This window comes from Myroides phaeus (assembly GCF_900099675.1).
Lineage (GTDB): Bacteria > Bacteroidota > Bacteroidia > Flavobacteriales > Flavobacteriaceae > Flavobacterium > Flavobacterium phaeum.
The window spans coordinates 57,672-115,342 of record NZ_FNDQ01000004.1 but is presented as its reverse complement, the minus strand read 5'-3'; the positions used below and the strand labels follow the sequence as shown (position 1 = coordinate 115,342).

Below are 57,671 nucleotides of genomic sequence, written 5' to 3'. Positions count from 1 at the left end.
TCACCCGTACTCAAAAACTCCGGAATATATTCCTTCCCATTTTCCTCTGTAATAAAGCACTTGGTAATACCGTCTTTAATCACGATAACTTTGGTAACCGCATCCCCTTGGTGCAGCATAATATCCTTTGGTTTATAAGGATGTAGGAGAATTTTATCATTGAAAACTTCCGTCTGAGCAAGCGACTCGATGTACGATAAAAAATCAATATTTATTCTTAACATTTTTTTATAGCATTAAGGACAAATGTCCTATGTGAGTGATGTAATTTTTGTGACTTTTGTAGTGTCAAAATTAGATAAATATCTCGAGAGTTGGAAAGCTTTAGAGGATTTTGTGTTTAGGTTATATTCATAATTTAATGTTGTGTTTTAGTTATCTAATTTTGATTTTTTTTTTTTCAATTTATATTACAAGTGATAAAGTGTTTTTTTCAAAACAAAAAACGGGAGAGCAAGGTAAGTGGTGCTCTCCCGTTTTCGTTGGAAACGAAGAAAACGTAATTTTTGTTTTTCATTTTAGTTAAAAATGAAAGTGTGTGTTTAAAGAAACGGGAGATCGCAGTACATATCGGTCTCCCGTTTTTGTTTTTCTTGAAAGCGATGCTTTCAATCTTTCTTTCTTTTTTGAAAAGCTGCGCTTTTCTGTTTTCTTCTTTTCTTTTTTGTCTTGATCCCAAAAGGTAGGGGAATTATTCGCCCGCACGGCATACGACACAACGTATATCACGTATCGCGCTCGTACGGGCGAACCTGTGTGTTCGCCCCTTGTTGTTTATTTATAAACAAACCTGCATAATACATATACACAAAGACGCATTACGCATATCGTTTTACGTATCACGCATCACATATTAAAAAACCGGCTCACAGTAGGTAAACTGCAAACCGGTTATATAAATAAATATTAACTTAAAACTTATTATAAGCACTCTTTTCAAGCTGTTTCGCTGTAAACTGATAAAACGAAACGGCCTCATCTACATACTTTTGATTCAACTTCGGACTCTTAACCAGCGGAATAACCGGATTGTTAATTGCCCCAGGCGTAAACACAAACTGGTTTACATTTCTGTTAGCACTCAATATCGTAAGCGTATTGTCTCTAATATACCCTAAATCTTGGTAAGTAGCAATAAAAGCACGCGGAACATACTCCTCTGCCAATACATTCGTGCCAAAAAACTTAGACTCATAACTGAAGTTAAGCAAACCAAGCAATGTTGGCATCACATCAATCTGCGACATCACTTTATCAAACTGTTGTGCAGGCACCCCATTTGGCGCGTATATCATAGCCGGAATACGGTATTTATCAAGCGGTAACTGTGTTTTACCAGCACTAGACGCACAGTGGTCAGCCATAATAACAAACACCGTATTCTCAAACCACGGTTGCTTAGCTGCCATTTTGAAGAACTGTCCAATTGCATAATCAGTATAACGAACCCCCTTATCACGACCACTCGACAAGTCCGACACATCCAACACTCCCTCCGGATAGGTAAATGGGCGGTGGTTACTCACCGTCATAATCTGATTAAAGAAAGGCTTTCCAGTAGCGTGTTCCTCATTCATCACCTTAATCGCCTTGTTAAACATATCCTCATCACAAACCCCCCAGATGTTTTCAAACGTAATCTCCTCTGGTTTAAAAGCAGACTTATCCACAATATTATACCCATTACCCCCATAGTAATCGCGCATATTGTCAAAATACGCATCACCACCATACAAGTACTTTGTCTCATACCCCTTTTTAGCAAACACAGAACCCGTTGTAAACTTGTCCTTGTTGTCCACGCGTTTCACCACACTCTCACCAGGCGAAGGCGGAATACACATCGTCATCGCCTCCAAACCACGCACCGTTCTATTACCTGTTGCATACACATTAGTAAAAAACAAACTCTTTGTAGCCAGACTATCTAAGAAAGGCGTCAACTTTTTATCATTACCATAAAACGACAAGAAATCCGCACTATAACTCTCAATACTAATCAACACCACATTTTTCTTTTGCATAGTAGAGTCGCCTTTAATCTCGCGCAATAAAGACTCCCCTCCGTTATAAGAAGGGTAAAACTGTTTCATATTCTTCACCACAGTTTCCTCAGGCACTGTGTTGTAAAACTGAAAGTAGTCTAACATACTATTTGTAAAAGCACTGTAAAATTTATACACCCCGTTGCTCGCCAATTCAGCCGTGAAGATATTATCCTTTTGTTGTTGTTTCATAATAGACGGAGTAGCCCAAAGTGCCAAAGCAACCACAGCCATATAAACTGCGCTATACTTTAATTTTTGAGAGAATGTAGCAATGTTTACCACGCTATCATTTGTCTTTTTGTAGATGAAATACGTACATAAAGCTGTAATCAAACCAACCCCAGCAAAAAGTGGAACCACAGGATACGACTCCATAATATTCCCAATCACCTCATTAGTATATACCAAGTAATCCACCGCAATAAAGTTAAATCGCACACCAAACTCATTCCAGAAAAAGAACTCGCTCACAGAGTTTTGCACTAAAATCAGTACAAATAAGAAAAGAACAAAAGCATAGTTTACCTTTCTAATTGCCGTTCTCTGTTGAGGTAAAAACAAGCAAAGACCAAACATCACTGTTTTGATTGATAGGAAAATAATTCCAATCTCAGGTAGTACGCCTCCATATTCATTCAAAATTGTCTTGCCAAACGTTACCCATATCCACAGCCCAACAAGCAAAGAAAACAGGATATAACCAAACGGTTTTTTGTATTTGTCATTCGATAAAAAGATAAAATACAACCAAAAAATAAGGTAAGCGATTATAAAAATCGCTATATCTCTAATTGCACCAATCAAGAAAATAGACATTAATTCGCCCACACTAAAAGAAGACGAAGTGATTGGGTGAACAATTAAAACAATTCTCAACACAAAATTAATCAGCAAGTATAAGCCAATCAAGTATTTAAAAGGTTTGTAAAACGAAGCGTTTTTCAACATAGTTATAAAAATGGTAAAGTGAAATTTATTTTTAAAAATAATAAAACTACAATGAATTATATTTATTGTTTAAAAGAGTGCAATTATAAGATAACTTTAAGAAATAGGGATATCTATTGGTATAAAAATAATTATAACAGCATACAATTATTTTAAAATATGTTACTCTGTTAATTTAAAATACAACTTGTTTTTGTTTAAGCAAAAACTGTGCTATAAATAAGTATTTTTATTATAATTATTTTAATTAATGTGTAAATATCGGTAAAATATGATAATTGATAGAACAAGATATAGATAAGTCAATTAATCAGTGGCTTAGTCGCTGTTTCTAAACCGGACTACCGAAGTCAGAAGCTGAACTAATATTTTTGTTGCAAATGTTTAAATAACAGCGACAATGAAAGACAACCACACTATAGCGACTATCCGTCACGATTGGACAAAAGAGGAGATTCAGGCCATATATGACACGCCTTTATTAGAATTAGTTTACCAAGCGGCAACCGTTCACAGAGCGTACCACCCAAAAAACGAAGTTCAAGTAAGTACCCTATTGTCAATCAAAACGGGAGGTTGTCCAGAGGACTGTTCATACTGTGGACAAGCAGCAAGATATCAAACCGATATTAAAGTACAACGCTTGTTGCCAGTAGACACCGTTTTATCACACGCACAAAAAGCAAAAGACAACGGATCATCTCGATTCTGTATGGCAGCTGCGTGGCGTGAAGTGAGAGATAATAAGGACTTCGACAAAGTAATCGACATGGTAAAAGGAGTAAATGAAATGGGCTTAGAAGTTTGTTGTACTCTTGGAATGTTAACAGAAGAACAGGCAATTCGCCTTCAAGAAGCGGGATTACACGCTTATAATCACAATATAGATACGTCAAGTGAGAACTATGACAACATCATTTCAACGCGTAAGTTCAGCAACCGTACCGACACAATTCAGAACGTGAGAAAAGCAGGAATTACTGTTTGTTCAGGAGGAATTATCGGATTAGGGGAGAACGATAGCGACCGTATTTCAATGTTAATGACGTTGGCAAATATGGAGAAACACCCAGAATCAGTGCCAATTAACGCCTTAGTACGTGTAAAAGGTACGCCAATGGAAGATATGCCTAAGGTAGATACAACAGATATGGTTAGAATGATTGCTACAGCGCGAATCATTATGCCAGAAACAATGGTACGTCTAAGTGCAGGTCGTATTGAAATGGACGAGTTTGAACAGGCGATGTGCTTTATGGCAGGGGCAAACTCAATGTTTTCAGGAGAAAATGAGACGTTGTTAGTAACGCCAAACCCAAGTTTGACAAAAGACAAAACACTATTGGAGAAATTTGGATTAAAACCAATGGTAAGCAGCAAAAAAGCGTGCCATGAATAATGAATTACGATTAAGAGACAAAGCTGTCAATTGGCATCCTTATACACAAATGAAAACAGCGGAACACATCATTCCGATTGTCAGTGCAAAGGGAGTTTACCTAACAGACAGCGATGGCAAGAGTTATATAGACGCTGTTTCTTCTTGGTGGGTAACGCTTCACGGACATTCACATCCGTACATTGCCCAAAAAGTAAGTGAGCAGTTGTCCACTTTAGAACAGGTTATCTTTGCGGGGTTTACCCACAAACCTGCTATTGAACTATCAGAGCGATTATTGGCTTTATTGCCTAATAATCAGCAAAAGGTATTTTATACAGACAACGGATCAACGGCAATTGAAGTCGGACTGAAGATGTGTATTCAATACTGGTTCAACAAAAAACAAAAGCGCAGCAAGGTGTTGGCTTTTAAAAACGCTTATCACGGCGACACGTTTGGAGCGATGTCTGTCAGTGGAAGGGGAATCTGGACAGACCCATTTGGAGCTATGTTGTTTGAGGTTATTTTCATCGACGTACCAACAAAGGAGAACTTCGAAGCTAACAAACGCATCATTGATCAACACGCAGACGACATTGCTTGTTTTGTGTACGAACCCTTAGTACAAGGTGCGGCGGGAATGTTGATGCACGAGAGTGAGTGCTTGAGTGAACTGATGACCTACTGTCGTTCTAAGAATGTATTGATGATACAAGACGAGATATTCGTAGGTTTCGGACGTACAGGGAAGTTGTTTGCAGCAGACCATTTGACAGAAAAGCCAGATGTAATGTGTTTTTCAAAAGGACTAACAGGAGGAACAATGCCATTAGGGCTAACCACTTGTACCAATGAAATATACGATGCTTTTTACTCAGAGGAGAAAGATAAAGCTCTATTCCACGGACACTCGTTTACAGCGAGTCCCCTTGCGTGTACAGCGGCAGTGGCAAGTTTAGACTTGTTATTACGACCAGAAACGCAAGATGATATTGCCAGAATAGTAGCACAACATAAAGCATTTGCCGACAAGTTGCAGCTGCACGAGAAGGTAAAATGTGTACGACAAACCGGTACAATCCTCGCTTTAGAGTGGAAAACCGGCAACACCACAAGTTATTTTGATGATATTCACGACAGGTTGTATGCGTATTTCTTAAACAAGGGAATATTGTTACGTCCACTTGGAAATATCATTTATTTGTTGCCTCCTTATTGTGTAACAAATGAAGAATTAAACCATATATATACTACTATTTTCCAAGCTTTGGACGAGGTGTAGTAGGAGTTTTATACTTCGTATGGGGAATTTATTATGGCATACCACAAGCTGATTCTTGGGTATGGGCATTGAAACAGATGCCACTGTTGTTTTTATAAAAGGATTTTATACTTTTAAATATTGAGGATATTTAAAAGGGATAGGATCCTTTTTTTGTTGATATAATTGGGCTCCCATTTTATCCGTGCATACGCGATATTTTTCATCGCTACATCACAAATTCCATTTGCATTGCAGTCTGTCTATCCTTGTAATTCGATCGTAAGGTTATCCGTACAGAAGCGATACTTTTCATCGCTACATCATAAATTCCATTTGCATTGCAGTCTGTCTATCCTTGTAATTCGATCGTAAGTTTATCCTTACAGAGGGGATACTTTTCATCGCTACATCACAAATTCTATTTGTATTGCAGTCTGTATATCCTTGTAATATGATTGCCAGTTTATCGGTTTATTTATCCAAAAACAACGCATCAATTATTACGTATTTTGCTGTGTAATATCACAATTTTAGTGATAAAAATAGAAGTTTTTTTGAAATCCAATAAAGTGAATCAATATAATTTTTATCAGTATAATTAACTGTTAGTTAATGTGTTATGTGTTTGTCCAATATAATGAAACATTAAAGAGAGGATGAAACAAGTTCTTTTGCTTGAGTAAGGGAAATAAGAGTAATTCTAAGGAGGTTTACTTGTTAAATCAATGGTGGATAATAGGTAAATAATAGGGGATATAACGAGCCATAAGAAAGGTGAAAGTATAGTTCTAAAAACCTAAATGCTAACGCAAGATAATTATGGTTACACGTCTATATATAAGGAGTAGTTTGCGGTATTTACACATCTATATATAAGGAGTAGCTTGCGGTATTTACACGTCTATATATAAGGAGAGGCTTTCGGTATTTACACGTCTATATATAAGGAGTAGCTTGTAGTATTTACACATCTATATATAAGGAGTAGCTTGTAGTATTTACACATCTATATATAAGGAGTAAAAAGCACTATTTACACGTATATATATAAGGAGTAAAAAGCACTATTTACACGTATATATATAAGGAGTAAAAATCATTATTTACACGTATATATATAAGGAGTAAAAAGCACTATTTACACGTATATATATAAGGAGTAAAATGCACTATTTACACGTATATATATAAGGAGTAAAATGCACTATTTATACCTATATATATAAGGAGTAAAACACATCAAATAAAAGTACGTTTGGAAAGTACGCCGACTCCCAATAAAAAGTATCGTATCTGAAAACAAGTAAAAGAAAACAGGGGATAATTACAAACTCGTTTTATTTTCTTTGACAAAATTAACACCCTAAAAAAAAGAGGAAAAACAAAGACAGCACTTCGTGTTTTGCAAAAAACAACAATTAGCAAAACAAGCAAAGTTAAGGGTACCAGAAAACCAATAGGCATATTTCGATATGCTACCCAACAAACCATAGCAGTGTACTTCTGGTAAAAAATGAATACTCATAATCCACAAGAAAATAACAAGCCTATCTAAATTTTTTCAATAGCACCCTATTGACAGAAGTGCCTATTGTATTTACAGCTAAGCAAACCAAAACTTTGGTTTACTATAGCAGCAGTTGTGCAAACAAGAAGTAGTTATAAATTCTTGTTGCATAGATAATCAGAAATAGGAATAATGGGTTGTTGTTTCTTGAGAATTGAACGGAAATTTCCGTGGGGGAACAATTCAACTAATTGATTTTACACTCCAGTTTTCTTTTTAAGGAAATGAAAAATCATGAAATAACCTTTGCAACACCAGCCATTATTGTTGGCAATTGGTCACTAACAAATTTGGTAGCCTATGAATGTGCTAATTCAAGGCACAGTAGTTTACTTACAAACACAACATAGATCGACTTCTGCTAAAACAAAGGGGGACAGTTTATTTGGAACGTCGTCATAAGTAGGCGATGAAAGGCAAACATTATTCAGTTACGCTATCTGTAATTAGTTATCAGGATTTAGAGATACTCGTGCTCTTTGATCCAAAGTGGTTACATCGTTGTCTATCAATTTCAATGGAAAAACATCCCGACGACTTTTTCTCAAGTGTACCGTATGATAAAGGGGATTTGTTTATGAAAAGCTTATAAAACAAATACGGTCATGAAAATATGGCGTTTAAAAAGATACTTTGCCGATGTACCAATTTCAGGCTACTATAACCAAGCAGTTTATTGTTAGATAAAAGACAATTTAACCACAAGTTACAAGAGTTTTATGCGAGAATAAATCCATGATATCAAATGACCAGTCAAAATAGCCATACCAACATCAAAAAAACTATAGTCGGTAAACACTCAATCTACAAAAGAACTTTCGTTCATACGGAGTAACACAAAAGTCAGAAGTATAAGTTGCAATAGGTTTACGAACGAGAGGGTGCGTTATATTCGTCAAGTAGATTTTGAATACACGACAGCGTTTCAAATGCAAAAACTTGATCAGATGTGCAATTTTACCAACAGCCACTACGTAAAGATCCTGTGCACAAGGTACAACAAGGCATTTTTGACGAAGTATAGTCAAGTTAATAAAAAAGCTGAATAGTTTTTGAAGCATAGTGATTCTCATATTTTTTAAATCCACTGTTTTACGGTTATAAAGCCAATGAATAAGATAATTTCGTTGTAAGACTATATGCAAAATCCAAGCCAAACTATTATTTCTATGTTGAGAAGTGCTATAAAAAATTATTTAGAGAAGAAAAATAAAGAATAAATTTAGAAAAGAAGAGTATTGAAAGGGGATTATTTCACAGCATTTTAGTGCAGAAAAAATAAGAAAGCAGAGAGAAAAGAAGAAAACAAAAAAATAGCCAGAATTCATTAGTATAAAAACTACTGAATCAATCAATTTTAGGGCGATTAAAATGAGTTAAAAGAGAAAAAAGCGGGAATTTTAACACCAAATATTTTCATGTTTTTTCAAATAAAATGTCAGAGTACATAAAAATGGATATTTCAGACATTTTTTCAATTTTTTTCAACTGTTTTTATCTCGTTTTTCGCAGTGTAACTAATTATCTTTAAGGCACTTATTTTACTGGGGTTTCACACTAATTAAGTTGTATGATTTTACTGAAAAATTCAATGATTTTTATCATATAAATTCGGTGCATTCAGCAGTACATTTGAAGTATAATTAGAAGGAGAAATAACAACAAAGGATTCTAATTATAACGTTCATATTCTTTATATTTTAATACAATTAACTTTTAATCTTTATTATTTTACTTAAAATTAGCTTATTAAAAATAATTGTCTTAAATTTATGTAAAGATAAAGGGGAAACGCAAACAGAAATTGAAAAGATTGTGTTTGCAATAATTGTATAAATATTTAAAAAGCAAGATTATGAAAAGCTTAATGAATTTGGTAGTAGGGGTATTATTAGTTAGTGTAAATTTCTTATTCGTAGGATGTAATAATGCAGATGACAACAACATAGTTGATGTCAACCCAAAAATGGAGATTAACAATGTTAATTTAGAAAGAAAATGGATTGCAGCACACTTCGCATTTTCTCAAGAATGTCAACCATCAAAGAGATCAGCATATCAAAAATCATCAATTGAAATTAGCATAGATGGAGAAAGATTCCACGCAATTGACCAATATAGTTTGAAAGAACAAAAAGGTTCTTGGGATTTAAATGGAAAAGTGATTAAAGCGATTTTAGATGAAGGAGGAGAAAAAGAATATAGAATTGTAGAGTTGAAAAAGAATGAATTAATCGTTCAACCGATCAATCATAAAGATTTAATTGAAATAGAATTAGTGTCTTTTGACAAATAAACATAGCGGTAACGCACCAATCTTGAAAAAATAAAGAAGCCTTTCGTACTGAAAGGCTTTTTTTATTTCCCGGTTCCCAGTTCCCGGTTTTCAGTTCACGCATCACGCATCTCGCGCTCCGTACGGGCGAACCCGTGTGTTCGCCCCCTATTGTTTATTTATAAACAAACCTGCATAACCCATTTCCACAACGACGCATCACGTATCACGGTTCCCGGTTCCCGGTTCTCGGTTCCCAGTTTCCGCATCACGGTTCACGCATCTCACATCTCGCGCTCCGTACGGGCGAACCCGTGTGTTCGCCCCCTATTGTTTATTTATAAACAAACCTGCATAACCCATTTCCACAACGACGCATCCCAGTTCTCGGTTTCCAGTTCCTGGTTTTCGGTTCACGCATCACGTATCACGGTTCCCGGTTCTCGGTTCCCAGTTTCCGCATCACGGTTCCCGCATCTCACATCTCGCGCTCCGTACGGGCGAACCCGTGTGTTCGCCCCCTATTGTTTATTTATAAACAAACCTGCATAACCCATTTCCACAACGACGCATCACGGTTCCCGGTTCCCGGTTTTCGCATCACGGTTCCCAGTTCCCGGTTTTCGCATCACGGTTCCCAGTTCCCGGTTTCCGCATCACGGTTCCCGGTTCCCGGTTTTCGCATCAGGTATCACGCATCACGCATCACGTATCACGGTTCACATTTGTACAACAAACAACCTTTAAAAGAAAAAATACGGACATTATGTACAAATATGCTATTTGTACTATACTTCTAAGTAAATAAACCCAAATAAGACCATTTAAGTACTTTTAATAGTTTAAACATACAAATAGAACACAAACAGAAAATATATCCCTTAAGCCTTGTTAAAATGGCATTGTACGCACTTTCCAAAGTAATTATTGTAGTGATGTCTTCACAAAGAGTACCCAAAGGCAAATTAGTAGTTTGCGGACAAATTGTTTCTTTTTATCAATTATGGATACCGTGAAGTTTTTACTGTTTTTTTCTTCATGCGTGTGTTTTTGAATCCTCTCAATTTGATCAGAGCAAACACAAAAAGGGAAAAGTACCCTAAACAGATTTCACTATATACATAGCAATCAATAAGCACTTGGTCATTGTTACTTAGCGAGTTTATAAGAATTAAATATAACACGAGAAAACACGTTCCTTTGTAAGCCGACAACACAACGTTTAACGCAAAATAAAGGGGTTTTAAGACGTTGTTTTCTCACTATTGACATATGTAGTAAATAGGAAGTGTATTTGTTTAAAAGAACGTTTTTAGGACGTTTTTCTGAAAACCCAACTTACAAGAAATATCACTTTGTACCTATCGGCTTCCGCAAAGACGCAATCCATTTCATACCTCACTCAAGTTCCTTTTTTTTAAAAAAATTGCATAAAATTGTTAAGATTGTATATTTGTATGAAAAGAACATATGCATTTAATAAATCCATCAGACGATAATAATCGTAAAAGCCAGTATTCTCAAGAGAATCAAGAGCAAGGAAACAACTACGGAAACACTGGCCAACAGCAAGGTTACCAAAATTCAGGATACCGTCAAAACTATCAAAATGAAGGTAATCAAAACAACGGTGGATACGGAAATTACCAAGGTTACGGGAATAATGGGAAGCCAATTGACAATAAGAAGATGGCTGCCGGATTGTTAGGTATTTTTCTTGGTCCATGGGGTGTTCACAAGTTTTATTTAGGCTATTCAACAGAGGGAATCATCCAGATATTAATCACTCTTTTCTCGTGTGGTACTTTAGGGATTTTGGGAATTATTGAAGGAATTGTTTATTTGACAAAGTCAGACGAAGAATTTTATTACACCTATCAGGTGAATAAAAAGGGATGGTTCTAAATTTTTTAAGGTAACTTTTTTATAAAAATCACACTTTTTTTTCAAGGCAATGAAATTTTATGTCAGCCCTTTATTTACAAGGGAAGAAGAGGAGGTGTACCGCTAAAAAAATGACAATTTATCACGCGTATTATTTTTAGATAAGAAAAAATTGTTTTGTAATACATTGTTAGTCAATGATGTTTTGTTATTTTTGATTAAAACTATAAAACATTATGGAACAAAACACACAAAGAAGCAATGTGCCTCAACAAGAAAATAAGAAGGTACTTGCTGGAATTTTAGGAATAATATTCGGTTATTTGGGAATTCATAAATTCTATTTAGGATATACTAAAGAAGGAATTATTCAATTAATAATTAGTGTATGTAGTTGCGGTGTATTAGGAATCATTGGCTTTATTGAAGGAATCATTTACCTAACTAAATCTGATGAAGAATTTTACCAAACTTATCAAGCTAATAAAAAAAGCTGGTTTTAATCATATAAGAGATGTTGCAAAACATCTCTTTTTTTTGCCTTCAAAATCGTGCATTGCAAAGACGTGGAGTATCGCGTCTGTACCGATGAAACATACCGATAAACAAACACATCAATATCCAACCAAAGCGTCAAAACATTACCTCTTTCGTGTAGCATACCACGTAGTTACAAGCGCAATCACCGACAACGCCATCAAAGTTAAGAAGAAGCCATTCCAATGACCATTATTCACGAAAACCCCAGTAGAACTACCAATTACACTCGATCCGATATAGTAAAAGAACCAGTAAAAAGCCGTTGCCGAACTCTTCGCTTCCTGTCCTAAAGTAGTTACAACGCGACTCGCAATGGTGTGTCCACTGAAAAAAGAGATAGTGAAAAACGTTAAACCCAGTAAAATCACCACCAGGTTATCTAAAAACATCGCAATTGTTCCCAATAACATCAAAGCCAATGCCGACAACAAGATCTTTTTAGGCGAATATTTATCAGACAACGTCCCCGCCACCATATTGCCGAAAATTCCAAAAGCATACATCAAAAAGATCATTGCAATCAAGTAATGCGGCAGGTTATAAGGCGGTGCTTCCAACTTAAAACCAAGAAAATTGTACACACTCACAAACGAACCCATCAAGCAAATAGCCACCACGTACATTGCCAGTAATTTCACATTGCGAAAAATACTCTTTATTTGCCCCAATTTATGCTGTAAATTCAACTTTTGTGGACTAAAGAAAGCTGATTCCGGAAAGAAAACATAAAACGCAAGAGCAATAATAATCGCAATTAGTCCAATACTAAATACCGCCACTTGCCAGCCAAACCAACCACTGATTAGCGCCGCTACAATTCGCCCAAACATTCCACCAAACGTATTTCCCGCCAAATAAAAGCTAATTGCCGTACCAATATTCTTAGGATCAATCTCTTCCGCAAGGTAAGCCAGCGTAACAGCCGATACCCCAGAAATACAAATACCCTTTATAAAGTTGATGTTTACCAATAGCGAGAAATCTGTCACCCACGCCGAACCCAGCGTAAGCACCGTAGAAGTAACCAGTGAAAACAACATCACCTCTTTGCGAGGATAACTATCGGCAATAAACGCAAACAGCAGTAAACCAAACGCCATTCCCATTGTCGAAGCCGAAACGAGGTAACTACTCTGTGCCGGGGTAACACTAAAAAAGTGCGTGATATCCGACAACAGTGGTTGGTAGTTGTACAATTGTGCAAAAACCGACACCCCAACCATAAAAATACACCATTTAATCCTTTTATAACGGATCGAACCCTTTACAGCCCTGTCCGTTGACACCTCGTTAGTATACGTAGTCGTCGCCATCTAAAATTCTTTTTTGTAAAGTTAAGCGTAAGTTATATATTAGTAAAACGGAATTTTTCTATCATATCAATCGATAATACCGATTAACAAATGGAGTTACGACAACTAAGATATTTTCTCAAAGCCAAAGAGTTGCTGAACTTTACAGAGGCGGCAAAGCGATTATACATCACTCAGAGTACACTATCACAGCAAATCAAGCAGTTGGAGGAGGAGTTGGGGCAACCCTTATTTAACCGTATAGGCAAGCGAATTGTACTAACCGAGGCAGGAGAGATGTTTGCCACTTACGCAGAACGCAGTATCAAAGCCGCGCAAGATGGGATGACATTATTAGAAGATTTAACCGAGCTCAAAACAGGGGTATTGAGCATTGGATTAACGTGGGGACTAAAATCGTTGGTGCTAACCCCTTTAAAAATGTTTGCCCAAGCCCATCCAGGCGTAAAGATTGAGGTAACCTTTGGAACCACCAATGAATTGATCGACTATCTGTTGAACCAACAAATCGACTTTGCCCTGACGTTTTTTGATGGAGAACACGCAGAAAACCTTCATTATGAACCATTAATTACCTCAGAAATGGCACTCATTGTAGCAAGTAACTCACCCTTAGCCCAGTTACCCGGCATCAAGTTAAAGGAAATAGAGAAGCTGGACCTCGCTATGCCAGTCAAAGGATTCAGCACCCGAAACTTCATCGACCGCCAGTTTGAGAAATACAAGATTACCCCCCACATAGCAGTAGAAGTAAACCACACCAGTACGGTGATTGACCTGGTAAAAGTAGGTGCATTTCAAACCATACTAACCCACGCCACAGTACGCGGAGAAGAGAATTTAACAGCAATTCCGATTACTGATACAAATATGCAACGTGAAGCCGTAATTATTCAGATGAAAGGAAGTTATCAGAAGAGGGCAGTACGAGTTTTTGTAGAAATGTTGATGAATGAGGAGTAAGTTTTTTTTGAAAACTGAAAACCGAAATATCAATACCAACCGGATTGTCAAAAGATAAAACATCATTGTAAAGAAAGTTCCATAAATCAACCGATACGTCTGTGGTGGCCTTATTTATTTAGCAAGCGTTAAATGTTTGAAGATACTGTAAAATGAAAAAGACGTAACGCAGTGGAGCGTGTTTTTTCATTTAGGTGTCAAATGCAAGTTTGACCGTTAAAGAAATAGAGCCTTGACATCAAAGATTCACAGTTCAAAGATGTTAAAAATAAAATCCTCGCTGTAAAAACATAAAAAAAGAAATTAGAAAAACGTAGTTTTTCAAAAAAGAAACATTGAAAGCAACACTTTCAAAAAAAAAGGACCATCATCTTTGACAGTCCCTAATATATATTCAATTTTTAGCATCAAGCCATAAGATTATTCCTCCACCTCGTCTAAAACAGGAACAGGTCTTTTGCTTTCATTAATCGCTACAAGCGTAAACGAACCAGTAATAGCTTTTTCGCGACCTTCTCTATACATACTTTCTACGAACACATCAACGCGAACATCCAAACTCGTTCTACCCACACGCGTAACCGTACCAATCAGTTCAACCAATGTACCAGCTGGAATAGGGTGATTAAAATCCACCTTATCACTAGAAACCGTAACAATAGGTTTACGACAAAAACGCGTAGCCGTCATAAAAGCAATTTCATCCATGATATACATAACCGCTCCACCAAACATCGTATTGTGGTGATTAGTTTGCCCAGGGAAAACCGCTTTAAATACGTGAGTTTCAGAATCCTTGATTTTCTTTTGAATACGCAGTTCTCTGCTAGTTAATTGACCTTCCATAGTATAATGATTCATTTTTACAAGTTAAAAAATCTGTACGCAGCAATCCAAGATTCTCTTAGTTTCATACACCCAATGGCATAACCGTGGAAACAAAAGACAAAAAAGGCGCAATAACGCAAGAAACACTCTTTGTAGAGTAAGCTGCAAATATACGCAGTATTCTGTTTTATTAGTTTAAATTTTTGTTATAACTACACGTTGAATAAGAAGAAGATTTATGTCAATTTTGCCTTTCTTTAGCTGTTCTTTTCCCTTTTGTGCCAGAATAGTCGTACTAATTTACATGATCCCCCCTTTAAAACAACACTTTTAAGACATAACAAAGTATTGTAAAACTTAGGAATTTTTAGCCACTTAGAGGTAATTTACATTAGTTTTAGAATAAATTCGAAAGTCCATTGTAAAGGCGTATGTTTTATAAATAAGCTTAAAAATATTTAATATATGAAATATTATTTATTTAATCTATGATATTGATTAGTATAATGTATTTTTTTAACTAATAAATTTGAGTATAAAACTCGCGATTATGTACTATAAGATTAAAATATTAGCCTTAGCTTTTTTAGCTATGTTTGCTATAGGATGTAGTAAAAGTGACGATGGACCGTCAAAACCACCACCTGAAATAGTCCCCCCCGAACCAGATCCAGGAGTAATCCTTCCTGTAATGCCTAAAGACGAAAAGTTTACTTACTATTTTGAATGGAAATCGCTATTAGATAACTATACATTTCAGGGCACATATTTCAGATCACACGGAAGTGTATTAGACAAGAGGTTTGACCGTAAATTATGGGATGTCACCCCTAAAAAAATTGTCATAGTAGGGGATGAAGTCGTTATTATGATGAAAACGTTAGCTGAGTATCACTTTAAGATTAAGTGGGAGAACAACGTTGGAACCATTGAAAATGCGGACCGAACAGTAGTAGATTATTTTGTAATTAACAAAGATAAATCGCTATTAGCTATTTATATTAATATGAATGAAACAATGCCGTTAAGCGAGAATTTTCCAGCAAGTATCGATCATATTGAATATACATATAGACCAGACACGTTTATTACATTTTGGAATGCTTTACCCAATAAAATGGGGAAAAAAGGAACCTATGTTAGAAATAATACCGTTTTTAAACGCAATTTAAACGAAAAATAAAACAACATTACACAATTAAGGGCAATCTGGTAAAATATCGACAATTGGGAACCGATAATTGAAAACGGGAAACCGAAAACGGGGAACCGATATACGTAAAACGTAAAACGTAAAACGTGATGCGTGAAAAGTAAAACGTGAAAAACGATGCGTCTAAATTGATGAAATACCATTATAAAGAAGACAACACAATTTAACCGATGCGTCTAATTGATGAAATATCATTGTAAAGAAGACAACACAATTTAACCGATGCGTCTAATTGATGAAATATCATTGTAAAGAAGACAACACAATTTAACCGATGTGTCTAATTGATGAAATACCATTATAAAGAAGACAACACAATTTAACCGATGCGTCTAATTGATGAAATATCATTAATCTACAAAAACGTCACTTATCTGACTATGAGTCTAATTGAGGAAATACCATTATAAAGAAGACAACACAATTTAACCGATGCGTCTAATTGATGAAATACCATTATAAAGAAGACAACACAATTTAACCGATGCGTCTAATTGAGGAAATATCATTAATGTACAAAAACGTCACTTATCTGACGATGCGTCTGGGCGGCCTTATTTGTTTAGCGAGCGTCAAACAGCGTGCAGACACCGCAAAATGAAAAATGGCGTAACGCAGTGGAGCTCGTATTTTTTCATTTAGGTGTCAAATGCAAGTTTGACCGCTAAAGAAATAGAGCCTTGATTTTTTTGTTTCGTTTTTTTATCAAGAAAAAAATGAAAAAGAGAACATTAGAAAAATGTAATTTTTCGTAAAGGTTGAAAGCGAAGCTTTCAAAAAGAAAAGAGAAGAAATAGAAAAACGCAGCTTTCAAAAATGAAAGGAGAAGAACAAAACGTGATGCGTGAAAAGAAAAAGCAGTAAACATCATTAATCAAACAGCATTAGCGGCGTTGCTGGCAACCACCACCACATTAAACATTTCTTTGACCATTGCTCTAAACCCGTCGCCGTATTTCTTGCTAATCTCCGTAGGTGACAGCGTTGTTGTGATGTGCAAACGAGGGTACGACAAATCAAACCGTTGTTCGTAAAAATGCTCAACAATATCCATCACCACATTGCAGGTATTCCCGAAATGCTTCACCGGGTTTTCTGTTCCCATATTATCAAGCACCAGCACCTTAGCTGTTGGCGACAAAAGGGGAACTAAAGACTCATACCCGTTGTTAAGCAAGAAGTTGTGTGATAACAAGCGACACGACTTGATGTCGTATCTTTTCTTTTTGCGGTAAAAGTCCTGTGTCAAACGCATCATTGCCGTTTTACCAGTGAAATTTTCGCCCATCAATAAAATACCCTTATTCGGATTCAGCCCCAATCTATCCATTTCCACCTGATCCTCAATCGCATAAATCAGCAATTTATACAACGCCTTTTTATGATGATTGTTAATAACAAAATGCGAACCATAAATCGCTTTACCCTGTTGCTCCAGATACAACCAACATTTATTGATAGAAAAAAGGCGTTTATTATCCACGATTGTAAACGTATCCGTAAATTTTAAATTAAAGTTGCTCATCATATTTACTTTTTAAATTATTTAATTGATTTGTTTCTCCTTTAGCCGTTTGCTGTTTATATGTTTTATAATTGTGTCCCACACCTTGTTGCATAGTCGTTCCCACACTCGTCTCACTACTCGTATTATTACTGGTCTCTGTACTTGTCTGGCTACTGGTCTCTGTACTCGTCTCACTACTTGTCTCGGTATTAACAGTCACATCAGCATTAGTTTCACCTAGTGTATCAGCAGACAAAACCGAAGGCGACAACCACTTTTTAAGCTCCGTTTTCTGATCCGACTTCAAGAATTTACCATCCGTTAAATTGACCATAGTTACCGTACTATTGCTATACTTTGAGTTGCTCGGCGCATACTTTATCCATCCCCAGCGATGTAGATCCTTCATACAATCACTATAAACCGATTTATTGCCGATCTTACTCACGTTCATTAACTCCATCCGATTAACGATAAAAACCGGTGCAAATCGACTCTGGTTCCACATTCGGAACAACGCTATATAAATAGCAATATGCGTAGGTTTAACCTCCTCACTGATACGCATTATCTCAAACCAGTGGGACAAATGTTTGATGTAATTCATTATTTATAGATTTAATTTCTGCTTCAAAAGTAGCAATAGGTTTTTAGAATAAACATTGACGTAAGATTGTATTAAAAGTTAAATATGTATTTTTAGTTTATTAAATTATCTAATAACAAGTGAAATAATTGTTTTGTATTAAAGATGTTTTTTTATATTATTGCATTAAAATCTTATATATAACAAGAAGTATGGATGCTTATGTAAGAAAAGCAAAGAAGCGATTTAAAAAGTTAATAGACGAAAGTCAGATGTTTTTTGAACTTGATGAAAAAGAGATAAATCTTTTAAAAATAAGTTATCAAAAGCAGTTTGCAGACTTAGATTTCCAAATTCAGACTAAAAGTTTCTCTTCTGTTCAAAATGAAATCAAATTTTACAAAAAAGTGCTCGTAAAATGGATAAAACATTATTGTTTACTCGTTAAATACATCGAAATGACTTATTATAAGCCTGTTATTTTAGAAGAGTCGATAGGATTTTACAAGAAAGCAATCAGCACTTGTCACCAAGTTAAGTGTGATAATATGGACTTACACGGGTATTATGTTTGTGAATTAACAACCAGAGATGAGATCTATTATGTTAATCACGATCCTAGTACTTATGCAAGTTTAGATCCTACAAATCCCTCTTATATCATTGCGAATTTTGAAGTTAATGAAGTGATTATTCCTTATATTAATGCTACTATTTTTAAGTTTAAGAATTTTAATGATTTAAATACTACATTAAAGTGGACGGGTTCTAATACTGATCTCGCACTTTTAATAAATGGTTTGGTTGAATTAAAGCTTATTAATAAGGGAAATTGCACAAAGAGTGAGGTTGTGTCTGCTTTTGATGTTATGTTTAATATGAAAATTCAAAAACAACTTAGCTCGCTGGTTTATAATTTTAAAAATCGCAAGGAGGTGAAGGATACTTTGTTTGATAGGTTACAGTTAACGGTAAAGGTTAATGATTTTTAATGTTTTTTGAAAGCTGCGCTTTCAATCTTTCTTTCTTTTTGAAAAACTACGTTTTTCTATTTCTTTTCTTTTCTTTTCTTTTTTGAAAGCTGTGCTTTCAACCTTTCTTTTGAAAAGCTGCGCTTTTCTGTTTTCTTCTCTTTTCATTTTTTTCTTGATAAAAAAACGAAACAAAAAAATCAAGGCTCTATTTCTTTAGCGGTCAAACTTGCATTTGACACCTAAATGAAAAAATACGAGCTCCACTGCGTTACGCCATTTTTCATTTTGCGGTGTCTGCATGCTGTTTGACGCTCGCTAAACAAATAAGGCCGCCCAGACGCTCCGTCTGATTTTTGACGTTTTTGTACATTAATGATGTTCCGTCAGTTTGACGCATCGGTTAAATTGTGATGTATTTGTATATTAATGGAAACCGGAAACCGATAACCGCTAATGGGAAACCGGGAACCGATAACCGATATACGTGATTTACGTTGTGTCGTATGCCGTGCGGGCGAATAATAATTCGCCCCTACATTGGTGGTGGTGGGCAATCCAATAAAATATCGACAACGGGGAACCGACAACGGATAACCGATAACCGACAACGGAAACCGATAATGGGAAACCGATAACCGAAAACCGAAAACGGGTAACCGATAATGGAAACCGATAATGGGGAACCGATAACCGATAACCGACAACGGAAACCGATAATGGGAAACCGATAACCGACAACGGAAACCGATAATGGAAAACCGATAATGGGAAACCGGGAACCGATAACCGATAATGGGGAACCGATAATGGGAAACCGATAACCGAAAACCGAAAACGGGTAACCGATAATGGAAACCGATAATGGGGAACCGATAATGGGGAACCGACAACGGATAACCGATAACCGACAACGGAAACCGATAATGGGAAACCGATAACCGAAAACCGAAAACGGGTAACCGATAACCGAAAACCGAAAACGGGTAACCGATAATGGAAACCGATAACCGACAACGGGGAACCGACAACGGATAACCGATAACCGACAACGGAAACCGATAATGGAAAACCGATAACCGACAACGGAAACCGATAATGGAAAACCGATAATGGGAAACCGAAAACCGATAACCGAAAACCGGGAACCGATAATGGGAAACCGATAACCGATAACCGACAACGGGAAACCGATAATGGGTAACCGATAACCGATAACCGACAACGGAAACCGATAATGGGAAACCGATAATGGGAAACCGATAATGGGAAACGATAATGGGAAACCGAAAACCGATAACCGAAAACCGGGAACCGATAATGGGAAACCGATAACCGATAACAAAAAAAAACGATATGTCAATGAACGAGGGGGGATTGGGTTGGTTTAAAATCAGCTTTTTTTGAGCCATGATTTTAATTGCTGGATAGCAAATGATACTATTGCACTTACTACGGCTCCGATACAGGCGAGAACAATGGTTTTTACTACATCGTGCCATTGTAGGTTGGGTATAAGTGCAAAAGTGATACCCGTTAGGATACCACTTTTTAAACCAGAACTATTTTTCATCGAGTCTTTTTTTTGACTTGACACTACCGTCTTCTACTGTTACTTGACTAACAGCAGAAGCAATACCCCCGGCCACCGCGAGGTATGTAGCAAGTGTGGTTAATGCAGCAGGTAATGCTACCGGAGCGGCTAAAATACCCCCACTAACTGCAACAAGACTTAATCCAATAGTACGCAAGGTTTTAAAAAACTTTGGCGTAGGTGCAATCGCACGATCAACAATTTCACTCATAATTTTCCTTTTTTAATAATTTTTACAATTTTTTCATCCGTAGCTTCAAGCACGGTAAGGGTCACATTTCCGGAAGGCAAATTCGCCTTCAGCTTATTCAATAATTTACTCATTGCAATTCTGGAATTCACTCCCCACCCCTCATTTGCAATCTCACTCACCGGAGCAATACACCCCCTTAAGTCGCGCATCGCATTATTAGCAGGGTGAAACAAAATAAACGATCGGTCGGGCACATTCAGCACCTCAATATGCTCTTTAAACCGTGGGCTAAAGCGATTTTTAAGTATATATCTACCCTCTGGAATACAAGAGATAGACCTTTGGTTAGCCGCCCAAGGCAGTTCAATAGTCAGGCAAATAGACCTTCCATTAATTTGCAAAAGTCCGTGCGTAGCCTTGTTTAAGTAAACGCGGTACAAGCGAATATTTATTTTCATAAAAAATAGTTTTTAGCAACCGTTATTAACCTTAGAACAAGGCGGCATAACGATCAGGTACAGCACAAAAGTGCAACGGTTTTTTGAGCAATTTTTAGGCAAGGGAAATAAGTTCCATTCTTTTCCTAAAACTTCCCAAAATTTCCATTTTTTGCCCTTCTGGTCTCGTATATGGATTAGAACGAGACAAGTAAAAAGCTGTTAATTAAACACTTAAATTAGTGGTCAGAATTCAAAAACAAATGATATGAAAAAAAATCCAACAGAGAGATTATGTGTATTTGCAAACGATGTATCCCTAATAACAGGGCGTAGTTACAAAACCTCTTTACGCATATTAAGAGACATTCGCGAGTTTTATGGCAAGCCCCAAAAAGCCATCATCACCTATGTTGAATTTTGTGCCTATATGAATTTAGACGAGTCAGAAGTATTAGATCGATTGAGGTAACAAAAAGGAGATTAAAAGTGGTTTTAGTCGAGAACGAATTTAGACTTGTTCGCAAGTCGTTCGGAAAAGGGGCAGGCTTCCCGATTAAATCTTGAATTTTAGCGAAGAATGTTACCTATCAGTTACGTTTAACACAATTTGTACGCCTTACAAAAAGCAATGCAATATAAAGTTCGAGACGAGAACGGAAAAAAAAGGAAAAGAACGGAAAAAAAGGGAAAAGAACGGAAGAAAAAGGACAAACGCGGAAGGGCGATAAAAAAGTTTTAAAAAGTCGCCGTAGGTTTGCAATGAGTTCAGAATCAAAGAGTAGCTACTAGATAAGGACGCAATTATTATTTATTAATTTTTAAAAAAACCATTATCATGGCAGAATCAGAAAAAGGAATTTTAGGACCTGTAAGAGGAAAAGTAGGAACAGTTGTAGGAGCAAACTGGAGAGGTAAAAACATTTTGAGATCAGTACCTCGAAAAAGCAGAAAAGCACCAAGTGCCAAACAATTAGTTCAGCGTACCAAGTTCAAATTAGTAGCCAACTTTTTGAGCCCGTTATTTGCCCTAACAAGCAAGTATTTTGGACAATACCAAGGCGTTAAATCGAGAACCAACTTAGCGATGTCGTATCACTTGTTAGAAACGATTGAAGAATCACAAAGCGGAGAATTTGAGATCAACTATTCTAAGGTAGTAATTACAAAAGGAGTATTAGACAATGTTCGTGTAAGCAACTACGAATTAGAAAACCGTAATCTTACCATTGAGTGGACAAGCGGCGTAAGCAATAACCTAAGCAAAGGAGACGACAGAGTTACCGCTATTGTTTACAACAAAGTTCACAAGATGTTTTTACCAGAGCAGATCTCTGCAAGTCGCGATGAGGGTAATATGACAGTTGTTTTAGCAGAGGAGTGGAAAGCAAATGAAAATGAAGTATGGCTTGTTGTTACAAAAGGCGATCAGTGTAGTACAAGTATGTACGTAGGTATTGTGTAGTCAATAGCCCATAGTAGTTTGATTGTTTAATTGAGAAGGTTCACCTTATGTGGTGAACCTTCTTTTTTGTTTCCCGTTCCTGCATTACGTATCACGCATTACGTATCACGTATCACGCATATCGGTTTTCGGTTTTCGGTCATCGGTTTTCGGTCATCGGTTCTCGGTTCCCGTTTTCACGTTTCACTTAATATTTATCTTAAAAAATACATTAAAACACTTTAATAAGCTTAAAAACAAAAAATAAACATTTTAAACCTGTTAAAAGGTATTGAATGATGTGTCATTTCAAGGAATTCATGTCTTAAATATACTCCCTCAAGAAAAGTACTACTTCACTGAAAAAGGGTGTTTTTAATTGAGAAAAAGTTTTTAAAAAGTGTACATTTGTAGCTTGACAAGATGTGAACGATGCCTATAATTGGCAATTTAACAGCATTTGTTAGACTATTTATCACGGAAATACGTTATATAAAAAAAAGAAAATGACTAAGATTTTAATCACAGGTGGAGCTGGATTCATAGGTTCCAATTTAACGGAGTACTTTTTGAATAAAGGATATTTTGTACGTTGTTTAGACAACTTCGCTACAGGATACAAACACAATATCGAATCTTTTATGAGCAATGAAAATTATGAACTGCTTGAAGGAGATATTCGTGATTTAGAAACTTGTCGCAAAGCAGTAGAAGGAATGGACTATGTGTTGCACCAAGCAGCATTAGGTTCAGTACCACGCTCTGTAAATGATCCAATCACAAGTAATGATGTGAATGTATCAGGGTTTTTAAATATGTTAGTAGCAGCAAGAGACGCTAAGATTAAGCGTTTTGTATATGCAGCAAGTTCTTCAACTTATGGAGATTCTGCCGCTTTACCAAAAGTAGAGGATGTAATTGGAAAACCACTTTCTCCTTATGCTGTTACAAAGTATGTAAACGAGTTATATGCAGATGTTTTTGCTAAAACCTATGGAATGGAAATCATAGGATTGCGTTACTTCAACGTATTCGGACGTCGTCAAAATACAAGAGGCGCTTATGCGGCAGTTATTCCATTGTTTGTAAAGCAATTTATACAACACGAAAGCCCAACAATCAACGGAACAGGGGATTATTCTCGTGACTTCACTTACATTGATAACGTAATTCAGATGAATGAACGTGCAATGCTTACTACAAATCCAGAAGCTGTAAATACTGTGTATAACACAGCAGTAGGAGATAGAACTACCTTAAACCAATTAGTAGGTTATTTAAAAGAGTTTTTAATAGATTACGATGCAGAAATTGCAAACGTAGAGATTAAACACGGACCAAATAGAGTAGGAGATATTCCTCACTCATTAGCTTCTGTAGATAAAGCAAGAACTTTATTAGGATATGAGCCAACGCACGTAATTAAAGAAGGATTAAGAGAAGCTGTAAAGTGGTATTGGAGTCATAAAGAAATGCTTTAAGGAAAGTGTACAATTAAGAAAATAATAAAAATAGAATAACAAAATATACAATAGCCGTATGAGCACACAACATAAAATAGCTGTAATAGGATTAGGATATGTAGGATTACCATTAGCGAGATTATTTGGTACAAAATTTCCTACAGTAGGATTTGACATCAACAAAGGGCGTATTGCTGAATTAAGAGAAGGAAAAGACAGTACGTTAGAAGTAGCTGATGATATTTTAAAAGCTGCTTTAGTAGAAAGTAATCCAACAATTGGAGAAGTTACTAATGGTTTATTTTGTAGTTATGACTTAGGAGATATTGCAGATTGTAACGTATATATTGTAACAGTACCTACGCCAGTAGATAAACACAATCGCCCTGACTTAACACCTTTATACAAAGCGTCTGAAACAGTAGGTAAAGTGTTAAAAAAAGGAGATATCGTAATTTACGAATCAACTGTATATCCTGGTGTAACAGAAGAAGAGTGTGTGCCTGTATTAGAAAGAGTTTCAGGATTGAAATTCAATGAAGATTTTTATGGAGGATACTCGCCAGAGCGTATCAACCCTGGAGATAAGCAACATACGGTAGAAAAAATATTAAAAGTAACATCAGGTTCTACACCAGAGATTGGGGTAGTAGTAAATGATATTTACAAAGCTGTTATTACAGCAGGAACGCATTTAGCACCAACAATTAAGGTAGCAGAAGCGGCAAAAGTAATTGAGAACTCGCAACGTGATATCAATATTGCTTTTGTAAACGAATTAGCAAAAATATTTAATCTATTAGATATAGATACACACGCTGTATTAGAAGCAGCAGGAACGAAGTGGAACTTCTTACCATTCAAACCAGGATTAGTAGGAGGACACTGTATTGGAGTTGACCCATATTACTTAGCTCAAAAAGCGATGGAAAAAGGGTACCACCCAGAAATCATCTTAGCAGGACGTCGTTTAAACGATTCAATGGGAGAGTATGTAGCTTCTCAAGTTGTAAAAACAATGATTAAAAAAGGAATCAATGTTAGCAAAGCAGAAGTATTAATGTTAGGAGTAACATTTAAGGAAAACTGTCCAGACGTTCGTAATACGAAGATTGTAGATGTAATTGCTGCATTGGAAGATTATGGCGTAAAAGTAACAACTTATGACCCGTGGGCTAACCCAGCAGAGGTTATGCACGAATATGGTGTAGTGAGCCATACTACATTAGAAGAAGTTACACCAAAAGTAGATCAATCAGATGATCACCGTTACCCAACTGCTAATAAACGTTATGATGCTATTGTTTTAGGTGTATCTCATAATGAATTAGTAGCATTAGACTTAGAACCTTTGAAAAAAGAGGTGTCTGTGGTTTATGATGTAAAAGGAGCTTTAACTGAAGGTGTAGATTGTAGATTGTAGTGAGTATTTTAAAAAAAATAAAACAACAGTTAAAGAATAAGGATGTGAAAGTTTTATTGGAAAACTTTCTTTCTTTGTCTTTATTACAAGTTGTTGGGTATATTTTACCCTTATTAACTTTACCTTATATAGCAAAAGTAATTGGTGTAGCATATTTCGGAGAGATTGCATTTGCTTCTGCAGTAATTGTCTTTTTTCAGACATTAGTTGATTATGGATATAATTATACTGGTGTTAGAGATATTTCTAGAATTCGTGAAAATAAAGAAGAAGTATCTAAAGTATATTCAACTATTTTTTTTTCAAAGTTGATTTTAATGGTTTTAGGTTTTATAATTTTAGTATTATTAATTTTTATGATACCTGAGTTTGAACGTAATAGAAAGATACTATTATTTACTTTTTCAATTATTCCAGGATATATTTTGTATCCAGAATGGCTTTTTCAAGGTTTAGAGAAAATGAAATATAGTGCTATATTATCAACAATAATTAAATTAATTTTTACATTGCTAATTTTTATAGTAGTGAAATCAGGGAATGATTATGTTTATATTCCGTTAATTAATGGTGCTGGCTTTCTTATTGTTGGTATTTTAGCATTTTTTTTTATAAAAAGGTTAGGATATTCTTTAGTTCGTGTTTCAGTAAAAGAAATTATTATATCTTTAAAAGGGAGTACTGATATGTTTATTTCTTTAATACTTCCGAATTTATATACAAATATGTCTACAATTTTTTTAGGAAATTATTGGGGAAGAGTTTCGACAGGTATCTTTGATGCAGGGAATAAGTTTATCGGATTAAGCCAACAGTTTACAAATGTTTTATCAAGAGCATTTTATCCATATTTAGCAAGAAAACTTGAAAAGCATTCTATTTTTGAAAGAATAAGTCTAATATTAAGTTTAATTATTTCAGTTGGACTTTATTTTTTAGCACCTTTGATTGTAAGTGTTTTCTATAATAATGATTTTGTAGATGCAGTTATAGTAATTAGAATTATGTCGATTTCACCGATATTTATTTTTATGATGAATGCTTATGGTACAAATTATTTGGTTTTAAAAGGCAGGGAACATGTTTTAAGGAATATTGTGTTAGTTTGTTCTATTCTTGGTTTAGGACTTTCTTGGATCTTGGTTAAGAAGTATTCTTTTATAGGAGCTGCTATAGCTATAACTTCAATATGGGCATTGAGAGGATTATTAACTATGTATTATGCAAAAAGGAAGATTTAATATGAAGATATTTTTTAGTGGTGATTTTTGTCCGAATAATCGTGTGAGAGATTTGATTAATAATGAAGATGTTAGTCAAATTTTCGGTAATTTAAAAGAAGTTTTGGATTCTGTAGATTATTCAGTTGTAAATTTGGAATGTCCAATTGAGCCAGAAAATAAGATCGCAATAAATAAGGTTGGACCTGCTTTATCAACAAATGAAAAAGCGATTCGAGTTCTAAAGGAAGCGGGTTTTAATTTATTAACATTAGCGAATAATCATATTAAGGATTTTGGAGAAGAAGGTGTTTCTTCCACAATTAATTGTATTAAAAAAAATGCACTTGATTATGTTGGCGCTGGTTTTGGAATTAATGAGGCGAGAAAGATTTTTTATATTGAAAGTGAAGTTGGAAAAATAGGTATTATAAATATTACTGAAAATGAGTTTTCAACCACAGTAAATGAGGAATATGGGGCTTATGGTTTAGATATTATAGATAATACATATGTTATAAAAGAAGCTAAAAAAGAAGCGGATTTAGTTATAATAGTTTATCACGGAGGTCATGAAGGATACCAATTGCCAAGTCCAAGAATGAAAAGGCTTTTTCATTATTTTGTTGATTGTGGAGTTGATAGTATTATTTGTCATCATTCACATTGTTTTAGTGGGTTTGAAAATTATAATGGAGCTCCTATTTTTTATGGTTTAGGAAACTTTTCATTTGATTGGGTAGGATTGAATGATAATGAGTGGAACTATGGTTATGGAGTATTTTTGAAAGTTGGTTTAGGTAAGAAAATAGATTTTGAGATTATACCCTATAAACAAGGAATGAAAGACAATCCTGGTATTGAATTATTAGAGGAAACTGAGAGGGTAATTTTTAATGAAAAAATCAATTTTTTAAATACAATCATAGACTGTGATGATTTATTAGTTGAAGAATTTGCTAAATTGTCAAATAGCAGACAGATTGAATATGAAGTTTATATGCAACCTTATAGTAATAGGATTTTGAGAGGTCTTTATCGTAGAGGACTATTACCAAGTTTTTTTTCAGATAAGAAAAAAAAGGTGTTTTTGAATTTAGCACGTTGTGAGTCACATCGTGATTTGTTGTTTGATTACTTAAGTAAAAAATAGTTAAAATTTAATATAAAAAAAAATAAATTGAAAATAGCTATACATAAAAGTACGTCTTCAGAATATTCAAAAAGATGGATAAAATATTGTAAAGAGAATAATGTAGAATTCAAAGAAGTTAATGCTTATGATAATGACATTATAGAACAATTATTTGATTGTGATGTTTTTATGTGGCATCATAATCATGGAAACTATAGAGATGTAAATTTTGCTAAACAATTGCTTTTTGCCTTAGAGCAATCGGGTAAAAAAGTCTTTCCTAATTTTAATACAGCATGGCATTTTGATGATAAATTGGGACAAAAGTATTTATTTGAGGCTCATAATATACCAGCTGCAGAGGCATTTGTGTTTTATGATAAAGAAAGTGCTTTTGATTGGATTAATAAGACAAGCTTTCCTAAGATTTTTAAGTTAAGAGGAGGGGCAGGAAGTTCTAATGTTAAAATGGTAAAAAGTGAAGCAGAAGCCAAACGCTTAGTAAAAAAAGCTTTTGGAAAAGGCTTTAAAGCATTTGATTACTTTGGTTTAGCAAAAGATAAGTTTAAATTATTTTTAAGAAACAAAGCTTCTTTTTATGATGTAGCTAAGTATTGCGGATTATTTTTAATTCCTAAAAAGTTTAATGCTCATTTGTTGCCAGATCAAAAAGGATATATCTATTTTCAAGAATTTATTCCTAATGATGGTTATGATATTAGAATTGAGATAACTGGTGATAAGGCAGTTGCAATGATTCGTCATACGCGTGAGAATGATTTTAGAGCCTCTGGGAGTAATAATATCGAGCATAATACACCTTTGTTAAATAAAGAAGTTATTTTATTTGCTTTTGATGTAGCGGAGAAATTACAGTTACAAGCTTGTGCTTTGGATATTGTGAGAGACAATAGAGACGGAAAACTTTATGTTATTGAGAACTCTTATTGTTATGGTGTTGATGATGATGAATTTGATTATGGTTATTGGACTTCCGATGGTATATATCATAGAAACATTAAATTTAATGGACTTGATTGGATATTCGGTAAGTTGTAATTTAATTAGTAGTTTGTAATGGTTAGTTAGAAATTGTAGTTATGGGTAAAAGAAATATTGCTGTTTTTGCAATTAATTTGTCATCAGGAGGAGCAGAGAAGGTTATTAGTTTACTACTTAAAAAATTGTATTTAGAGTATAATGTTTATTTGGTATTAATGAATGATAATATTCATTTTAATATCCCAGGAGGAGTTAAAGTTATTGTCTTAGGAAAGAACGAAGGAAGCTCTTTTTTAAAAAGTTTTAATTTTTTAAAGATAATTTTTAAATATGCTTTTTTTTTAAAGAAAAACGATATAGATATTAGTTTGTCTTTTTTAACACGACCTAATCTAATTAATGGATTTATGAAGTTTTTTAATTCTAATATTAAGGTCGTTATTAGTGAAAGATGTTATCCTTCTATTGCTTATAAGTCTAATATTATTAGGTTTAGGTTATATAAAATTTTATTTCCAATAGTATATAATAAAGCAGATTTATTGTTTTCTAATTCAGAGCACATCAATTATGATTTAAAAAGAAATTTTGGTGTTAAAATACCGATGAAAGTTATCTTTAATCCTGTTGAATTATTGGGAATTAATACCGAAAGTTTTAAAGTGCCAGAAGTAATAGATATTATTTATGTTGGAAAACTAGCAAATATTAAAAACCCATTACTTTTATTGAAAGCTTTAAAAGTAGTTAATATTAGTAATTTAAAAGTAACTTTTTTAGGAGATGGTACGTTAAGACAGATGCTTGAAGAGTATGTTGTAGTTAATAATTTGAATAATGTTTTTTTTAAAGGCGTCGTTAAAAATGTTAGTGAGTTTATGAGTAGAGCATCTTTTTTTGTATTAACTTCTAATTCTGAAGGCTTTCCAAATGTTTTAGTGGAAGCTATGGCTGCAGGATTACCTGTGATAGCAACAAATTGTATGTCAGGTCCTTTAGAAATTTTAAATGAAAATAGAAGTATGATTATACCTAGAGGGGAATTTTATATTGGAAAGTATGGAATTTTAATAAATACTGATGATAGTATAGGGCTATCATTAGCTATAAAAGAATTATGTACGAATAAAGAATTGTTTTTAGAGCTGTCAAGTAAAAGTTTGGAAAGAGCAGATCATTATTCTTTGGATAATATATATAATGAATTAAGGACTGTTTTAAATGATGTTTAATTTTGCTGAAATCAAAGAAAATAGAAATGAGATTCTGATTGTTTTTTTAGGTTCTTTATTAAGTTTCTATTTTCCATCTTTAGGAGGAATAAGAATTTTTGACTTTGTAAGTCTTTTTATTTTGATTAGGTGTTGTAGAAATCAAAAAATTGACTTTACAGATATTAAAGAATTGGGTGTTTTTTTTGTTTTTTTTGTCTGTTATGTTACTATATCTTTTGTTATAAGTATTTTAAATAATTCAACAGCTATTCATGTACCTCGTATTCTTGGTACATATATTGCTGTATTGTATTCAATACTGTTTTTTGCTTTCTTTATACGTAACGTTTCTGGTTTGATTGTAGGTGTTAAATATACGATCTATTTACATGCGTTGTTTTTTTATTTGCAGTTTTTAATGTTTAGGGTAGCAGGAATATATATTGATCTTATAAAACCAATCACAGGTAATGAATCTAGAAATACAGGGGGGCAGTTTAGTATTGATACTTCGATTAGAGCTTCTGGTTTGTATTCAGAACCAGCTTCCTATTCTTTGTTTATTCTAACATTTATGAGTATATATGTGTATTATAAACGTAGAATTGTTTTTTTTGATGTTGTAATTTTATGTAGTGTGTTATTGTCAATGTCTGCTTCTGGATTGATTTATTTATTGTTTTTTATTGGAGTTTTCTTTTTTTATTATTCCAAATCACATTTGTGGCATAAGGTAATCGCTGTGTTTTCTTCTATATTTATTGGTTTTTTTGTATGGAGTACTAATATTGTAGATTTTGAATATATTTTTAATAAAGCATTAAATTATAAAGAAAGTAGTTCTTATCAATATAGAGTTGGTAATACAGAGAAAGTTTTAAGTGATTTGACAGACTCGCAAATGATATTTGGTATTGGATACGCAAATATGGATGTAAATGATGATAAAGGATCTACTTATTCTGCTTTATTTATTGAACAAGGTTATTTATTAGGTGGAGTTTTTTTATTGGTTTTATTCTTTCTGTTAGTGTCTTTTAGGACAAATGTTGGTGTAATATTTTATTTTTTTTTATTGCTTATGGGGACGCATTCGTTTTCTCAGATTCAGTTTTGGATTTGGGTCCTTTCTATTCTAATAATCTCAAATCATTTATCAAATGAAAGAAAAATTTTATAAGTTATTACCTGATTTTTTTCAAAATTGTTTAATTTCAATATTTAATTTTTTGGCTTATAGACAACGTTATGGTGGAGAGTATAGAAATTATTTTAAAAAATTTGAGAATAATAGAGATTTATCAGTCGAAGTTTTAAGGAATTATCAAGCTATTAGGTTTAGTACTTTTTTGAAAGAGGCAATAGCCAATTCTAATTATTATTCGAAGTACAATATTGTTGATTTAAAAGATATTTCTAGATTGCCTATAATTAGCAAAGAAGTTTTACGTAATAATATTAAAGAATTTTATACGATTGATGTAAGTAAGGGTATCGTCTCTAAAACAGGTGGTACAACTGGCAAGTCACTTGAGGTAATTTATAGTCGAAATAATATGCAAGAGCGTTTCGCTATGTTAGATGATTTTAGAAATAGGTTTGGTTATAAATTAGGGAAAAGAACAGCGTGGTTTTCAGGTAAAGACTTATTAAACGTAAGAGATTTAAGTAAAAATAGGTTTTGGAAAACAGATTATTTATATAAAGTACGTTATTATTCAACTTTTCATATTAAGGAGGAGTATTTAAGGTATTACGTAGAGGATTTAATAAAATTTCAACCTGAGTATTTTGTTGGTTTTCCTTCTACTATCTTAGAAATAGCTAAATATGGTTTAAAGCATAGGTACAGTTATCCGGTAGGGGTTACTAAAGCTATTTTTCCTACAGCAGAGACGATTACAGACGAGATGAGAGAATGTATAGAAAGTTTTTTTAAATGTAAAATTTATAATCAATATGCTTCATCTGAGGGGGCTCCATTTATATTTGAATGTAGTGAAGGGAATTTACATTTAGAATTACAAAGTGGTGTTTTTGAGGTTTTAGATGATAATAATGAACCTTCACATACAGGTAGGTTAGTGATAACTTCTTTTACAACAGAAGCTACTCCTTTGATACGCTATGACATTGGTGATTCTATTACTTTGGAGGATAAGTTAAAGAAGTGTTCTTGTGGAAATAATAATCCATTGGTAAAAGAAATCTTAGGTAGGATTGATGATTTTGTTTTTTCTCCTGAGAATGGAAAAATAAATTTAGGGAACGTTTCAAATACTTTGAAAGATACAAAAGGGATTATAAGGTTTCAAGTAATTCAGAATAAACTAGATAGTATTGATATTTTATTGGAAATAGATACTAAAATTTACTCTAAGGAAATTGAAAGTCGATTTGTACGAAATTGGCGTGATAGAATTGGAAATAGTATGAATTTGAATATATCTTATGTAAAAGAAATTCCTGTAGAAAAGAGTGGAAAGTTTAGAATTGTAAAAAATAATATAAAGCATCTAATATCATAATGCATAAGAGTAAAATCATTAGGATTACAACAGTTCCAATATCTTTAAAAACTCTATTGAAAGGGCAACATAAGTTTATGTCTGAAAAGGGGTTTAATGTAGTAGGAGTTTCATCTGAAGGAAAAGAGTTAAATGATGTACATAATGAAGAAAGAATACGAGTTGTGCCACTTGAAATGACTCGTACAATTTCTCCTATTAAAGATTTAAAATCCTTATGGAATTTTTATAAACTATGTAAAGTAGAAAAGCCTTTAATAGTGCATTCTCATACACCGAAGGCAGGTATTGTCGGGATGTTAGGGGCTAAATTAGCGAGGGTTCCAATTCGTTTACACACAGTTGCAGGATTGCCTTTAATGGAAGCAACAGGAATTAAACGTAGTATTCTAAATTTTGTAGAAAAACTGACTTATTCTTCGGCTACTAAAGTATATCCTAATTCAAAAGGATTGTATAATTTTATAGTGTCAGAAAAATTTACTTCTGTTTCTAAGCTTGATGTAATTGCTGATGGTAGTTCTAACGGTATTAATACTTCATTTTTTAATAGAGATGTACTTAATAAAGAAGAGTTAGTAAAATTAAAAGAATCCCTAGATATAAAACAAGAAGATTTTGTATTTGTATTTGTAGGGCGTTTAGTAGGAGATAAAGGTATAAATGAATTAGTTCATGCTTTTAAAAATATTTGTAAAAAGAGCTCAAATGTAAAATTACTATTAGTGGGTCCATTAGAAAGTGAATTAGATCCTTTGCGTAATAGTACTTTAGAGGAAATAGAAATTAATAAATATATTATTTCTGTTGGTTTTCAAAAGGATGTACGGCCATATTTTGCAATTTCGGATGCGTTAGTTTTTCCAAGTTATAGAGAAGGGTTTCCGAATGTAGTAATGCAAGCAGGTGCGATGGGATTACCAAGTATTGTATCTAATATAAATGGCTGTAATGAAATTATAGTGCAGGATAAAAATGGTAGTATTATTCCAGTAAAAAATACGGAAGCTATAGAGTTTGAGATGCTTAAATTTGTAAATGATAAAGAGTACTATAAGCAGTTAAAAGAAAATAGTCGACGAATGATTACAGAGCGTTACGAACAGCAGGTAGTTTGGAATGCCTTATTAGAAGAATATAATAGATTAATAAAGGAATACGAGGGTTCAAAGAATTAGTAATATGTATAAACATTTTTTTAAGAGAATATTTGATTTCTTAGCAGCTTTCTTTGGTCTGTTAATATTTAGTCCAATATTTATTATTGTAATGATTGGTTTGGTAATTGCTAATGATGGTAAACCTTTTTTCTTTCAAGCACGACCTGGTAAGGGAGGTAAGATATTTAAAATTGTGAAATTTAAAACGATGAATGATAAAAAGGATGTAGATGGTAATTTGCTATCAGATGCTGATCGTTTAACATCCATTGGTTCTTTTGTTCGTAAAACTTCTTTGGATGAAATGCCACAATTAATAAATATATTAAAAGGAGATATGAGTTTAATAGGGCCTCGTCCTTTATTGCCTCAATATTTACCTTTGTATAATGCTGAACAAGCAAGACGTCACGAAGTAAAACCGGGTATTACTGGTTGGGCGCAAGTAAATGGACGTAATGCCATTTCGTGGAAACGTAAGTTTGAGTTAGATGTTTACTATGTGGATCATATTAGTTTTGCTTTAGATGTAAAGATTTTCTTTTTAACAATTAAGAAGGTTTTTGTAAGAGAGGGGATTTCACAAGAAGGACAAGCTACTGCTGAAGCATTTAATGGAAATAATTAATTTATATTATGTATTTATACGGAGCAAGCGGACATGGAAAGGTAATTGCTGAAATTGCTGAAGAGTTAGATATAGTGATCGATGGATTTATTGATGGCAATCCTGAATTAAAGTTTCTTTTAAATTATCCAATTGTTGCTGAAACAGCAGAAAATATAGAGGGGAAAGCCTGTATAAGTATAGGAAATAATAAAGTGCGCAAGTTGATTGCAAACAGAGATAATCATTTAGAATATATAGCACTATTATCTCCTAAAGCTAATATTAGTAAACGCGCTAAAATTGGTATGGGTACGGTAGTGATGATGGGAAGTACAATTAACAGTGAGGTAGTTATAGGAGAGCATTGTATTATTAATACAAACGCTTCTGTAGATCACGATTGTATTATTGCAGACTTTGTGCATATTTCTCCTAATGTTGCTTTGGCAGGTAATGTTGAAGTAGGTGAGGGGACTCATATCGGTATTGGTGCTTCAGTTATACAAGGAGTAAAAATAGGAAAATGGTGTACTATTGGAGCAGGAACTGTAATCATTAGAGATGTGCCTGACTACGCTGTTGTCGTAGGTAATCCTGGTAAAATAATAAAATATACAAATCAATAATACACAAAACCTTTCATCACCCGATGAAAGGTTTTTTTATTGCCTAATAAAAACCACTACTTTGCTGATTTTAACTTAATATAATTAGCATTATTCGTACATTTGACATTCCAAAATAGAACAAAAACATTACAATATAATGAAATCAAAAATCTGGTTGTCTTCACCTCATATGGGAGGGCAGGAATTAAACTACATTCACGAAGCTTTTGATCAAAACTGGGTTGCACCCTTAGGACCAAACGTAAACGGATTTGAAGCAGACTTAGAGGCTTTCTTAAAACAAGATGTACAAGTGGCTGCTTTAAGTGCAGGTACTGCTGCTTTACACATTGGATTAATTAATCTTGGTGTTAAACCTGGAGATGAAGTGATCTGTCAGACTATGACGTTTTCTGCTTCTGCTAATCCTATCGCTTATTTAGGAGCTAAGCCTGTATTTGTAGATAGTGAATCAGATACTTGGAATATGTGTCCGATTGCTTTAGAGGATGCGATTAAAAGTAGAATGTTAGCAACAGGTAAAAAACCAAAAGCAATTATCCCTGTTCACTTATATGGTATGCCTGCTAAGATGGATGAGATTATGGCTGTTGCTAATAAATATGAAATTCCAGTATTAGAAGATGCGGCTGAAGGGTTAGGTAGTACATTCAAAGGACAACAATGTGGTACATTTGGTGAAATGGCTGCTTTGAGTTTTAATGGAAATAAAATCATTACTACTTCAGGTGGTGGTGCTTTAGTTTGTTCTACGAAAGAACAGAAAGACCACACGGTATTTTTATCTACACAAGCAAGAGATAACGCGCCTCACTACCAACACTCACACATTGGGTATAACTACCGTATGAGTAATATTAGTGCAGGAATTGGTAGAGGACAAATGGAAGTGTTAAACGACCGTATTGCCGCTCGTAGAGCAAACAATAAGTTCTACCAAGAGTTATTCGCTACTATTGATGGAGTTACTGTATTTGTAGAGCCAACAGAAGATTTCTTTTCTAACCACTGGTTATCTTGTATTACAATTGATGAAAAAGTAGCAGGAAAAAACAGAGAACAATTGCGTTTAGCCTTGTTAGAAGAAAACATTGAAACACGTCCGTTGTGGAAACCAATGCACTTACAACCGGTATTTGCTGATGCCCCATACTATGGAGCTAATAAGGTAGCAGAGCAATTATTTGATTGTGGATTGTGTTTGCCTTCGGGTTCTAATTTATCGGATGAGGATAGAGCAAGAATTGCAGAGGCTGTTAAAGCATTTTTTGCGTAGTAGGTTTCTATAGATTTATAAATTAATTGAGATATAACCATATCTCTTTTCAAGATAGTAAAAAGGTGAACTGATATGGTTCGCCTTTTTTTGTGGTTTATAAAATAAATAAGGCTTATGTTTGCTTGCTAAAGGATAAGAGAGAGTGTTGTATTCAATGCACACACATTATTATACAAAATTTCTAATTAGCTTTCTCTTTTTCCTTTTATACTACGCTGTGCTATTGAGTTTATAAGTCAAAAGATAGTACTTACTCAAAAAATAAGCTACTCTACCTTTTATTTCTTTCGTGAATGCTCTATGATGCCTACACTCGGAAACGGTGTATTATAGAGTTAATTATTTTTCAAGATATTAAAAAGTGCTAACGTTATAGAACGTTATTTACTTTTTGATTTTTTCAAATGTTCTTTACCGTGAATGGTGAAGTAAGTTTTAAATTAAGAGGTAATGTATATTACCTTATTATTACATTCTTTATTTTTATATCGAGCACCTCTGTTTACAGGGGTGTTCTTTTTATAGGGGTGCGGTAGGAATAAAAAAACACGAAGGTATTCTTCGTGTTCTTATATCTATTATGAATGTTTTCTTTTATAACTTAAATAAGGCTTTAAGTTTCTTTTGTTGTAGTATATTTCAATATTGTTTTGTGTGCAATATTCTTTTGCTGTAAAGCTTTTTAATTTGTATTCTTCTCCAATAATTCGGACATCAATTTTAAAAGTGCGTAATATATTTTCTACATCAACTTCAGTTTCATAAGGAATAACTTCACTGACATACTTACAGCCGTTTAGCTGTATATAGCGGTTTGTTAGATTATTGTTATGTACTGCTTCTATTTGTTTTTTGGGTGTGGTGTTTAAGCCAACGATTAAATAGTCGCATTGTTTCCGGGCTTCTTCTAACATTTGGATATAGCCTGCATTCAAGTGACTAAATGCAACAAATGTGATACCTATTTTCATTGTGAGAATGTGTTGTTTTAAAAGTAATTTTAGAGTATTGCTCTGTAAAAGAAGCAATCGCAATTATAAAGAAAAATATTCTATTGCTATATTTTTTGCTTCACAATAGTCTTTCGCTACAAATGCGTCTTTATAACGTTTGTGTACAAAACGGATATTGATATAGAAAGAACGCATAATGTCTTCTACGTCTTGTTCTGTTATATAAGGAATGATTTCATCAATTAGTTCACAATTGTTTAATTGTACAAAACGCTCTGTTAAACTCAGGGTAGCGGGTTCTGTGTAGTTGTGATCTTTTGCCGGATTGGTTTGTAGTCCAACGATTAAATAATCACAGTGTTGTTTAGCGTCTTGCAACATAGCTAAGTACTGAGCATCTAAGCTGTAAAAAGGGCTAAAGGTGATTCCTACTTTCATTGTTTTGTTGATTTTGGGCAAATATAGCAAAATTGCTGTGTGGTTGACATTCTTTATTGAGCGTGCCTACTTTTTACTTCTTTCGCTTAAATACGCCAAGAGGTCCGTTGGCTTTAATGTATTTGTTTAAGAGCTTAAAGGGAACGGTAATGTTTTGCTGCTTTAAGCTAACGTGTAATAGGGGGGCTTCGTAAAACTGGTAAGAGATTCCGTAGTTGTTTATGCCAAACATTTTATCGGTTATATCCCTGTCTATCGTTGTTGGTTCCCAATGGTGTTGAAGTAGGTAATTGTAGATTACTTCTTTTGCTTGAGGGAGAAAACATTCGTCAAATGTGATATAGTTTCCTGTGTTGGTGTTTATTAACTTGGTTTCATACGCAATGGGAACAGTGTCCCCTGACCAGTGTACCGAATGGCTGTTTAGCTGTATGATGTTATTGGCGTTATAGGCTACTTTGACGTTGTGTATAGCATAGTGTAACGAATCTGGCGGTAGGGAATTGATTAGAATATCCCACGCTTGTAGGTTGGGGGTTGAATAGGTAATTGGTTGGTCTAAGATGGTTTGGCGATTGTTTTGTAAATGATAAACTAATTCGTCTTCTACGGTTGTGAAGTCTGCTACAGAATTAACAACAAGTGCTTCTATTTTTCGATTGATCTCTTTTTCTATAGCCGCATTGGTATGTGCAATAGTCGGATAAAGCCATTGGGTTTTGTGTAGGTCTTGTAGGTTGTATGCTCCTTCTAAGGCTGTTTTAACCTGTGCTTGTTCTATAAACTCGGCTGTGTTGAACTTTTTGATATAGGTATGGTTGGTGGGCTGTTTTGTTAAATACAATTTGGTATTGACAGCTTTGTTAAGGTAGTGTTCTGTTATAACTAAGGTTTCTGCGTCATAGGGCTCAACTTGCATCATAAAAAAGGAAGTATGTGCCTTTGTTGCGTTGCGCAGTCCGGATGCGAAGAACGTAAAGTAAGGCGGGTTAAACGCTTTGGTGTTGTAGTTATACGTGCTGTTGTAATCGTATTGTCCGTATAAGTTGATGGCTTCTTTTTGGTAATAGTCAGTATATACAGCGGTAATCTGATTGTCTAAATGGGTTATGCTGATACTAATAGGGTGTTTATTGTCTATTAGCCCTTCGTAATAGTTGGTAATGGCATTGGGTAGTTCTACGGTTGTTAGGCGTACGTTGCTTTTTATTTCTCTGCTTAAGTTAAACTGGGCATAGATTGTAAAGAAGGGTAATAGTAATAGGATAAATAGGGTTTGTGTTTTGTAGTTCATTATATGGTGTTTTGTAAGGAAGGGCAAAAGTAGTTTTAATGGGGGGTGACAGGGTGTTAAAATGGGTAAACCCCCGTTTTTAGTGAGGGAAGGCGGGGAAGCGGGAAGTGGTAACGGCCTAATGGGTTGCTTTACTCAAGAAAAAGGGGGGTTCGGCTGTTTTAACATTGTTTAGTTGTGAATGAATTACTCGTATTGTGGAATAATTTTGTATTTTTGAGAACTTAAATCAAAATACATATCGCACTTATTGCAGTTTTCTTTGTTTTTTCTATCTGTGGAATAGGAGATTGTCGAATATTGACTTTATTTTAAGAATTGCGTGGCATGTAAATTGTAACTTGTATTGTGGGTGATGTTTGATGAAGAGGAGTGATTTGAGTGCTACGGGAGGGGTAAGCCCAGTTTTTAAAATTTAAAGTAAGTAAATGAAGGATTTTTATAAACCATCGAATATAAAATCTACTAAAGAGGATGTGGTTAAGGTATATGCGAGTCAGGAAGAGGCTTCTCAATATACGGCTAATCGTATTGCTGCGATTGTAAAAGAAAAGCAAGCGAAGGGAGAGAATGCGATTATGGGATTGGCAACGGGTTCTACGCCGAAAGGGGTGTACCAGGAGTTGATTCGCTTGCATAAGTATGAGGGGTTGAGTTTTAGAAATATGATTACGTTTAACTTGGACGAGTATTATCCGATGATGCCGATTGAGGAGCAGAGTTATGTGTCGTTTATGAAGAGTAATTTGTTTGATCATATTGATATTGTGAAGGGTAATATTCATATTCCAGATGGGACGTTATCTATTGAGGGAATTCAGGAGTATTGTGAGTTATATGAGCAGAAGATTGCAGATTTTGGTGGATTAGATATTCAGTTGTTGGGGATTGGTCGTACGGGACATATTGGGTTTAATGAGCCTGGTTCTGGAGATTTGTCTAAAACGCGTTTGGTGACGTTGAATGACTTGACTCGTGAGGATGCGTCTGCTGATTTTGGGGGTAAGGAGAAGGTACCGACACAGGCGATTACGATGGGGATTAAGACGATTACGGATGCGAAGGAGGTGATCTTGCTGGCGTTGAGTAAGCGCAAGGCGGAGATTATTCAAAAGGCGATTGAAGGGGTTGTTTCTGCGGAGGTGCCGGCTACGTTTTTACAGAAGCTTCAGAATATTGAGTATATCTTGGATGAAGAGGCGGCTTCGTTGCTTCGCAAGGGGTGAAATGTGAAACCATGATGTGTGAAACGTAAAGCGTAAACCGAAAACGGGGAACCGGGAACGGGGAACAGGGAACCGGGAACTGGGAACGGGGAACGGGGAACGGGGAACCGTGATGCGTAAATCGAAATACGTTAGTTAAAATATATAGGACTGTCAGAGATGATGGTCCTTTTTTTTGGTGTGAATTGAGATGCGTGAATCGTGAATCGTGATGCGTCTTTGTGGGGATGTATTATGCAGGTTTGTTTATAAATAAACAATAGGGGGCGAACACGTGGGTTCGCCCGTACGGAGCGCGGGGCGTGATATGCATTCGTGAACTGGAAACCGAAAACTGGGAACCGAAAACGGGGAACCGAAAACTGGGAACCGAAAACGGGGAACCGAAAACTGGGAACTGAAAACTGGGAACCGTAAAATCGTGAAACGTGATGCGTGATGCGTCTTTGTGGGTATGTATTATGCAGGTTTGTTTATAAATAAACAATAGGGGGCGAACACGTGGGTTCGCCCGTACGGAGCGCGGGGCGTGATATGCATTCGTGAACCGTGAACCGAAAACTGGGAACTGAAAACTGGGAACTGAAAACCGATATGCGTAAACCGTCAACCCGTTAATTGTAAACTAATAAAAAAGACATTTTGGCTAATTTCTATTGAACGGTTTGTGATAAAAGAATACCTTTGGGTTTGAAGAAGAAATTGATCATTTAAAAATATAGATACGTGAAAATATTAGTTACTGGTGGTTTGGGATTTATTGGTTCTCATACTGTGGTGGAATTGCAAAGTAAAGGTTATGAGGTAGTAATTGTGGATGATTTGTCTAATTCGTCTGTGGATGTGTTGGATGGTATTGAAGGGATTACTGGGAAACGCCCGACTTTTGTGGAGTTGGATTTGAGAAAGGAGGCTGGGGTTGAGAAACTTTTTGCTGCTCATACGGATATTACTGGGGTAATTCACTTTGCGGCGTCTAAGGCTGTGGGGGAGAGTGTGGAGAAACCGCTGTTGTACTATGAAAATAATATTTGTCCGTTGTTATATGTTTTGAAACAATTGGAACAAAAAGAGAAGAGTCATTTTATCTTTAGTTCGTCTTGTACGGTGTATGGGCAGGCGGCGCAAATGCCGATTACTGAAGAGGCTCCTGTTCAAGTGGCGTTGTCTCCGTATGGAAATACAAAGCAGATTGGGGAGGAGATTATTGCGGATGTGACTAAGGTGAGTAATATTGATGCGATTTTATTGCGTTATTTTAACCCGATTGGGGCGCACGAGTCTGGATTGATTGGGGAGTTGCCGTTGGGGGTTCCTCAAAACTTGATTCCGTTTATTACGCAAACGGCTATTGGTATTCGAAAGGAGTTGTCTGTGTTTGGTGATGATTACAATACGCCTGATGGTACGTGTGTGCGCGATTATATTCACGTGGTGGATTTGGCTAAGGCACACGTGGCTGCTTTGGATAGATTGGTGAAGGGTGAGAATGTGGATAAGGTGGAGACGTTTAATGTGGGTACTGGTAAGGGTACGTCGGTGATGGAGATCGTGAATACGTTTGAGGCTGTGACTGGTGTGAATTTGCCGTATAAGATCGTGGATAGACGTGAGGGTGATATTACTGAGGCGTATGCGTGTACGAAACGTGCGAACGAGGTGCTGGGCTGGAAGGCTGAACAATCGCTGGAGGAGTCGTTGCGTAGTGCGTGGGCGTGGGAACAGAAGGTGCGTAAGGCGTAAGGCGAGAACCGAAAACCGAGAACCGAAAACCGTGCTGTGTGAAATGTGATACGGGAACCGTTAATCTAAAATATATAAAGGACTGTCAGAGATGATGGTCCTTTTTTTATGGATATAATTTGACAGATAGTTTATCGGTAGGCAATACTTTGCGTCTAACATTTGTATATCACATTTGTATTGCGTTAATCGGGAACTGGGAACGGGGAACCGATATGCGTGATGCGTGAAATGTAATGCGTGAACCGAAAACCAGGAACCGAAAACCGATATGCGTGAAACGTGATGTGTTTTTGTGGGTATGTATTATGCAGGTTTGTTTATAAATAAACAACGGGGGGCGAACACGTGGGTTCGCCCGTACGGAGCGCGGGGCGTGATATACATTCGTGATGCGTTAATTGGGAACAGAAAGCTGGGAACGGGGAACCGATATGTGTGATGCGTGAAATGTAATGCGTGAACCGAAAACCGATATGCGTAAAACGTGATGTGTGAATTGTAAATATTGAAACTTTTATATCCGAATAATTGGGTGGTATGTTGGTTTTTATTGCTGATTTTTTGGTTGAAGGAAAGTGTAATTCAATTATCTGTAAATATCTGGGGTGTTTTGTGTTGTTTTTATTAATATTTTAATTTTAGTGTTTTTTTAATATATTTTTTAGTTTATTTGTATATGTTAATAAATTAAAATTATATTATTATGAAAAAGATATTGTTTTTGGTATTGCTTGTTGTTGCTTTTGTTGGTTGTAGTAGTGATGATAACAATAAGGAAGTGTTGGTTAAGCAAGAGTTAATATTGGGTGCTGAAAAGACCAAGATTACTGTTGGTGATGAGCTTGTGTTTTCTGCTGTGGATAGTGAGGGTAAGGTAGTTGATGCTGCTTTTTATATTGAGGATAGAGAAGTGAAAAATCCTGTGAAGTTTGATAGGTTAGGTGTTTTTTATGTGGTTGCAAAGAAAGAGGGGTTTAAGGATAGTAATGTGTTGAAGGTGTTTGTGCACGAGGAAGCTGTTGAGGAAATACCAAATGATAAGCCTATCTTTTTTACGCTGGATGGAGAGGATGTTGATTTTGAAATTGTGATGCTTGGAATTGCGACGGAGATTGTTGTGATAGATGGAAAGAATGTGAAGGTTGATAAGGTTGTGGAGCTTGAGAATGGTAAGTTGGCAAATGTGTATGAGCTTGGACCTGCTGGTGATGATAATGCTGCTTTCTTGACGTTTTATGTGGTGAATGAGTCTATCGTGCAAAAAGATGGGGAGATAGTGGATTATGGTAAGCGTGTGTTGCCTAATAAAAATAGTGAAATTGTGTTTGAAGATTTCTTTTTGATGGGGGAGCAGAATGCGGAAGTGGATAAGTCTTCTTTGAAGGGGTTTGAGCTTGTTTTTGAAAAGTTGATAGTGGACAAAAATGGTGTAGGTGTTGGAAATAATGGGATTAATGCTGAGATTGATGTGGCGTTTTCTTTGGTTAGTGATGAGCATGAATTGAAGTTTGCGTTTAATGGAAATGTTATTTTTTCAGAGAATTAGTTTTGAAAATGGGGAAGCGTGAAATGTAAAACGCAATGTGTGAACCGAAAACGATGTAGAGTATATTCAACAAAAAAAGGACTATCAATGCGATAGTCCTTTTTTGTGTATTTACAAGTTGATTGTAAGCTTAAAATGCTGTAATCTCATTGTGATATTTTAGTTGTTATTTAGAAGGAGTGGTAAAATCCATTGAACGGAAACTTCCGTTGTAGTTGATTTTTATACCTGGCGCTTCAATAAGAATTTTAGTATTTCCTCCATCGTTAAACCCTTTTAATTTTGCGTCAAAAGTTTTGAAGTGGCTCTCTTTTATGTCATAAAACTGAACATTTTTAGATACCCATCCACCAATATTAAGTTCACGCTCTGGATTTTCACCTGGTAATTGTAGTGGTAATTTGATGTCTTGTAATACTCTTTTTGTTATTCTCATCATTGCTCCTTGTGCTTCACCGTTAACTCTTCCGAAATCAGTAGTAGTTGCAGATATTACAAAGTTTGCATAGTAAAGAGTTGTGAAACCAGCTTTTACAGAAAATATTTTAGGTTTTTTAACGCCATCAACAGTTTCTGATTCTACAAGCATTCTTACTGAATTTGGGTCGATTTCGTGACTAACACCATTAATTTCAATAAAGAATTCTGCTGGTACTTTTTTAGCGACAACCTTAATTTCTATTTCAGAACTATTGTTGTATCCTTCTTTTGATGCTGTAAATTTAAAAGTACCTTCTTTAGTTGTAGTCCAAGTTCCGTTTGTAACTACTTTTCCGTCTGCATCTTTTATAATAGCATCAGCTACTTGTTTTACTCCATCTGTAACAGAGAATTTAACTATATCTCCAACTTCTACTGATGTATAGTTTGCAGTAATAGCTAAAGTTTTGATTTCGTCTTGTTCTCCTGCCCCTTTTTCAACAGTAATAATTATTGGCTTACTTGTTTTAACTCCAGCTTTTTTAGCGATAACTTCATAAACACCTGATTTATTGAATTGGTGGGGTGTGTAGATTTGTTGATCGCCAATGAATAATTCTGCTTGACTTTCTCTTTCTCCGTTAAACGTAATCATAAAGCGTACAGATTCACCTCTGACTACATTGGTTTTTGTTGCTTGTACTTCTAATGCTTGTTCTACTGATACAACTTCTTTTGCATTGTCATCACTACTACATGATGTGCCTAATACTGTTAGCCCTGCTATGAAAAGGCACATTATTAATTTTTTCATAAATATTGGTTAATTAATTTCTGGCGCAAATTAACAATGTTTTATTTAATTTTAATAATTGAAAAGCTTCGTAAACCCTTGTAAACATTGAAAAAACAGAACTTTAACGTCAATGGGTATAATTATATATATTATTGTGTATTTTATTGCTTTTCAGATTAATATTTTTAAAGATCGTTTTTACTTATTTGATGTCTTTTTTTAGATGATTTGTTAATGTTTAAAAGGGCTGATATAATTTCCTCATTGTTTTATTTGTATGTTTTTAGGTTGTTTTGTTATTAATTTTTCAAATATTGATTTATTTTATTTGTTGATATGTATTTTAATTTTATATTCGTGGCGTTGTAAAGTTAATATTAAGTAAATATTAACTTTTTAAATCGTTTAACAGTTAACTAACAAATAGATCTATAATTATGAAAAAAATCGGTTATGCATTAATGTTGGCGGCTATGATTGCTGCATGTAGTAGTGATGATAATAGTGTTGAGGGACCAAAAACAGAGGAAGGTGTATTAAAAACTTTAAAATTACAGGCATCGACTACTACTGTTGTTGTTGGTGGTGAAGTGACTTTCGCCCTTTTAGATGACGCGGGGAAAGAAGTTGATGGTGCGGTGATGCTTGATGGTAAAGAGATTTCTAAAAAGTACGTTTTTGATAAAGTTGGGGTGTTTAAGGTTGTTGGTGCTAAAAAAGGATTTAATGCAAGTAATGAGGTTACTATTACTGTGTCTGAAAAAGAATTGGCTCCGTTGACATTAAAGGCAAGTGCTGTTGAAGTTGAGGTGGGACAAAAAGTTACTTTTGAAGTGATGAGCAAGGATGCTGCTGTGAAAGAAGGTGTGAAGATTTTTGATTTGAAAGCAAATAAAGAATTAGCAGGAATGGAATTCGTAGCAACTGCTGCTGGTGAGTTTGAGTTTTTAGCGAAAGGTGAGGGGTTTGCTGATAGTGAGAAGGTTACTGTTAAAGTGAAAGAAGCTGTGAAGACGTTGGGTACTAAAGTTACTATTAATGGAATTTCACATGTTCTTTCTTCTGTTAATATGGAACTTAAAATGACAAAAGATGATGTAACCAAAGCTAAGCCTATTGATATGGGGAATGGTGTTTATGGAAATGAGTACTCTTTTACAATTTACCTTAATCAAGACGATAAAAATAATTCAGGGTTTATTTTCCTTGATTTTTTAGTTGAAAACCCTACTATTAAAGTAGATGCAGCTGGAAAGGTTACAGATTTTGGTAAACGTGTATTACCTACTAGTAATTCTAAGATAAAATGGAAGGCTATTTGGTCAAGTAATGATAATTATAAAGTAAATAATTTAGGGTCTTCTATGAAAGATGCTATTACTGTGTTTGAAAAAATAACTTATGATACTACGCCTTATAGAACTGGAAGTTATAATGGAGAATTAGCTGTAGGAATAAAGTATAAAGCAGGTGATGTGAATTTTAATTTGGATTTAGAATTTAATGGTAAATCTATTTTAAGAGAAAGATCAGAATAGTTTGAATATCATTTTTTTAATTATTATTTAGTAGAGGGAGAGCTTTTGAGTTCTCCCTTTTTTTTGGTAATAATGTTAGTAGAGATAACTAAATGTTTGATTTGTTATGTTTTAAAGTAGTATTTTTTGTTTAGAAAGGTTATTTAATTATGCTTTTTTTGTTAATATTTAGTTTTTTAAAGAGTGGTTATTGTGTTTTATTTATATAAATAAGAGAAGAGTATGAGTTAAATGTAAAAATAATAGGTTAATAGTGTATTTTTTGTGTAATGTTTGATTTGTTGTATTTTTTTTAATTGTTTTTTATGTTATTTGTTTGACAATTAATTAAATACGAAAAAAGAATATGAAAAAGTTATTATTTCTATTATTAGTTACTACTGCTTTTATTGGTTGTAGTAGTGATGATAACAACAGTGAGGTTCCTGTTGTTGTTAAACAGGAGTTAGTGATAAGTACTACTAAGGTTAATGTAATTGTTGGAGAGGAACTTGTGTTTACTGTAAAGGATAAGGCAGGTAAGAAGGTTGATGCTGGTATTTATGTGGATAACAAAAAAGTGACTAATCCAGTGAAGTTTGATCAAGCAGGTAAGTTTAGCATTGTTGCTAAGAAAGATGGTTTTAAGGATAGTGCTGTGATTACCGTGAATGTAAAAGCTAAGGGAAAGGTGAATGGATATAATGTTAATGGTTTTGAAAAGGAAATTGAGCTGGTTATTTTAGATGTAATTCAAGTTGATACGATAGATGTAAATGGTAAAGCTATTGTAGTAGATAAGGTTATTGAGCTTGAGGATGGTAGATTAGCTAACGAGTATGTATTAATGCCTTTGGAGCAAAATAATTATACTTTTTTGACTTTGTGGGTGGTAAATAACTCAATTGTGAAAAAAGACGGGGTAATTGTTGATTATGGGAAACGTATTTTACCTACTGAGGTTAGTAAAAAATCAGATATTGTTTTTGCTCATTTTTTTGTAGTAGGAGGAGAGGAATTTATTATGGAGAATTTTTTAACTGTTGATAGTTTTGTATTAAACTTTAATAGGTTAGATGTTCTTAATAAAGGACTTGGTGCTGGTGATCAAGGAGTGGATGGACAAATAGATATTTCTTTTGATTTGAAAAGTGATGAGAATATTATTGCATTTAGCTATTCTGGAGATATTCATTTTACAGAGAGTATTGAAAAGGAGAGTAAAGCGTTTAAAGCAAGAAACAATTAAAGTTCATACTTGAGTAAAATAAAATTGTAATGGTTTAATACAATTAATTCATTTGTAAGTGGGGAAGGTAGAAGAAATTCTACCTTTCTTTTTTAAAATAAATTTGACTGTAGTTCGATTTATTAAATATTAAAAAGTTTTCTTAAATTTAATTTAATATTAACTATTCTTGTTGTGGTAGGCTTATTATTAAAAGTGTATTAATGCTTATTTATAGTATTATTTATTTATAAAAATTGGTTTTTTTATGTTTTAATCTGATTATTTCTTTTTTAAAGGTTTGTAATTTGTTAATTTTTATTACATTTAGTTTTTGAATAATTTAACGATATGAAAAAAATTACACTTTTTGCTTTTTTAGCAGTTCCTCTATTTTCTTTGCAGATGAGAGGGCAAGATTTACAGACAAGAAATAAGGTATTGGCTACTTATGATCTCGTTTCTGCAAAGATGGAAATGGAGAATATAGAATTAGAACTTCAACAAGAAAAAGAAAAGGCTTTTGAAGTTGCTGAGAAGCTGGGTATAGAAACAAGTGGTATTAGTCCGAAAGGAAATTATTACGAATTAGTACGTGTAGATGAAGGAGGTTTGTTATTGTACAGAACAACTTTAGGTATGGGGTCAAGGGCGACACTGAATGCTGAGAATGTTTCTGTTGCTAAAAAAGGAGTATTGTTAGAAGGAGAAGATATGACTGTGGGAGTGATTGATGCGATGTCTGCTTTAAGCGCACATCGTGAATTTATTGTTTCTGCTCTTGATAGAACTACTCGCCTTGTTGAAAAGGATGCTGTTAGTAGGGTTCCAAGTGATATTGAAAGTAAAAGAAAATATGAAAGTTCAAGAGCACATGCTACACACGTTTCAGGAATTATTGCTGCTGGTGGATTCTATGTTGGTGGTGAGGCAAAAGGAATTGTTCCTAAGGCTAAAGTATTAAGTTATAATTGGGGATCTGATACGTCTAAAATGACTGCAATGGCTGTTGATGGTATATTGGTAAGTAATCACTCTTATGGAGCAAAATTCTTTGATGATTATGGAGAAATATTAAGTGATATGCACCGAAACTTATTAGGTGCTTATGACTTAAGTAGTTATCGTTTTGATCAGATAGCTAATAAATATCCTTATTATTTACCTGTTACTGCAGCAGGAAATGATGGGGGAGAGCAAGTGAAAACTTATTTGAATTTTCCGAATAAGAAAAATGTAGATATGCTTAATGGAACGGCTGTTTCAAAGAACGTTGTTGTAGTTGCGGCAATTCATGAGGTGCCTTATTATACTGGACCTCAAGATGTGAAGTTAGCTTATTTTAGTAGCCAAGGTCCTGCTGATGACTTTAGAATTAAGCCAGATATTTCTGCAAAGGGAGTTGCTGTTTATAGTACAACGTATTATGCACCTGAATTACCGACTGATGCTTTAGATATTAACAGATATCAAAAAATGGATGGTACATCTATGGCTTCACCTGCTGTTGCTGCTGTTTTTGCTCTATGGCAAGAATGGGCAATAAAGCATAGTAAAAGTAAAATGCCATTTACAGCTGCAACAATTCGTGCTCTAATGGCACATACGGCGGATGAAGCGGGAGCTGCACCTGGTCCTGATCACTTATTTGGATGGGGAGTATTAAATGCAAAGAATGGTGTTCATGTAATGGAAGGGGCTATGGCTGGTGTTGATGCAACTCTTGAAGAAGGTACGTTACAACAAGGGGAAGAGTATAAGAAGACTATCGAAATAAAAGAAAAAAATAAAAAGGTAGTTGTAACCCTTGCTTGGAATGATCCTGCTTATAAGAAGTATGCTTCAAGTTATGGTTATAATGAAAAAACAATGATTGATAATCCTACTTTAGTGAATGATTTGGATATTATTATTGTTAAAGGTGATAAATCATATTTACCTTGGAAATTGACAAAAAATCATATAGATCTTAAGGCAGTGAAAGGTAATAATAATGTTGATAATATTGAAAAGATTGAATTTACTGCTTCTGAAGTTGGAACTTATGAAATAGTGCTTTCTCATAAAGGTTCTTTGGAAGGAGGTAAACAAGATTATTCTTTAATTACGAGTATTGGTGACTTTAAAGATCTTAAGAAAGTTGAAGAAAAAGAAGAGGTTAAACCTGAAGATAGAGAAGGTGAAAAACCAGAGGATAAAGATGGTGAAAACCCTGTAATTGAAAGTGATTCTTTTGGTATTTGGCCAAACCCGGTAGCTGATCAAATGTATATCAATATGAACTCAAGATATATTGATGAAGTAGCCCGCGTTAGAGTGTTTGATATTGATGGTAGAATGGTACGTGATTTTAAAGGTTTTGTTGGTGCTGATGGTAAACTAACAGTTAATATGGCAAGCTTAACTGTAGGTTCTTATTTCGTTGAAGTAAAAACAGGTAAGTTTAAAAAGAAAGTAAGAATTATTAAAAGATAATATCGTTAAATTAAAGTGTGATTTTAAAGCCCTCTTTGTGTTTGCAAAGGGGGCTTTTGCTTTTTATATGCAAAATAGGGACTGTAAGCGGTGATAGGGAAACAGTTAATTAACATTTAAAATTTTTAGCTGCTTTTGATTTTTTGAAATTTTTATTTGTAATTTTATGCTTCATAAAAAATGGGAAATGAAAAAAATTAAAATGACATTAGCGATGACTGCTATGGTAGCTGGAATCGCATTTGTAGGATGTAAAGACAACAAGAAAGTAGAGGAAACTCCTACAACAGAGCAAACAGAGCAAACTGAACAAGAGGCAATGGAAGCTGAGCATACTTCTCAAAATTCTTTAGATTGGGCTGGTACTTATGCTGGGGTTACACCTTGTGCTGATTGTCCTGGTATTGAAACTACGATTGTTTTAAACGATGATAATACGTTTAAAGCAACTTATGTTTATCAAGAGAAAAAAGAGGGTACGTTTGAAGAAACAGGTTCTTTTTCTTGGGATGACAAAGGGTCTGTTATTACTTTAAAAGACGCTAAAGGTGAGGTGCTTTCTGTATTTAAAGTACAAGAAGGTAGCTTAAAACAATTAAGCCAAGATGGAACTGAAGTAGAAGGTGAATTAGCTGCTCACTACGTTCTTACGAAAAAATAGTGATTTAATCACGGTAAATTTAAAAGCCCCTTGCAATATTATTGTGAGGGGCTTTTTGTTTATAATAACTGTATATTTCCGTTTTTGCTATAATAAGTGACGTTTTGATCGCTTAAATAATAATATACCACTTGTTAGTAAACTTAAACTAACTATTATCTCTGTAACATTAGAGTCTGTAAGTTGATTGTTTGCGCCTATCTCTGTTTGGGTACCTTCTTGGCTTGTTATATTGTATAATTGGTATACAAATAAAAGTAACGAGATGGAAATTATGAAGAAACTACTATATTTTAGTTTTTTGTTCATTCTACTTGTAATTTAATTAAGAGGTATCATTTATGTAAAACGAATATAATGAAAAAAACATTTATTAGTGTTAAATATTGGTTTTTATTTTTAAAAATATATAAATAAAATGACTTTAATTTCTTTTTTAAGCTTTTTTTGTGGGGTAAATTTGTGAATAAGGGGGCTGAAAATAGGGAACTGCCTCTTTTTTAAAAGCATTGATAAACGAAGTTTGTCCAAAAAAAAGACCCCTTTTTGGGGTCTCAATTATAATTTTCTCTTATTTGATATTGATTAACTCAATTTCTTTTAAATAAGGATGATCTAAAACTTCAAGGATTAATTCTTCAGAATTAAAAGTTTTGATTAAAAGTTTTAAGACTTCATCGCTTGATGAGTGTAATGTAATCTCATCTCCATCAAATTTGTAAGTTCCTTTGTCTTCAATTAGGCTGTAGCGATCAAGTAAAGAAAAGTGCGAGTCTTTTAAGTTGATTTCAACAGATGATAATTGTAAGCTTGTACGAATACGAGCAGGGCAATCTGGAGTGAAGGCATAAAATGTGGTGAGCCATTTCTTCTCAAGATTTACACGATTGAATTCCATTGTTCTTGCTTGGTCGAAAGTGGTGATTTCGCTCTCTGCTGAACAGCTTTGCAGAAAAAGTAGTCCGAAGACTGCAATTAGAGCGACATAGAGTGTTAGTAAGCGCTTCATAGTGTGGTTGTTTTTAAGGTTTTAAATCATTGTGGTTTTTAAGGATTTGTTTTCTTAAAAATATGTAAATCATTTAAGTTATCCAAGGACAATTTTTAGAATAATTAAATATTTTAGTTGTTTAAGTTCTTATTTTGTACTACTTTATTTGTAAACTATTAGTTTTAAAAGGTTTGTAATGACATTTCGTGACGTTTCAAAATAAAAAAATAGCTTCTACTGTTGTAAAAGCTATTCATTTTATAATTGATTAATGGAGATTAATATAAATTTTTACTTTTTTCTTATTGAAGTAAACATGGGATGTTGTCAATAAAAAAGGCAGATGGTTGCGAGTTTACTTCTAATTGAGTGGATTCAAGTTCTTTTTTAATAGTGTATGGGATTGCTTGGTTAGCATATCTAACTTGTACTTTTTCTATAGGGGATTCTTTTAAATACTGTAAGTCTTCTGTTTTTAATAGGAATGATGTGGACAAAATACGAATGTTGTTCTTGTTCTCTTTGTCATATATATAGGTATCGCACTTTTCATCTCCTATATAGTAGGTTGAAAGTACGCGACCGTTGTTTAGTTTAAAGGAGATTATACTGCGATAGTTAACGCAAGTGATTGGAATAAAGTCCTGACTCTTTTGAATTAATTGTACGTGTAGAAAGTGGTTGTCGTCTGATTTGATTAATGAAAAGAAAAGGGTATTACTGCCTCGCTCTTTTATTTCTTCATAAACTAATACGTCATTGGTCTTTCTAACATTGGTACTGTCGTTTACAATTTCATAGTCTATTGTACACTTTTTTTGTGCGTGGACAAATACACTGCTACACAAGAATAAAATTAGGAATAAGGGATTTTTCATAACTATGTTGTTTTGTAACAAATTATGATAATTTTTTCATTTTTCAAGTTTGTTGTGAAAAAAATATAGCTATCTCCTCCGTCTTTTATTTTCCACTTTTTTCTGATTTCTTCTACTTTCAACGGGAAGTTACGCACGGTTACGTTTGCCTTGATATTGCTAAGGTGTGTTTTGGCGTTTTGCTTGTTGAAGGGAATTACTTCTTGTATTTTGAAACTACGCCCTGGGAAGTTGACCAACTCTTCACTTGTGTACAGTTGGCTATGGGGGTGTAGTTTGTTGATCTTGTATTGCTGACTTACCGCGTCGAACTTTCCTGTTTTTAGGATGGCACTGTTGGGTTCGTACAAATATTGTTGTGGGGCGTGAAAGCTCGCCACCGCTTGATCGGTTAGACTGGTGTGAAATAATTGTGGTTCGTCTTTGGTAAGATTAACTGCTACTAAGGCTATTTCTCCTTCATAGCCTTTTTCTAAGATCCACAGCAATTCCTTCACATCGTTGTTTAGGGCAACAATATGGACAGCTTTTACGTGGTTTAACTCACTGATACCGGCGTGTATGTCCAATAGGGGTGAGGTTTTGATTAGAATGGTATTCGTATGGGTAAACAGGTCGCTTAAATGCTCTGGTACGTTTGGTGTACAATCGCTTAAGAAGAATACTTTCTCCTTGGCAGAATTACGACGCGCTGGATCTACGTATATATAGTCCCTCTGTTTGTTGTTCTCTTTTAGGAAAACAAGACTATCTCCGCAATGGCAAGTGATGTTATCAACGCCTAAGGCAGCGTAATTATGAGCAACAATTGCGCTTAGGTCTTCTTGCATTTCACAGTGCTGTACTGCTTTAACCTGTTTGGCAAAGTAGTAACAGTCAATTCCAAAACCACCGGTTAAGTCAATCAAGCTATCGCCTTGCACCAAAGACGCTTTGTATTTGGCACACTCTTCTGAGGAGGTCTGTTCTATGGATAGCTTCTTTGGAAATAGGATATTATCTGTGGCGTACCACGTTGGTAGTTTGTCTTTGGACTTTTGTTTGGACTCGATTTGCGTTAGTAGTTCGCTCATCTCTATATGAGTAAACGGACTCTTTTTAAAGGCTAACGATTTGATATCACTGTGTAGCTGTTCTTGTATATATTGCTGAACGTCTTCTGCTAAAAGATGGTTTTTCAATTATAATTTTTTTGTAAGGATTTGTATAAATCTGACGTTTGGTAAAAACTCTTTTCCGATTACTTTTAAACAAGTGTAGATTGGCACTGCGGCAATCATACCAAAGATTCCAGAGAACATTCCGCTTGCCAGAATAACAATGAATATTTCTAAGGGATGTGACTTTACGCTGTTTGAAAAGATTAACGGTTGGTTTACTACGTTGTCGATTAACTGTATTGTTAGGAATCCGATAAACACGGTTAATGCTTTAGGTAGGGTAACTTCTGTGAAATTGTCGCCTATGAAACTAAGCATTGTAAACATCACAGCTAATATGTTTCCAATTAAGGGTCCGATATAAGGAATGATGTTTAAAATAGCACATAAAAAGGCAATCATCAAGGCTCCTTTTGTACCTACTGATACCAATAGGATGAAACTCAGGATAAAGATGATAAAGGTTTGGGCTACTAAACCAAGGAAATAACGCGACAATAGGTTGTTAATCTTGTCTATCGAGTTTAAAACTCTGTTTTCTTGTCTGGGAGGGAATATCTTTTTGAATTGGTATTCTAAGACTGCTTGGTCTTTTAGAAAGAAAAAAGCAATGAATAGAATAGCAAATAATCCCATTCCGAATTCGCTCAATAGGCTTAGTATGGAGTTTAATAGGTTAGGGACAAAGTCAAGCTTCATCTGCGACTTTAGGTTAGACTCAGCTATAATCTTGTCAAGGCTAAACCCTTTAGCGTCTAAATAATAGTCTATTTTACTGATTAATCCGTTGAAATCTTCTTGTAAGTGCATTGTACTCAAGACAGATAGATTCTGTGCTTGTGTTGTAAATAGGGGCACAAACATAAAGATAAACCCGACGAAAAAAGCCAAGAATATGGTAATGGTAATTGATACGGCTATGATGCGTTTGATGCGCAGTCTTCTACGCATAAACTCAACAAGTGGCTTGCCGATTAGGGCTAAGACAAAGGCGAAACCGATATAGATAAATAAAGGGCTGATTTCTAATAGGAAAAGACCTAATAGGGTAATTGCTGTTAGTATTAGTACAGCGCGTACTATTCCTTTTGATATTGTCTTAGAATCAATCATCGTGTTTATATGTTATTCATTGGCAAATACGAAACTGTGTACTGCTACTAATGCGGCAGTTTCTGTTCGCAATCTCGTGTGTCCTAAAGAGACTGGTTTGTACCCTTTAGCTAAGGCTGTTTCTATTTCACTCGTAGAAAAGTCGCCTTCTGGACCAACTAAAAGTAAATAATTTTTGTGAAGTGGAATACTGTTTTTCAATAAAACTTTCTCTGTGTCTTCGCAATGTGCAATATATTTCTCGCCTTCGTGTTCTTTTGCCATGAACTCTTTTAGGGTGATAGGCTCGTTTAATATAGGCATATGATATTGTAAAGACTGTTTCATAGCTGATTGAATAATCTTCTCAAAACGTTCTGTTTTTACTACTTTTCGCTCTGAGTGATCACAGATAATTGGCGTAATCTCGTGGATACCGATTTCTGTTGCTTTTTCTAAGAACCACTCGTAACGCTCATTCATCTTTGTTGGCGCTACAGCAAGGTGTAAGCGGAAAGGCGTGTGGGCTTGGTCTTCGTGTGATATGATTTCTGTGATACACTTCTTGTCTGAGTCAAGGGAGATTTGCGTTGTAAACAACGTTCCTTTTCCGTTTGTTACATAAAGGGTATCGCCCATTTTACGTCTTAATACACGGATAATATGTTTGCTTTCATCTTTGTCAAAAGTGAAAGTTGTTTGTCCTTTTTCAATTTCAGGAGAATAGAATAATTGCATAGTGGTGGTCTTAAAATTCGATACGCGCTTTTGATACAACTGATGAGTCGGCAAATTTAGATTCAAGGAAACGGTAGTATCCTACGATTCCAATCATAGCTGCGTTATCTGTTGTGTATTCAAACTTAGGCACAAAGGTTTTCCATTTGTATTTCTTCTCTGCGTCTTTTAACGCTTGGCGGATACCAGAGTTTGCAGATACACCTCCTCCGATAGCGATTTGCTTAATGCCTGTTTCTGCTACGGCTAACTTTAGTTTGTCCATCAAGATATTGATGATTGTCTGTTGGATAGACGCACAGATATCAGCGATGTTTTCTTCTATGAAGTTTGGATTAGCAGCTACGTTTTTTTGGATAAAATACAGGATTTGCGTTTTCAATCCACTGAAGCTGAAGTTAAGTCCGTCTACTTTAGGTTTGGTAAATTGAAAGGCTTTAGGGTTTCCTTGTTTTGCATATTTGTCAATTAAAGGACCACCTGGGTAAGGGAAGCCTAATACTTTAGCAGACTTGTCAAATGCTTCACCTACGGCGTCATCTGTTGTTTCTCCTAATATTTCTAAGTCAAAGAAGCTGTTTACACGCACGATTTGTGTGTGTCCTCCTGAGATAGTTAGGGCTAAGAAAGGGAATTCTGGTTTGTCAAATCCTTCTTCGTCTATAAAGTGACATAGGATATGCGCGTGCATATGGTTTACAGCTACAAGAGGAATGTCAAGTGCTAATGATAGCGACTTGGCAAATGATCCTCCTACTAATAAAGAACCCATAAGTCCAGGTCCTTGTGTAAAGGCAATTCCGCTTAAATCTTCTTTGGTTATACCTGCTTTTTTGATAGCTACGTCAACTACTGGCACGATGTTTTGTTGGTGCGCGCGAGAGGCTAACTCTGGAACTACACCTCCGTATTCCTCGTGAATTTCCTGTCTGGCTACGATGTTTGATAGTACTTTGTTGTCTGCCATAATCGCTGCTGATGTGTCGTCACAAGAGCTTTCGATGGCTAAAATATAGGTAGGTTTTGAAGACATTTTACTGTTTTATCTTTTGATAATTTAATAAGGTTATTTCTACCGAACCCTATCGAAAAATAATTAAATTTGTGAGTTGTTAGTTTTTTAACTAAACTGCGGTAGATTGGTGCAAATTTAAAACATTATACGTTATCAAAAAATTTAAAAAAATAGTTTTTCGCTTGATTTTAGGGCTGTTTGCACTGCTTATACTTACAGCAGGGGCATTGCTATTACCACCTGTACAAACGTACTTGGCTAAACAGGCGATGAACTCGATCAATTCAAAATTCGGTACTGATATTCACATAGATAAGTTGGCTTTAGACATCTTTGGTGGCATTAACCTGAAAGGGGTAGAGGCAAAAGATATTAAAGGTAACGACTTCCTTTATATTAAGAGTTTTAAAACGCGTATCCTTGATTTTAAGGAGTTGACGCAGGGACGTTTGTTTTTTGGCAATGCGTACATCGATAGTCTGTATTTGCGCATTCACAAGTATAAAGGGGAAGAGGAAACGACGTTGGATCACTTTATCAACGCTTTTGACGATGGACAACCGGGACAGGGTAAGTTCAGATTGAAGTCGCCTTTGGTTACGTTGAAAGGAACACACCTGATTATTTCGGATGAAACTGCGGAGACGGAAGTAGCAGTGGACTTTAAGGATATTGAGGGACAAGTGAAGGACTTCTTTATTAAAGGACCGGATATTTATGGGAATATTTTACACGCAAAGTTTGATGATCACTGGGGAATGGGGTTGAAAAACCTATCGGGTGATTTTTCTCATACGAAGACAAGTATCGGGGTGAAGGACTTGAATATCGTTACGAATAAGTCGGCGATTGAAGGGGACTTAGAGTTTACTTACGCC

General features: G+C 34.7%; 49 protein-coding genes (2 of these 49 cut by a window edge). 30 read left to right on the top strand and 19 right to left on the bottom strand.

The genetic code is table 11. The annotated features are described in order from the left end of the window. Both BLT46_RS03415 and BLT46_RS03410 read right to left on the bottom strand, forming a co-directional pair. Positions 1 to 224, bottom strand: partial view of a Crp/Fnr family transcriptional regulator gene (locus tag BLT46_RS03415; RefSeq protein ID WP_090406231.1) — the 5' portion only. Its footprint begins 352 nt before the window's first position; 224 of the gene's 576 nt are visible here — the first part of the coding sequence; it begins with the start codon at positions 222 to 224; its stop codon lies beyond the left edge, outside the window. Between the two features lie 687 nt (positions 225 to 911). Beyond that, a complete protein-coding gene (locus BLT46_RS03410) occupies positions 912 to 2,996 on the bottom strand; it encodes an LTA synthase family protein (protein ID WP_090406228.1) in 2,085 nt (694 codons plus the stop codon). Between the two features lie 400 nt (positions 2,997 to 3,396). Between BLT46_RS03410 and bioB the strand changes: the two genes are divergently transcribed. The 5 genes from bioB (at position 3,397) to BLT46_RS03385 (ending at position 11,870) form a co-directional block, all read left to right on the top strand. After that, positions 3,397 to 4,395 carry a biotin synthase BioB gene (gene bioB, locus BLT46_RS03405; RefSeq protein ID WP_090406225.1) on the top strand — a complete coding sequence of 333 codons (999 nt, stop codon included), beginning with the start codon at positions 3,397 to 3,399 and terminating at the stop codon, positions 4,393 to 4,395. Continuing rightward, positions 4,388 to 5,659 carry an adenosylmethionine--8-amino-7-oxononanoate transaminase gene (gene bioA, locus BLT46_RS03400; protein WP_090406223.1) on the top strand — a complete coding sequence of 424 codons (1,272 nt, stop codon included), beginning with the start codon at positions 4,388 to 4,390 and terminating at the stop codon, positions 5,657 to 5,659. The genes bioB and bioA overlap by 8 nt, the downstream gene beginning before the upstream one ends. Before the next feature lie 3,404 nt (positions 5,660 to 9,063). Continuing rightward, entirely contained in the window at positions 9,064 to 9,504 is a 441-nt protein-coding gene (locus BLT46_RS03395; RefSeq protein ID WP_090406220.1) for a lipocalin family protein, read from the top strand. 1,668 nt (positions 9,505 to 11,172) lie between these two features. Then, positions 11,173 to 11,388 carry a TM2 domain-containing protein gene (locus BLT46_RS03390; protein ID WP_090406398.1) on the top strand — a complete coding sequence of 72 codons (216 nt, stop codon included), beginning with the start codon at positions 11,173 to 11,175 and terminating at the stop codon, positions 11,386 to 11,388. A 215-nt stretch (positions 11,389 to 11,603) separates the two neighbouring features. Next, entirely contained in the window at positions 11,604 to 11,870 is a 267-nt protein-coding gene (locus BLT46_RS03385) for a TM2 domain-containing protein (protein ID WP_090406217.1), read from the top strand. Between the two features lie 138 nt (positions 11,871 to 12,008). Here the strand turns inward: BLT46_RS03385 and BLT46_RS03380 are convergent, their stop codons facing one another. Next, a complete protein-coding gene (locus tag BLT46_RS03380; RefSeq protein WP_090406215.1) occupies positions 12,009 to 13,220 on the bottom strand; it encodes an MFS transporter in 1,212 nt (403 codons plus the stop codon). 90 nt (positions 13,221 to 13,310) lie between these two features. Between BLT46_RS03380 and BLT46_RS03375 the strand changes: the two genes are divergently transcribed. Further along, a complete protein-coding gene (locus tag BLT46_RS03375) occupies positions 13,311 to 14,183 on the top strand; it encodes a LysR substrate-binding domain-containing protein (protein ID WP_090406212.1) in 873 nt (290 codons plus the stop codon). Positions 14,184 to 14,603: 420 nt separating this feature from the next. On the opposite strand, the gene BLT46_RS03370 is transcribed toward BLT46_RS03375, so the two are convergent. Continuing rightward, a complete protein-coding gene (locus BLT46_RS03370; RefSeq protein WP_090406209.1) occupies positions 14,604 to 15,029 on the bottom strand; it encodes an acyl-CoA thioesterase in 426 nt (141 codons plus the stop codon). 532 nt (positions 15,030 to 15,561) lie between these two features. On the opposite strand from BLT46_RS03370, the gene BLT46_RS03365 reads away from it, so the two are divergent. Next, positions 15,562 to 16,194 (top strand): hypothetical protein, encoded by a 633-nt coding sequence (locus BLT46_RS03365; RefSeq protein WP_090406206.1) that lies wholly within the window; start codon positions 15,562 to 15,564, stop codon positions 16,192 to 16,194. Between the two features lie 904 nt (positions 16,195 to 17,098). Here BLT46_RS03365 and BLT46_RS03360 read toward each other — a convergent pair. Together BLT46_RS03360 and BLT46_RS03355 are read right to left on the bottom strand one after the other, a co-directional pair. Beyond that, positions 17,099 to 17,752: a hypothetical protein gene (locus BLT46_RS03360; protein WP_245722932.1), complete on the bottom strand. Its 654-nt coding sequence runs from the start codon at positions 17,750 to 17,752 to the stop codon at positions 17,099 to 17,101. Continuing rightward, a complete protein-coding gene (locus tag BLT46_RS03355) occupies positions 17,736 to 18,320 on the bottom strand; it encodes a hypothetical protein (RefSeq protein ID WP_245722931.1) in 585 nt (194 codons plus the stop codon). Before BLT46_RS03355 ends, BLT46_RS03360 begins: the two co-directional genes overlap by 17 nt. Positions 18,321 to 18,529: 209 nt before the next feature. Here BLT46_RS03355 and BLT46_RS03350 point away from each other — a divergent pair, with 209 nt between their 5' ends. Next, on the top strand, positions 18,530 to 19,309 hold the full coding sequence (locus tag BLT46_RS03350; protein ID WP_090406196.1) for an RteC domain-containing protein: 780 nt from the start codon (positions 18,530 to 18,532) through the stop codon (positions 19,307 to 19,309). A 21-nt stretch (positions 19,310 to 19,330) separates the two neighbouring features. Here BLT46_RS03350 and BLT46_RS13280 read toward each other — a convergent pair whose 3' ends face one another. The 3 genes from BLT46_RS13280 to BLT46_RS03335 all read right to left on the bottom strand — a co-directional run bounded on the left by BLT46_RS13280 (position 19,331) and on the right by BLT46_RS03335 (position 21,533). Continuing rightward, positions 19,331 to 19,456, bottom strand: coding sequence for a hypothetical protein (locus tag BLT46_RS13280; protein ID WP_262492369.1), 126 nt, complete (start codon positions 19,454 to 19,456; stop codon positions 19,331 to 19,333). 1,394 nt (positions 19,457 to 20,850) lie between these two features. Beyond that, a complete protein-coding gene (locus BLT46_RS03340) occupies positions 20,851 to 21,093 on the bottom strand; it encodes a hypothetical protein (protein WP_090406190.1) in 243 nt (80 codons plus the stop codon). Beyond that, a complete protein-coding gene (locus BLT46_RS03335) occupies positions 21,090 to 21,533 on the bottom strand; it encodes a DUF5675 family protein (RefSeq protein ID WP_090406187.1) in 444 nt (147 codons plus the stop codon). The genes BLT46_RS03340 and BLT46_RS03335 overlap by 4 nt, the downstream gene beginning before the upstream one ends. Before the next feature lie 247 nt (positions 21,534 to 21,780). Here BLT46_RS03335 and BLT46_RS03330 point away from each other — a divergent pair, with 247 nt between their 5' ends. The 14 genes from BLT46_RS03330 to BLT46_RS03265 all read left to right on the top strand — a co-directional run bounded on the left by BLT46_RS03330 (position 21,781) and on the right by BLT46_RS03265 (position 36,616). Continuing rightward, a complete protein-coding gene (locus tag BLT46_RS03330; protein ID WP_090406184.1) occupies positions 21,781 to 21,984 on the top strand; it encodes a hypothetical protein in 204 nt (67 codons plus the stop codon). A 366-nt stretch (positions 21,985 to 22,350) separates the two neighbouring features. Continuing rightward, the gene (locus tag BLT46_RS03325; RefSeq protein WP_090406181.1) at positions 22,351 to 22,977 is read left to right on the top strand and encodes a DUF6266 family protein; all 627 of its coding nucleotides are present in this window, start codon (positions 22,351 to 22,353) and stop codon (positions 22,975 to 22,977) included. A gap of 485 nt (positions 22,978 to 23,462) precedes the next feature. Then, positions 23,463 to 24,437, top strand: coding sequence for an SDR family oxidoreductase (locus BLT46_RS03320; RefSeq protein ID WP_090406178.1), 975 nt, complete (start codon positions 23,463 to 23,465; stop codon positions 24,435 to 24,437). A gap of 58 nt (positions 24,438 to 24,495) precedes the next feature. Beyond that, positions 24,496 to 25,842, top strand: coding sequence for a nucleotide sugar dehydrogenase (locus tag BLT46_RS03315; protein WP_090406175.1), 1,347 nt, complete (start codon positions 24,496 to 24,498; stop codon positions 25,840 to 25,842). Positions 25,843 to 25,886: 44 nt separating this feature from the next. After that, the gene (locus BLT46_RS03310) at positions 25,887 to 27,083 is read left to right on the top strand and encodes a flippase (RefSeq protein ID WP_176770714.1); all 1,197 of its coding nucleotides are present in this window, start codon (positions 25,887 to 25,889) and stop codon (positions 27,081 to 27,083) included. Beyond that, a complete protein-coding gene (locus tag BLT46_RS03305; RefSeq protein WP_090406168.1) occupies positions 27,064 to 28,215 on the top strand; it encodes a CapA family protein in 1,152 nt (383 codons plus the stop codon). Before BLT46_RS03310 ends, BLT46_RS03305 begins: the two co-directional genes overlap by 20 nt. Before the next feature lie 27 nt (positions 28,216 to 28,242). Further along, positions 28,243 to 29,256 (top strand): ATP-grasp domain-containing protein, encoded by a 1,014-nt coding sequence (locus BLT46_RS03300; RefSeq protein ID WP_090406165.1) that lies wholly within the window; start codon positions 28,243 to 28,245, stop codon positions 29,254 to 29,256. A 41-nt stretch (positions 29,257 to 29,297) separates the two neighbouring features. Then, positions 29,298 to 30,431 (top strand): glycosyltransferase, encoded by a 1,134-nt coding sequence (locus tag BLT46_RS03295; protein ID WP_090406162.1) that lies wholly within the window; start codon positions 29,298 to 29,300, stop codon positions 30,429 to 30,431. After that, entirely contained in the window at positions 30,421 to 31,593 is a 1,173-nt protein-coding gene (locus BLT46_RS03290; RefSeq protein ID WP_090406159.1) for an O-antigen ligase family protein, read from the top strand. The genes BLT46_RS03295 and BLT46_RS03290 overlap by 11 nt, the downstream gene beginning before the upstream one ends. Beyond that, a complete protein-coding gene (locus tag BLT46_RS03285; protein WP_090406156.1) occupies positions 31,574 to 32,941 on the top strand; it encodes a phenylacetate--CoA ligase family protein in 1,368 nt (455 codons plus the stop codon). Before BLT46_RS03290 ends, BLT46_RS03285 begins: the two co-directional genes overlap by 20 nt. Next, the gene (locus BLT46_RS03280) at positions 32,941 to 34,119 is read left to right on the top strand and encodes a glycosyltransferase family 4 protein (RefSeq protein WP_176770713.1); all 1,179 of its coding nucleotides are present in this window, start codon (positions 32,941 to 32,943) and stop codon (positions 34,117 to 34,119) included. The genes BLT46_RS03285 and BLT46_RS03280 overlap by 1 nt, the downstream gene beginning before the upstream one ends. Before the next feature lie 4 nt (positions 34,120 to 34,123). After that, on the top strand, positions 34,124 to 34,729 hold the full coding sequence (locus BLT46_RS03275; RefSeq protein WP_090406153.1) for a sugar transferase: 606 nt from the start codon (positions 34,124 to 34,126) through the stop codon (positions 34,727 to 34,729). A gap of 8 nt (positions 34,730 to 34,737) precedes the next feature. Continuing rightward, complete coding sequence (locus BLT46_RS03270; RefSeq protein ID WP_090406150.1) at positions 34,738 to 35,337, top strand: acetyltransferase; 600 nt, start codon at positions 34,738 to 34,740, stop codon at positions 35,335 to 35,337. Positions 35,338 to 35,476: 139 nt separating this feature from the next. After that, on the top strand, positions 35,477 to 36,616 hold the full coding sequence (locus tag BLT46_RS03265) for a DegT/DnrJ/EryC1/StrS family aminotransferase (protein ID WP_090406147.1): 1,140 nt from the start codon (positions 35,477 to 35,479) through the stop codon (positions 36,614 to 36,616). Between the two features lie 581 nt (positions 36,617 to 37,197). Here BLT46_RS03265 and BLT46_RS03260 read toward each other — a convergent pair. The 3 genes from BLT46_RS03260 to BLT46_RS03250 all read right to left on the bottom strand — a co-directional run bounded on the left by BLT46_RS03260 (position 37,198) and on the right by BLT46_RS03250 (position 39,304). Continuing rightward, positions 37,198 to 37,590 carry a nucleotidyl transferase family protein gene (locus BLT46_RS03260; protein WP_090406144.1) on the bottom strand — a complete coding sequence of 131 codons (393 nt, stop codon included), beginning with the start codon at positions 37,588 to 37,590 and terminating at the stop codon, positions 37,198 to 37,200. Between the two features lie 63 nt (positions 37,591 to 37,653). Beyond that, a complete protein-coding gene (locus tag BLT46_RS03255) occupies positions 37,654 to 38,010 on the bottom strand; it encodes an ethanolamine-phosphate cytidylyltransferase (protein ID WP_090406141.1) in 357 nt (118 codons plus the stop codon). Between the two features lie 73 nt (positions 38,011 to 38,083). Continuing rightward, complete coding sequence (locus tag BLT46_RS03250; protein ID WP_090406138.1) at positions 38,084 to 39,304, bottom strand: hypothetical protein; 1,221 nt, start codon at positions 39,302 to 39,304, stop codon at positions 38,084 to 38,086. Positions 39,305 to 39,732: 428 nt separating this feature from the next. Between BLT46_RS03250 and nagB the strand changes: the two genes are divergently transcribed. From nagB to BLT46_RS03235, 3 genes are all read left to right on the top strand, one after another. After that, on the top strand, positions 39,733 to 40,530 hold the full coding sequence (gene nagB, locus BLT46_RS03245) for a glucosamine-6-phosphate deaminase (protein WP_090406135.1): 798 nt from the start codon (positions 39,733 to 39,735) through the stop codon (positions 40,528 to 40,530). Positions 40,531 to 41,256: 726 nt separating this feature from the next. After that, positions 41,257 to 42,273, top strand: a complete 1,017-nt coding sequence (galE, locus tag BLT46_RS03240; RefSeq protein WP_090406133.1) for a UDP-glucose 4-epimerase GalE — start codon at positions 41,257 to 41,259, stop codon at positions 42,271 to 42,273. Between the two features lie 706 nt (positions 42,274 to 42,979). Continuing rightward, positions 42,980 to 43,822, top strand: a complete 843-nt coding sequence (locus tag BLT46_RS03235) for a putative periplasmic lipoprotein (protein WP_090406129.1) — start codon at positions 42,980 to 42,982, stop codon at positions 43,820 to 43,822. Positions 43,823 to 43,988: 166 nt separating this feature from the next. Here BLT46_RS03235 and BLT46_RS03230 read toward each other — a convergent pair whose 3' ends face one another. Next, a complete protein-coding gene (locus BLT46_RS03230) occupies positions 43,989 to 45,056 on the bottom strand; it encodes a hypothetical protein (protein ID WP_090406126.1) in 1,068 nt (355 codons plus the stop codon). 419 nt (positions 45,057 to 45,475) lie between these two features. Between BLT46_RS03230 and BLT46_RS03225 the strand changes: the two genes are divergently transcribed. The 4 genes from BLT46_RS03225 to BLT46_RS03210 all read left to right on the top strand — a co-directional run bounded on the left by BLT46_RS03225 (position 45,476) and on the right by BLT46_RS03210 (position 50,919). Next, positions 45,476 to 46,576, top strand: a complete 1,101-nt coding sequence (locus BLT46_RS03225; protein ID WP_090406122.1) for a cupredoxin domain-containing protein — start codon at positions 45,476 to 45,478, stop codon at positions 46,574 to 46,576. Between the two features lie 346 nt (positions 46,577 to 46,922). Beyond that, entirely contained in the window at positions 46,923 to 47,804 is an 882-nt protein-coding gene (locus BLT46_RS03220) for a putative periplasmic lipoprotein (RefSeq protein WP_090406118.1), read from the top strand. 330 nt (positions 47,805 to 48,134) lie between these two features. Continuing rightward, positions 48,135 to 50,258, top strand: coding sequence for a S8 family serine peptidase (locus BLT46_RS03215; RefSeq protein WP_090406113.1), 2,124 nt, complete (start codon positions 48,135 to 48,137; stop codon positions 50,256 to 50,258). Positions 50,259 to 50,445: 187 nt separating this feature from the next. After that, positions 50,446 to 50,919: a copper resistance protein NlpE gene (locus tag BLT46_RS03210; RefSeq protein WP_090406111.1), complete on the top strand. Its 474-nt coding sequence runs from the start codon at positions 50,446 to 50,448 to the stop codon at positions 50,917 to 50,919. A gap of 571 nt (positions 50,920 to 51,490) precedes the next feature. Here BLT46_RS03210 and BLT46_RS03205 read toward each other — a convergent pair. The 6 genes from BLT46_RS03205 to tsaD all read right to left on the bottom strand — a co-directional run bounded on the left by BLT46_RS03205 (position 51,491) and on the right by tsaD (position 56,811). After that, complete coding sequence (locus BLT46_RS03205; RefSeq protein WP_143021850.1) at positions 51,491 to 51,928, bottom strand: hypothetical protein; 438 nt, start codon at positions 51,926 to 51,928, stop codon at positions 51,491 to 51,493. A 284-nt stretch (positions 51,929 to 52,212) separates the two neighbouring features. Further along, a complete protein-coding gene (locus BLT46_RS03200) occupies positions 52,213 to 52,788 on the bottom strand; it encodes a hypothetical protein (RefSeq protein WP_090406105.1) in 576 nt (191 codons plus the stop codon). A 2-nt stretch (positions 52,789 to 52,790) separates the two neighbouring features. Then, a complete protein-coding gene (locus BLT46_RS03195) occupies positions 52,791 to 53,969 on the bottom strand; it encodes a THUMP-like domain-containing protein (protein ID WP_090406102.1) in 1,179 nt (392 codons plus the stop codon). After that, a complete protein-coding gene (locus BLT46_RS03190; RefSeq protein ID WP_090406099.1) occupies positions 53,970 to 55,061 on the bottom strand; it encodes an AI-2E family transporter in 1,092 nt (363 codons plus the stop codon). Between the two features lie 12 nt (positions 55,062 to 55,073). Beyond that, entirely contained in the window at positions 55,074 to 55,778 is a 705-nt protein-coding gene (locus BLT46_RS03185; protein WP_090406096.1) for a 16S rRNA (uracil(1498)-N(3))-methyltransferase, read from the bottom strand. 10 nt (positions 55,779 to 55,788) lie between these two features. Beyond that, complete coding sequence (tsaD, locus tag BLT46_RS03180) at positions 55,789 to 56,811, bottom strand: tRNA (adenosine(37)-N6)-threonylcarbamoyltransferase complex transferase subunit TsaD (protein WP_090406092.1); 1,023 nt, start codon at positions 56,809 to 56,811, stop codon at positions 55,789 to 55,791. A 164-nt stretch (positions 56,812 to 56,975) separates the two neighbouring features. Here tsaD and BLT46_RS03175 point away from each other — a divergent pair, with 164 nt between their 5' ends. Next, positions 56,976 to 57,671, top strand: partial view of a translocation/assembly module TamB domain-containing protein gene (locus BLT46_RS03175; protein ID WP_245722930.1) — the 5' portion only. The gene runs 3,777 nt beyond the window's last position; the window shows 696 of its 4,473 coding nt (coding positions 1–696); it begins with the start codon at positions 56,976 to 56,978; its stop codon lies beyond the right edge, outside the window.

Excerpts from the sequence above, each read along its gene's own strand:
- BLT46_RS03375 (WP_090406212.1), top strand. The coding sequence starts at position 13,311 with ATGGAGTTACGACAACTAAGATATTTTCTCAAAGCCAAAGAGTTGCTG.
- BLT46_RS03410 (WP_090406228.1), bottom strand. The coding sequence starts at position 2,996 with ATGTTGAAAAACGCTTCGTTTTACAAACCTTTTAAATACTTGATTGGC.
- BLT46_RS03260 (WP_090406144.1), bottom strand. The coding sequence starts at position 37,590 with ATGAAAATAGGTATCACATTTGTTGCATTTAGTCACTTGAATGCAGGC.
- BLT46_RS03205 (WP_143021850.1), bottom strand. The coding sequence starts at position 51,928 with ATGAAGCGCTTACTAACACTCTATGTCGCTCTAATTGCAGTCTTCGGA.
- BLT46_RS03215 (WP_090406113.1), top strand. The coding sequence starts at position 48,135 with ATGAAAAAAATTACACTTTTTGCTTTTTTAGCAGTTCCTCTATTTTCT.
- BLT46_RS03360 (WP_245722932.1), bottom strand. The coding sequence starts at position 17,752 with ATGATGAGCAACTTTAATTTAAAATTTACGGATACGTTTACAATCGTG.
- BLT46_RS03225 (WP_090406122.1), top strand. The coding sequence starts at position 45,476 with ATGAAAAAAATCGGTTATGCATTAATGTTGGCGGCTATGATTGCTGCA.
- BLT46_RS03185 (WP_090406096.1), bottom strand. The coding sequence starts at position 55,778 with ATGCAATTATTCTATTCTCCTGAAATTGAAAAAGGACAAACAACTTTC.
- BLT46_RS03390 (WP_090406398.1), top strand. The coding sequence starts at position 11,173 with ATGGCTGCCGGATTGTTAGGTATTTTTCTTGGTCCATGGGGTGTTCAC.
- bioA (WP_090406223.1), top strand. The coding sequence starts at position 4,388 with ATGAATAATGAATTACGATTAAGAGACAAAGCTGTCAATTGGCATCCT.
- BLT46_RS13280 (WP_262492369.1), bottom strand. The coding sequence starts at position 19,456 with ATGAAAAGAGAAGAAAACAGAAAAGCGCAGCTTTTCAAAAGAAAGGTT.
- BLT46_RS03385 (WP_090406217.1), top strand. The coding sequence starts at position 11,604 with ATGGAACAAAACACACAAAGAAGCAATGTGCCTCAACAAGAAAATAAG.
- BLT46_RS03325 (WP_090406181.1), top strand. The coding sequence starts at position 22,351 with ATGGCAGAATCAGAAAAAGGAATTTTAGGACCTGTAAGAGGAAAAGTA.
- BLT46_RS03365 (WP_090406206.1), top strand. The coding sequence starts at position 15,562 with ATGTACTATAAGATTAAAATATTAGCCTTAGCTTTTTTAGCTATGTTT.
- BLT46_RS03235 (WP_090406129.1), top strand. The coding sequence starts at position 42,980 with ATGAAAAAGATATTGTTTTTGGTATTGCTTGTTGTTGCTTTTGTTGGT.
- BLT46_RS03350 (WP_090406196.1), top strand. The coding sequence starts at position 18,530 with ATGGATGCTTATGTAAGAAAAGCAAAGAAGCGATTTAAAAAGTTAATA.
- BLT46_RS03280 (WP_176770713.1), top strand. The coding sequence starts at position 32,941 with ATGCATAAGAGTAAAATCATTAGGATTACAACAGTTCCAATATCTTTA.
- BLT46_RS03295 (WP_090406162.1), top strand. The coding sequence starts at position 29,298 with ATGGGTAAAAGAAATATTGCTGTTTTTGCAATTAATTTGTCATCAGGA.
- BLT46_RS03315 (WP_090406175.1), top strand. The coding sequence starts at position 24,496 with ATGAGCACACAACATAAAATAGCTGTAATAGGATTAGGATATGTAGGA.
- BLT46_RS03250 (WP_090406138.1), bottom strand. The coding sequence starts at position 39,304 with ATGAACTACAAAACACAAACCCTATTTATCCTATTACTATTACCCTTC.
- BLT46_RS03395 (WP_090406220.1), top strand. The coding sequence starts at position 9,064 with ATGAAAAGCTTAATGAATTTGGTAGTAGGGGTATTATTAGTTAGTGTA.
- BLT46_RS03255 (WP_090406141.1), bottom strand. The coding sequence starts at position 38,010 with ATGAAAGTAGGAATCACCTTTAGCCCTTTTTACAGCTTAGATGCTCAG.
- BLT46_RS03340 (WP_090406190.1), bottom strand. The coding sequence starts at position 21,093 with ATGAGTGAAATTGTTGATCGTGCGATTGCACCTACGCCAAAGTTTTTT.
- BLT46_RS03380 (WP_090406215.1), bottom strand. The coding sequence starts at position 13,220 with ATGGCGACGACTACGTATACTAACGAGGTGTCAACGGACAGGGCTGTA.
- tsaD (WP_090406092.1), bottom strand. The coding sequence starts at position 56,811 with ATGTCTTCAAAACCTACCTATATTTTAGCCATCGAAAGCTCTTGTGAC.
- BLT46_RS03270 (WP_090406150.1), top strand. The coding sequence starts at position 34,738 with ATGTATTTATACGGAGCAAGCGGACATGGAAAGGTAATTGCTGAAATT.
- BLT46_RS03200 (WP_090406105.1), bottom strand. The coding sequence starts at position 52,788 with ATGAAAAATCCCTTATTCCTAATTTTATTCTTGTGTAGCAGTGTATTT.
- BLT46_RS03265 (WP_090406147.1), top strand. The coding sequence starts at position 35,477 with ATGAAATCAAAAATCTGGTTGTCTTCACCTCATATGGGAGGGCAGGAA.
- nagB (WP_090406135.1), top strand. The coding sequence starts at position 39,733 with ATGAAGGATTTTTATAAACCATCGAATATAAAATCTACTAAAGAGGAT.
- bioB (WP_090406225.1), top strand. The coding sequence starts at position 3,397 with ATGAAAGACAACCACACTATAGCGACTATCCGTCACGATTGGACAAAA.
- BLT46_RS03220 (WP_090406118.1), top strand. The coding sequence starts at position 46,923 with ATGAAAAAGTTATTATTTCTATTATTAGTTACTACTGCTTTTATTGGT.
- BLT46_RS03370 (WP_090406209.1), bottom strand. The coding sequence starts at position 15,029 with ATGGAAGGTCAATTAACTAGCAGAGAACTGCGTATTCAAAAGAAAATC.
- BLT46_RS03320 (WP_090406178.1), top strand. The coding sequence starts at position 23,463 with ATGACTAAGATTTTAATCACAGGTGGAGCTGGATTCATAGGTTCCAAT.
- BLT46_RS03275 (WP_090406153.1), top strand. The coding sequence starts at position 34,124 with ATGTATAAACATTTTTTTAAGAGAATATTTGATTTCTTAGCAGCTTTC.
- BLT46_RS03305 (WP_090406168.1), top strand. The coding sequence starts at position 27,064 with ATGCAAAAAGGAAGATTTAATATGAAGATATTTTTTAGTGGTGATTTT.
- BLT46_RS03330 (WP_090406184.1), top strand. The coding sequence starts at position 21,781 with ATGAAAAAAAATCCAACAGAGAGATTATGTGTATTTGCAAACGATGTA.
- BLT46_RS03230 (WP_090406126.1), bottom strand. The coding sequence starts at position 45,056 with ATGAAAAAATTAATAATGTGCCTTTTCATAGCAGGGCTAACAGTATTA.
- BLT46_RS03285 (WP_090406156.1), top strand. The coding sequence starts at position 31,574 with ATGAAAGAAAAATTTTATAAGTTATTACCTGATTTTTTTCAAAATTGT.
- BLT46_RS03190 (WP_090406099.1), bottom strand. The coding sequence starts at position 55,061 with ATGATTGATTCTAAGACAATATCAAAAGGAATAGTACGCGCTGTACTA.
- BLT46_RS03290 (WP_090406159.1), top strand. The coding sequence starts at position 30,421 with ATGATGTTTAATTTTGCTGAAATCAAAGAAAATAGAAATGAGATTCTG.
- BLT46_RS03210 (WP_090406111.1), top strand. The coding sequence starts at position 50,446 with ATGAAAAAAATTAAAATGACATTAGCGATGACTGCTATGGTAGCTGGA.
- BLT46_RS03335 (WP_090406187.1), bottom strand. The coding sequence starts at position 21,533 with ATGAAAATAAATATTCGCTTGTACCGCGTTTACTTAAACAAGGCTACG.